Source organism: Delftia sp. GW456-R20, from assembly GCF_001622915.1.
GTDB classification, from domain to species: Bacteria; Pseudomonadota; Gammaproteobacteria; order Burkholderiales; family Burkholderiaceae_C; genus Comamonas; species Comamonas acidovorans.
The window spans coordinates 56363-110930 of record NZ_LWCN01000003.1; the positions used below are offsets into that span (position 1 = coordinate 56363).

General features: G+C 66.6%; 57 protein-coding genes (1 of these 57 only partly in view). 36 read left to right on the forward strand and 21 right to left on the reverse strand.

What is annotated here, in order from left to right; genetic code table 11:
* On the forward strand, positions 1 to 767 hold the 3' portion of the coding sequence (locus tag A4F85_RS01505) for a dihydrolipoyl dehydrogenase (RefSeq protein WP_063325433.1). It extends 658 nt beyond the left edge of the window; 767 of the gene's 1425 nt are visible here — the last part of the coding sequence; its start codon lies off the left edge, out of view; it ends in the stop codon at positions 765 to 767.
* A 28-nt stretch (positions 768 to 795) separates the two neighbouring features.
* On the opposite strand, the gene A4F85_RS01510 is transcribed toward A4F85_RS01505, so the two are convergent.
* Entirely contained in the window at positions 796 to 2616 is a 1821-nt protein-coding gene (locus A4F85_RS01510; RefSeq protein ID WP_063325434.1) for an ABC transporter ATP-binding protein/permease, read from the reverse strand.
* A 285-nt stretch (positions 2617 to 2901) separates the two neighbouring features.
* On the opposite strand from A4F85_RS01510, the gene A4F85_RS01515 reads away from it, so the two are divergent.
* Genes A4F85_RS01515 through A4F85_RS01525 form a run of 3 tightly spaced genes read left to right on the forward strand, consistent with a single transcriptional unit; the run spans position 2902 to position 5145 of the window.
* Complete coding sequence (locus tag A4F85_RS01515) at positions 2902 to 3513, forward strand: chromate transporter (protein WP_013802193.1); 612 nt, start codon at positions 2902 to 2904, stop codon at positions 3511 to 3513.
* The gene (locus tag A4F85_RS01520) at positions 3510 to 4118 is read left to right on the forward strand and encodes a chromate transporter (protein WP_063325435.1); all 609 of its coding nucleotides are present in this window, start codon (positions 3510 to 3512) and stop codon (positions 4116 to 4118) included. The genes A4F85_RS01515 and A4F85_RS01520 overlap by 4 nt, the downstream gene beginning before the upstream one ends.
* A gap of 46 nt (positions 4119 to 4164) precedes the next feature.
* Positions 4165 to 5145 (forward strand): aldo/keto reductase, encoded by a 981-nt coding sequence (locus A4F85_RS01525; RefSeq protein ID WP_063325436.1) that lies wholly within the window; start codon positions 4165 to 4167, stop codon positions 5143 to 5145.
* A gap of 44 nt (positions 5146 to 5189) precedes the next feature.
* On the opposite strand, the gene A4F85_RS01530 is transcribed toward A4F85_RS01525, so the two are convergent.
* Together A4F85_RS01530 and A4F85_RS01535 are read right to left on the reverse strand one after the other, a co-directional pair.
* Positions 5190 to 5972 (reverse strand): SIR2 family NAD-dependent protein deacylase, encoded by a 783-nt coding sequence (locus tag A4F85_RS01530; protein ID WP_063325437.1) that lies wholly within the window; start codon positions 5970 to 5972, stop codon positions 5190 to 5192.
* Positions 5973 to 6027: 55 nt separating this feature from the next.
* A complete protein-coding gene (locus A4F85_RS01535; protein ID WP_063325438.1) occupies positions 6028 to 6666 on the reverse strand; it encodes a TetR/AcrR family transcriptional regulator in 639 nt (212 codons plus the stop codon).
* A 223-nt stretch (positions 6667 to 6889) separates the two neighbouring features.
* Between A4F85_RS01535 and A4F85_RS01540 the strand changes: the two genes are divergently transcribed.
* From A4F85_RS01540 to A4F85_RS01560, 5 genes are all read left to right on the forward strand, one after another.
* A complete protein-coding gene (locus tag A4F85_RS01540; protein WP_063325439.1) occupies positions 6890 to 7393 on the forward strand; it encodes a VOC family protein in 504 nt (167 codons plus the stop codon).
* 62 nt (positions 7394 to 7455) lie between these two features.
* Positions 7456 to 7878, forward strand: a complete 423-nt coding sequence (locus A4F85_RS01545; RefSeq protein WP_013802187.1) for a VOC family protein — start codon at positions 7456 to 7458, stop codon at positions 7876 to 7878.
* A gap of 47 nt (positions 7879 to 7925) precedes the next feature.
* A complete protein-coding gene (locus tag A4F85_RS01550) occupies positions 7926 to 8309 on the forward strand; it encodes a VOC family protein (RefSeq protein ID WP_013802186.1) in 384 nt (127 codons plus the stop codon).
* An 8-nt stretch (positions 8310 to 8317) separates the two neighbouring features.
* Complete coding sequence (locus A4F85_RS01555; RefSeq protein WP_063325440.1) at positions 8318 to 8794, forward strand: SRPBCC family protein; 477 nt, start codon at positions 8318 to 8320, stop codon at positions 8792 to 8794.
* Between the two features lie 25 nt (positions 8795 to 8819).
* Positions 8820 to 9221, forward strand: a complete 402-nt coding sequence (locus A4F85_RS01560; RefSeq protein WP_034394298.1) for a DUF1428 domain-containing protein — start codon at positions 8820 to 8822, stop codon at positions 9219 to 9221.
* On the opposite strand, the gene rlmB is transcribed toward A4F85_RS01560, so the two are convergent.
* Positions 9218 to 10009, reverse strand: coding sequence for a 23S rRNA (guanosine(2251)-2'-O)-methyltransferase RlmB (rlmB, locus tag A4F85_RS01565; protein WP_012205857.1), 792 nt, complete (start codon positions 10007 to 10009; stop codon positions 9218 to 9220). The two genes, A4F85_RS01560 and rlmB, sit on opposite strands and share 4 nt — an antisense overlap.
* Before the next feature lie 217 nt (positions 10010 to 10226).
* Here rlmB and sstT point away from each other — a divergent pair, with 217 nt between their 5' ends.
* Positions 10227 to 11450, forward strand: coding sequence for a serine/threonine transporter SstT (gene sstT, locus A4F85_RS01570; RefSeq protein WP_013802183.1), 1224 nt, complete (start codon positions 10227 to 10229; stop codon positions 11448 to 11450).
* Positions 11451 to 11475: 25 nt separating this feature from the next.
* On the opposite strand, the gene A4F85_RS01575 is transcribed toward sstT, so the two are convergent.
* Positions 11476 to 12186 carry an ABC transporter ATP-binding protein gene (locus A4F85_RS01575; protein ID WP_013802182.1) on the reverse strand — a complete coding sequence of 237 codons (711 nt, stop codon included), beginning with the start codon at positions 12184 to 12186 and terminating at the stop codon, positions 11476 to 11478.
* 16 nt (positions 12187 to 12202) lie between these two features.
* On the opposite strand from A4F85_RS01575, the gene A4F85_RS01580 reads away from it, so the two are divergent.
* A complete protein-coding gene (locus A4F85_RS01580) occupies positions 12203 to 12868 on the forward strand; it encodes an arylesterase (RefSeq protein ID WP_034398647.1) in 666 nt (221 codons plus the stop codon).
* A gap of 19 nt (positions 12869 to 12887) precedes the next feature.
* Here the strand turns inward: A4F85_RS01580 and A4F85_RS01585 are convergent, their stop codons facing one another.
* From A4F85_RS01585 to A4F85_RS01605, 5 genes are all read right to left on the reverse strand, one after another.
* On the reverse strand, positions 12888 to 13073 hold the full coding sequence (locus tag A4F85_RS01585; RefSeq protein WP_016451670.1) for a hypothetical protein: 186 nt from the start codon (positions 13071 to 13073) through the stop codon (positions 12888 to 12890).
* A 64-nt stretch (positions 13074 to 13137) separates the two neighbouring features.
* Complete coding sequence (locus tag A4F85_RS01590; RefSeq protein ID WP_063325441.1) at positions 13138 to 13947, reverse strand: DUF2189 domain-containing protein; 810 nt, start codon at positions 13945 to 13947, stop codon at positions 13138 to 13140.
* 112 nt (positions 13948 to 14059) lie between these two features.
* The gene (locus A4F85_RS01595; protein WP_063325442.1) at positions 14060 to 15811 is read right to left on the reverse strand and encodes an alkaline phosphatase D family protein; all 1752 of its coding nucleotides are present in this window, start codon (positions 15809 to 15811) and stop codon (positions 14060 to 14062) included.
* A gap of 98 nt (positions 15812 to 15909) precedes the next feature.
* Positions 15910 to 17139 (reverse strand): PLP-dependent transferase, encoded by a 1230-nt coding sequence (locus A4F85_RS01600; protein ID WP_063325924.1) that lies wholly within the window; start codon positions 17137 to 17139, stop codon positions 15910 to 15912.
* A 100-nt stretch (positions 17140 to 17239) separates the two neighbouring features.
* Positions 17240 to 17710, reverse strand: coding sequence for a BON domain-containing protein (locus A4F85_RS01605; protein WP_013802176.1), 471 nt, complete (start codon positions 17708 to 17710; stop codon positions 17240 to 17242).
* A 150-nt stretch (positions 17711 to 17860) separates the two neighbouring features.
* Here A4F85_RS01605 and A4F85_RS01610 point away from each other — a divergent pair, with 150 nt between their 5' ends.
* The 4 genes from A4F85_RS01610 (at position 17861) to A4F85_RS01625 (ending at position 22115) form a co-directional block, all read left to right on the forward strand.
* Entirely contained in the window at positions 17861 to 19606 is a 1746-nt protein-coding gene (locus A4F85_RS01610) for a SulP family inorganic anion transporter (RefSeq protein ID WP_013802175.1), read from the forward strand.
* Entirely contained in the window at positions 19557 to 20420 is an 864-nt protein-coding gene (locus A4F85_RS01615) for a GGDEF domain-containing protein (protein WP_013802174.1), read from the forward strand. The genes A4F85_RS01610 and A4F85_RS01615 overlap by 50 nt, the downstream gene beginning before the upstream one ends.
* Positions 20407 to 21276, forward strand: coding sequence for a MinD/ParA family protein (locus A4F85_RS01620; protein WP_013802173.1), 870 nt, complete (start codon positions 20407 to 20409; stop codon positions 21274 to 21276). The genes A4F85_RS01615 and A4F85_RS01620 overlap by 14 nt, the downstream gene beginning before the upstream one ends.
* A gap of 65 nt (positions 21277 to 21341) precedes the next feature.
* Complete coding sequence (locus tag A4F85_RS01625; RefSeq protein WP_034394337.1) at positions 21342 to 22115, forward strand: sulfurtransferase; 774 nt, start codon at positions 21342 to 21344, stop codon at positions 22113 to 22115.
* Between the two features lie 100 nt (positions 22116 to 22215).
* On the opposite strand, the gene A4F85_RS01630 is transcribed toward A4F85_RS01625, so the two are convergent.
* On the reverse strand, positions 22216 to 22995 hold the full coding sequence (locus A4F85_RS01630; protein ID WP_034365152.1) for an IclR family transcriptional regulator: 780 nt from the start codon (positions 22993 to 22995) through the stop codon (positions 22216 to 22218).
* Between the two features lie 235 nt (positions 22996 to 23230).
* Between A4F85_RS01630 and A4F85_RS01635 the strand changes: the two genes are divergently transcribed.
* From A4F85_RS01635 to A4F85_RS01650, 4 genes are all read left to right on the forward strand, one after another.
* On the forward strand, positions 23231 to 24004 hold the full coding sequence (locus A4F85_RS01635) for an ABC transporter substrate-binding protein (RefSeq protein WP_063325443.1): 774 nt from the start codon (positions 23231 to 23233) through the stop codon (positions 24002 to 24004).
* Between the two features lie 91 nt (positions 24005 to 24095).
* On the forward strand, positions 24096 to 24761 hold the full coding sequence (gene ehuD, locus A4F85_RS01640; RefSeq protein ID WP_016451664.1) for an ectoine/hydroxyectoine ABC transporter permease subunit EhuD: 666 nt from the start codon (positions 24096 to 24098) through the stop codon (positions 24759 to 24761).
* Complete coding sequence (locus A4F85_RS01645) at positions 24758 to 25513, forward strand: amino acid ABC transporter ATP-binding protein (RefSeq protein ID WP_063325444.1); 756 nt, start codon at positions 24758 to 24760, stop codon at positions 25511 to 25513. Before ehuD ends, A4F85_RS01645 begins: the two co-directional genes overlap by 4 nt.
* Positions 25510 to 26850 (forward strand): NAD(P)/FAD-dependent oxidoreductase, encoded by a 1341-nt coding sequence (locus A4F85_RS01650; protein WP_063325445.1) that lies wholly within the window; start codon positions 25510 to 25512, stop codon positions 26848 to 26850. Before A4F85_RS01645 ends, A4F85_RS01650 begins: the two co-directional genes overlap by 4 nt.
* Before the next feature lie 20 nt (positions 26851 to 26870).
* On the opposite strand, the gene A4F85_RS01655 is transcribed toward A4F85_RS01650, so the two are convergent.
* From A4F85_RS01655 to A4F85_RS01665, 3 genes are all read right to left on the reverse strand, one after another.
* Complete coding sequence (locus A4F85_RS01655; protein ID WP_063325446.1) at positions 26871 to 27440, reverse strand: flavodoxin family protein; 570 nt, start codon at positions 27438 to 27440, stop codon at positions 26871 to 26873.
* 160 nt (positions 27441 to 27600) lie between these two features.
* Positions 27601 to 28008, reverse strand: coding sequence for a DoxX family protein (locus A4F85_RS01660; RefSeq protein ID WP_013802170.1), 408 nt, complete (start codon positions 28006 to 28008; stop codon positions 27601 to 27603).
* Positions 28009 to 28052: 44 nt separating this feature from the next.
* Positions 28053 to 28754 carry a pirin family protein gene (locus A4F85_RS01665; RefSeq protein ID WP_012205871.1) on the reverse strand — a complete coding sequence of 234 codons (702 nt, stop codon included), beginning with the start codon at positions 28752 to 28754 and terminating at the stop codon, positions 28053 to 28055.
* Positions 28755 to 28887: 133 nt separating this feature from the next.
* Between A4F85_RS01665 and A4F85_RS01670 the strand changes: the two genes are divergently transcribed.
* The 5 genes from A4F85_RS01670 to A4F85_RS01690 all read left to right on the forward strand — a co-directional run bounded on the left by A4F85_RS01670 (position 28888) and on the right by A4F85_RS01690 (position 33959).
* On the forward strand, positions 28888 to 29826 hold the full coding sequence (locus A4F85_RS01670; protein ID WP_013802168.1) for a LysR family transcriptional regulator: 939 nt from the start codon (positions 28888 to 28890) through the stop codon (positions 29824 to 29826).
* Positions 29827 to 29960: 134 nt separating this feature from the next.
* Positions 29961 to 31088, forward strand: a complete 1128-nt coding sequence (locus tag A4F85_RS01675; RefSeq protein WP_063325447.1) for an NAD(P)/FAD-dependent oxidoreductase — start codon at positions 29961 to 29963, stop codon at positions 31086 to 31088.
* A 55-nt stretch (positions 31089 to 31143) separates the two neighbouring features.
* Positions 31144 to 32082, forward strand: coding sequence for a tRNA glutamyl-Q(34) synthetase GluQRS (gluQRS, locus tag A4F85_RS01680; protein ID WP_063325448.1), 939 nt, complete (start codon positions 31144 to 31146; stop codon positions 32080 to 32082).
* A 64-nt stretch (positions 32083 to 32146) separates the two neighbouring features.
* Positions 32147 to 32902 carry a tRNA (guanosine(46)-N7)-methyltransferase TrmB gene (trmB, locus tag A4F85_RS01685; RefSeq protein ID WP_373765413.1) on the forward strand — a complete coding sequence of 252 codons (756 nt, stop codon included), beginning with the start codon at positions 32147 to 32149 and terminating at the stop codon, positions 32900 to 32902.
* 34 nt (positions 32903 to 32936) lie between these two features.
* Positions 32937 to 33959 (forward strand): GGDEF domain-containing protein, encoded by a 1023-nt coding sequence (locus tag A4F85_RS01690; RefSeq protein WP_013802165.1) that lies wholly within the window; start codon positions 32937 to 32939, stop codon positions 33957 to 33959.
* Between the two features lie 22 nt (positions 33960 to 33981).
* Here the strand turns inward: A4F85_RS01690 and A4F85_RS01695 are convergent, their stop codons facing one another.
* The 3 genes from A4F85_RS01695 to alaS all read right to left on the reverse strand — a co-directional run bounded on the left by A4F85_RS01695 (position 33982) and on the right by alaS (position 39046).
* Positions 33982 to 35232, reverse strand: a complete 1251-nt coding sequence (locus A4F85_RS01695; protein ID WP_063325449.1) for a GGDEF domain-containing protein — start codon at positions 35230 to 35232, stop codon at positions 33982 to 33984.
* 9 nt (positions 35233 to 35241) lie between these two features.
* The gene (locus A4F85_RS01700) at positions 35242 to 36333 is read right to left on the reverse strand and encodes an ABC transporter substrate-binding protein (protein ID WP_013802163.1); all 1092 of its coding nucleotides are present in this window, start codon (positions 36331 to 36333) and stop codon (positions 35242 to 35244) included.
* A gap of 88 nt (positions 36334 to 36421) precedes the next feature.
* Entirely contained in the window at positions 36422 to 39046 is a 2625-nt protein-coding gene (alaS, locus tag A4F85_RS01705) for an alanine--tRNA ligase (protein WP_063325450.1), read from the reverse strand.
* A 393-nt stretch (positions 39047 to 39439) separates the two neighbouring features.
* Here alaS and A4F85_RS01710 point away from each other — a divergent pair, with 393 nt between their 5' ends.
* Positions 39440 to 39781, forward strand: coding sequence for a hypothetical protein (locus A4F85_RS01710; protein WP_063325451.1), 342 nt, complete (start codon positions 39440 to 39442; stop codon positions 39779 to 39781).
* Positions 39782 to 39837: 56 nt separating this feature from the next.
* Here the strand turns inward: A4F85_RS01710 and A4F85_RS01715 are convergent, their stop codons facing one another.
* Positions 39838 to 41175 (reverse strand): MFS transporter, encoded by a 1338-nt coding sequence (locus A4F85_RS01715; protein ID WP_013802160.1) that lies wholly within the window; start codon positions 41173 to 41175, stop codon positions 39838 to 39840.
* A 298-nt stretch (positions 41176 to 41473) separates the two neighbouring features.
* Between A4F85_RS01715 and cyoA the strand changes: the two genes are divergently transcribed.
* The 7 genes from cyoA to A4F85_RS01750 all read left to right on the forward strand — a co-directional run bounded on the left by cyoA (position 41474) and on the right by A4F85_RS01750 (position 48441).
* Positions 41474 to 42520, forward strand: a complete 1047-nt coding sequence (cyoA, locus tag A4F85_RS01720; protein ID WP_012205882.1) for a ubiquinol oxidase subunit II — start codon at positions 41474 to 41476, stop codon at positions 42518 to 42520.
* Positions 42521 to 42586: 66 nt separating this feature from the next.
* Positions 42587 to 44593, forward strand: coding sequence for a cytochrome o ubiquinol oxidase subunit I (gene cyoB / locus A4F85_RS01725; RefSeq protein ID WP_013802159.1), 2007 nt, complete (start codon positions 42587 to 42589; stop codon positions 44591 to 44593).
* A complete protein-coding gene (gene cyoC / locus A4F85_RS01730; protein WP_012205884.1) occupies positions 44586 to 45218 on the forward strand; it encodes a cytochrome o ubiquinol oxidase subunit III in 633 nt (210 codons plus the stop codon). Before cyoB ends, cyoC begins: the two co-directional genes overlap by 8 nt.
* Complete coding sequence (gene cyoD, locus A4F85_RS01735; protein ID WP_012205885.1) at positions 45219 to 45659, forward strand: cytochrome o ubiquinol oxidase subunit IV; 441 nt, start codon at positions 45219 to 45221, stop codon at positions 45657 to 45659.
* A 71-nt stretch (positions 45660 to 45730) separates the two neighbouring features.
* A complete protein-coding gene (locus A4F85_RS01740; protein WP_063325452.1) occupies positions 45731 to 46444 on the forward strand; it encodes an SURF1 family protein in 714 nt (237 codons plus the stop codon).
* A gap of 129 nt (positions 46445 to 46573) precedes the next feature.
* Positions 46574 to 47875 carry an ATP-binding protein gene (locus A4F85_RS01745; protein ID WP_013802157.1) on the forward strand — a complete coding sequence of 434 codons (1302 nt, stop codon included), beginning with the start codon at positions 46574 to 46576 and terminating at the stop codon, positions 47873 to 47875.
* Between the two features lie 29 nt (positions 47876 to 47904).
* Positions 47905 to 48441, forward strand: coding sequence for a response regulator transcription factor (locus A4F85_RS01750; RefSeq protein ID WP_013802156.1), 537 nt, complete (start codon positions 47905 to 47907; stop codon positions 48439 to 48441).
* 72 nt (positions 48442 to 48513) lie between these two features.
* On the opposite strand, the gene cyoE is transcribed toward A4F85_RS01750, so the two are convergent.
* Together cyoE and A4F85_RS01760 are read right to left on the reverse strand one after the other, a co-directional pair.
* Positions 48514 to 49419 (reverse strand): heme o synthase, encoded by a 906-nt coding sequence (gene cyoE / locus A4F85_RS01755; RefSeq protein ID WP_012205889.1) that lies wholly within the window; start codon positions 49417 to 49419, stop codon positions 48514 to 48516.
* Positions 49416 to 50615, reverse strand: a complete 1200-nt coding sequence (locus A4F85_RS01760) for a COX15/CtaA family protein (RefSeq protein WP_063325925.1) — start codon at positions 50613 to 50615, stop codon at positions 49416 to 49418. The genes cyoE and A4F85_RS01760 overlap by 4 nt, the downstream gene beginning before the upstream one ends.
* Before the next feature lie 820 nt (positions 50616 to 51435).
* Here A4F85_RS01760 and A4F85_RS01770 point away from each other — a divergent pair.
* From A4F85_RS01770 to A4F85_RS01785, 4 genes are all read left to right on the forward strand, one after another.
* Entirely contained in the window at positions 51436 to 51846 is a 411-nt protein-coding gene (locus tag A4F85_RS01770) for a hypothetical protein (protein WP_013802153.1), read from the forward strand.
* A gap of 161 nt (positions 51847 to 52007) precedes the next feature.
* Positions 52008 to 52190, forward strand: coding sequence for a hypothetical protein (locus A4F85_RS01775; RefSeq protein ID WP_225970971.1), 183 nt, complete (start codon positions 52008 to 52010; stop codon positions 52188 to 52190).
* On the forward strand, positions 52187 to 52453 hold the full coding sequence (locus A4F85_RS01780) for a hypothetical protein (RefSeq protein ID WP_063325453.1): 267 nt from the start codon (positions 52187 to 52189) through the stop codon (positions 52451 to 52453). Before A4F85_RS01775 ends, A4F85_RS01780 begins: the two co-directional genes overlap by 4 nt.
* 151 nt (positions 52454 to 52604) lie before the next feature.
* Positions 52605 to 52886, forward strand: a complete 282-nt coding sequence (locus tag A4F85_RS01785) for a hypothetical protein (protein WP_012205894.1) — start codon at positions 52605 to 52607, stop codon at positions 52884 to 52886.
* Positions 52887 to 52935: 49 nt separating this feature from the next.
* On the opposite strand, the gene A4F85_RS01790 is transcribed toward A4F85_RS01785, so the two are convergent.
* Positions 52936 to 53724, reverse strand: a complete 789-nt coding sequence (locus A4F85_RS01790; protein ID WP_063325454.1) for a class I SAM-dependent methyltransferase — start codon at positions 53722 to 53724, stop codon at positions 52936 to 52938.
* Between the last annotated feature and the right edge of the window lie 844 nt (positions 53725 to 54568).

Sequence of the window (54568 nt, forward strand, 5' to 3'; positions counted from 1 at the left end):
TGCGGCATCTGCTTGAGAAAGAGATGGTGGTGATCACCGACCATGAAGTGCAGTTGAGCAAGGGCCCGGACAGCAGCATCGTCGTGCGTGCAGGCGACACCCGCATTGTCGTGGACCACGTGGTGGCCGCCATGGGTCGGCGCCCGCAGCTCGAAGGCCTGGGGCTGGAGACGCTGGGGCTTGAGCTGGACGAGCATGGGCAGCCGCCCGTGAGCCGCGAGACACTGCAGGTCGGCGAGCTGCCGCTGTTCCTCGCGGGCGATGCCAATGGCGACCGCCCCTTGTTGCATGAGGCCGTGGACGAAGGCCATATCGCGGGCACCAATGCCATGGCAGAGAACGTGGCCTGCTTCGAGCGGCGCACGCCGCTGTCCATCGTCTTCAGCTCGCCCCAGGCAGCCGTCGTGGGCCAGCCCATGAAGGCGCTGCTGGGTCAGGACTTTGTGGTGGGCCGTGTGGACTTTGCGCACCAGGGACGCGCCCGTGCTGCGCAGCGCAACGCGGGCCTGCTTCACGTCTATGCGGACCCGGCCAGCGGCCTGCTGCTGGGCGCGGAAATGTGCGCACCGGGCGGCGAGCATCTGGCCCATCTGCTGGCCCTGGCCGTGCAGCAGCAACTAACCGTGCACGAGCTGCTGCGTGCGCCCTTCTACCACCCCGTGCTGGAAGAGGGCCTGCGCACCGCCCTGCGCGACGCGGTAAGCCAGTTGCGCGAGCCGCCGCCCTCCGACCTGGGCAACTGCGATCCCTTGCCCATGGACGATTGATCGCGCGCGGCCCAGGGCCGCACGCGGATCAAGCCCGGGGCGCGCTCTGCGGTGCGCTTCCTTCCGACAGCGTCCAGCCGCCATTGCCATCGACCGCCAGCGCGTGGGTATGGAAACCCGCCAGCGTGCTGCGGTGGCCCACGCTCACCAGCATGGTCGAGCGCATCTGCTCGCGCAGCAGGTTGTACAGCGCATGCTCCAGGCCCTCGTCCATGGCCGAGGTGGATTCATCGAGAAAGACGATGGCGGGCCGGTTGAACAGCACACGGGCAAAGGCCAGGCGCTGCTGCTCGCCAATCGACAGGATGCGGGACCAATCCTGGTTGACATCCAGCTTGTCGGCCAGATGGGCCAGGCTGACCTGGCGCAGCGCCTGCTGCAGCCGCTCGTCGTCCTGCGGCGAGGCATCGGCGGGATAGGCAATGGCCGTGCGCAGATCACCCAGCGGCAGATACGGACGCTGAGACAGGAACAGCGCCTGGTGGCCGCCCGGGCGGCCCACCGTGCCTTCGGCGTGCGGCCACAGGCCGGCAATGGACCGCAGCAAGGTGGTCTTGCCGCTGCCCGAAGGCCCCTTGATCAGCAGCGCCTGGCCGGGAATGAGCTTCAGTTGCAGGCCGCTGAGCAGGTGGTGGCCATCAGGGCGGCTGACCTGCAGGTCCTCGATGTCCAGGGCGCCGGGTTGCTCTTTGTGGACGACCTGGGGCAGTTCGCGGGTCTGGGCATTGGCATCCAGAAAGCCGCACAGGCGGTCCAGCGCAGCGCGGTACTGGGCGAAGGTGTCGTAGGAGGTTCGGAAGAAGGACAGCGCATCCTGCACCTGCCCAAAGGCCTGCGAGGTCTGCATCACATCACCGAGCTTGATGGCACCGCTGAAAAAGCGCGGCGCCTGCAGCAGAAAGGGAAAGACCACGGCCACCTGGTTGACGGTGAGGTTGAAGCCGTCGAACTTCAGGCTGCGGTAGACCAGGGCCCAGACATTGGCGATCAATGCCGAGAATCGCGTCAAAAGCGTGTTGCGCTCGATGGCCGCGCCCTGGTAGAAGGCGATGTTCTCCGCATATTCACGCACGCGTACCAGGGCATAGCGGAAGTTGGCGGTCAGCCTCTCGTTCAGGAAGTTCAGCCGGATCAGCGGCTGGCCCAGGCGAAAGGCGATCAGCGTGGCGATGATCACGTAGACGTAGACCGCAAAGACCATGGCCCGCGGAACCTCCACGCCCGCCACGGCAATCGGGGCCGACAGCCCCCAGAGAATGCCCGTGAACGCCACCAGCGAGACCACGGCGCTGACGGCGCCCAGCGCCAGGGTCAGCGAGTTCGAGACAAAAGTGTTCACATCCAGTTCGATACGCTGGTCGGGGTTGTCCACCGGCTCGTCCAGGAAGTGGCTGCGGTAGTAGGCGTCGCCGCGCATCCAGTCGGTGGTCACGCGCTCGTTGAGCCAGACCCGCCAGCGGATGCGGAACGCCTGGTTCACATAGAAATTGAACAGCTCGCGCAGGATGTGGATGGTGGCCAGCACAGCAAAGATGCCCAGGAATCGCCAAAAGCCCTTCTGGTCCAGTTCCTGCAGCGCGCTGTAGAACCCGTTGTACCAGTAGGAAAACAGCACGTTCATGCGCACCGAGACCAGGGCCAGCACCAGCAGCAGCATGAACACCAGCAGCGGCCACCAGCTGTTTCTGGGGTGCAGGAACGGGCCGGCCAGCTGCCAGAACTGCCGACCCCAGCGGGTGAATCGAACCAGCAGCAGCGCCACGGCCGCGAAAGCCACGACGGTGATCACTGAGGCCGCCGCCAGCCAGACCAGGCTTTCCTGCAGCGCCTTGCTCCAATCCATGTCCATGCCGGAGATCCTCGGGTTGTGTGGGTGGAGAGAATCTACTCCTGTTCAGGCAGGCCGGCGGGCAGGCCCGGGTGCATGCCGGCAGCAAGCCATCTGCGCTTGCAATGCCCCCATCGCCGTTGCCGATGGGGCCGCTGCCGACGAGGCCGCTGCGCAGGATTAATATTCCGTGCGTGCCACCCCGAGGCAGGCACGGAGACAGGATCGGCCCGCACGGTTCCACCCCATGACAACAGCGATGCCGTCCCCGGGCCCTGCCCGGGCGGCCCAGACACAAGCCAGAACATGCCCGCATCGCCGCCCCAGGCTTCCCCGCCACACGACACCGCCGATGCGCCTGCCCAGCGCCCCGCCCCCGCCAACCTGCGCGACCTGTTCTGGTCCTTCACCTGGCTGGCCCTGCAGGGCTTTGGCGGCGTGCTGGCCGTGGTGCAGCGCGAGCTGGTCGAGAAAAAGCGCTGGCTGACCAACGACGAGTTCGTGGAGGACTGGGCCGTGGCCCAGATCATGCCCGGGCCCAATGTGGTCAACCTGTCCATCACCATTGGCGAGCGCTACTTCGGCTGGCGTGGCGCCGTGGTCGCCGTGTGCGGGATGCTGTGCTTTCCCATGCTGCTGGTGCTGACGCTGACCGTGATCTATTCGCAGCTGGCCGACCACCCCGCCATGGCCGGGGCGCTGCGCGGCATGGGCGCCGTCGCGGCCGGCCTGGTGGCGGGCATGGGGCTGAAGCTGACCAGCACGCTGAGCCGACACCCGCTGGGGCGCTGGTGCAGCGCGGCCCTGGCGCTGGCCTCGTTCATTGCCATGGCCGTGCTGCGCGTGCCGCTGGCCTGGGTGCTGCTGGTGGTCGGCGGTGCCGGCTGCGTGCTGACCTGGAGAAAGCTCGCCCCATGAACGCCGCCCAACAGATCGCCCTGAACCTGCAGCCCGCCGACTGGCTGCAGTTGCTGCTGTATTTCCTGACGCTGTCGCTGATGGCCGTGGGCGGCGCCATTGCCACGGCGCCCGACATGCACCGCTTTCTGGTCGATGGCCACGGCTGGCTCAGCGAGGCGCAGTTCAGCAGCTCCATCGCCATCGCCCAGGCGGCGCCCGGGCCCAATGTGCTGTTCATCGCCCTGCTGGGCTGGAACCTGGGCCTGAACGCGGGCGGGGGCACCGGGCCGCTGGCATGGACCTTTGGTGCGCTGGGCGTGACCATCTGCATGGTCGGCATCCTGCTGCCAAGCTCCGTGCTGGCCTGGCAGGCCTCGCGCTGGGGCCAGCGCAACAAGAACCGGCGCGGCGTACGTGCCTTCAAGCAGGGCATGGGGCCGCTGGTCATCGGGCTGCTGCTGGCCACGGGCTGGCTGCTGGGCAGCGCCAGCGGCCGCCCGGCCCAGGACTGGCGCCTGTGGCTGCTGACCCTGGTCTGCGCCCTGCTGGTGTGGCGCACGCGCATCCACCTGCTGTGGCTGCTGGGCGCGGGCGCGCTGCTGGGTGCGCTGGGCTGGATCTGAGAGGTCCTGAGGACTACCCTGGTTTTTTCGTCAAAAGGAGCCGTACATGGCGCAAGCCCCTTCCCTTCGTTCCCTGGGCCGCAGCGGCCTGCAGGTCTCGCCGCTGTGCTTTGGCGGCAATGTCTTCGGCTGGACCGTGGACGAGGCCACGTCGTTCTCGCTGCTCGACGCCTGGCTGGATGCCGGCATGAACTTCATCGACACGGCCGACGTGTACTCGCGCTGGGCGCCGGGCCATGCGGGCGGCGAGTCGGAGACCGTGATCGGCAAATGGCTCAGGCGCAGCGGACGGCGCGCCGACATCGTGCTGGCCACCAAGGTCGGCAAGGACATGGGCGAGGGCCGGGTGGGCCTGCGCCCCGAGTACATCCGCCAAGCCGTGGATGCCTCGCTGCAGCGCCTGCAGACGGACTACATCGACCTGTACCAGTCGCATGACGACGACGCCAGCGTGCCGCTGGCCGATACCCTGGGCGCCTTTGCCGACCTGATCGCCGCAGGCAAGGTGCGGTCCATCGGCGCCTCCAACCACAGCGCGCCGCGCCTGGCCGAGGCCCTGCGCACCAGCGCCGAGCTGGGCCTGCCGCGCTACGAGAGCCTGCAGCCGCTGTACAACCTGTACGACCGCGCCGTGCTGGAGCGCGATCTGGCGCCGCTGTGCGCGGCCGAGCAGGTGGGCATCATCAACTTCTATGCGCTGGCAGCGGGTTTTCTGACGGGCAAGTACCGCAGCAGCGAAGACGCAGCCAAGAGTGCGCGCGGCGGCAAGACCGTGGCCACCTACCTGAATCCGCGCGGCCTGCGCATTGTGCAAGCCCTGGACGCCGTGGCTGCGCGCCTGAACAGCCAGCCCGCGTGCGTGGCCCTGGCCTGGCAGATGCAGCGCCCGTTTGTGACCTCGCCCATCGCAAGCGCGACCTCGCTGGCCCAGTTGCAGCAACTGGTGCAGGCCACGCGCCTGCAGCTGTCGGCTCAGGACGTGGCCGAGCTCAACCAGGCCAGTCAGGAAGAAGGCGCAAGGGACTGACCTGCGCAGGCCAGGGCAGCCTGCCCGCCCTGGCCCGGGGCCTCTCAGCCCGCCAGCAGCGCGGGCAGGATCTGGGCCGATGGGCCGCGCAGGCACTGGTGCGCTGCGTCATCCAGCTCGGAAGGCGCCGGGTTGATGACGGCCACGTGCGCGCCTGCCCGGCGCGCGATTCGGGCCAGCCCCGCTGCCGGATACACGGCGCCCGAGGTGCCAACCACCAGCAGCACCTCGCAGCGCTGCACGGCAGCCTCGGCGGCCTGCCATACGCCCATGGGCAGGGACTCGCCGAACCAGACCACGCCCGGGCGCACCAGGTTGCCGCAAACAGGGCACTGCGGAGGCTCGCCAGGGTTCAGCCCGGCCAGGTCGCAGCAGGCGCGGGGCAGCTCGAGCCAGCGGTCGCGCATCAACTCGCCATGCAGGCACAGCACGCCGGGGCTGCCCGCGCGCTGGTGCAGGCCATCCACGTTCTGCGTGACCAGGGTCATGCGGCCCGGGTACTGCAAGGCCCACTGCGCCAGCGCATGGTGGCCTGCATTGGGCTGCACTGCCGCCACGGCCTCGCGCCGGTGCGCATACCACTGCCACACGCGCTGCGGATGGGCGCGAAAGCCCGCCTCGCTGGCCATGTCCTGCGGGTTGAACTGCGCCCAGTAGCTGTTCTTGTCATCGCGGAACGTGGGCACGCCGGACTCGGCACTGACGCCTGCGCCCGTGAGCACGGCGATGTGCGCTGCATGCGCGATGCGCTCGCGCAGCTCGTGCAGCTCGTGCTGGCCGGGCAGTTCAGCGGCAGGCAGCGAAGTGGGGGAAGGTTCGTCGGGCATCGGAGGGCGAAGGAAAAAAGCAGGCCATTGTGCGGCAGCGCCGCCCCAGGGCGCATCAAATTCCTTTTTCCACCATCTCCAGCAGGCGCAGTGCCAGCGCACGCCGCTGCTCGGGTGTGGCACGGCGCAGCGGGCCGTCGATCACCAGCAAGGCCATGCCGTGCACGGCCGACCAGGCCAGGAACTCGGCCTGGGGACGGCGCTCGGGCGGCAGCACGCCGGCCTCGGCCATGCTGTCCAGCGCGTAGCCCAGCAGCTCGAACGGGTTCAGACCCATGGCCGCCGCACGCGTGGTGTCGGGCGGCAGGTCCACGTCGTACTCGACGGAGGCAAAGGCCGTGCGAAACCAGCCGGTCTCCATCTGGGCAAAGCCCAGGTAGCCCCGGCCCACGGCAGCCAGCAAGGCGCGTGAGCGCTGCAGCGCATCGGGCAGGGCACGGGCCTGGACCATTTCGGCCTCGATGGCCGCGGCCAGTGCGCCCAGGGCCGCAGCGCGCACGGCGTCAAACAAGGCCTGGCGATTGGCAAAGTGGCGATAGGCGGCATTCGGCGCTACGCCCGCCCGCCGCGTGGCCTCGCGCAGCACGATGGCCTGGGGACCACCTTCACGCGCCAGTGCCAGGCCAGCCTCGACCAGGGCCTGGCGCAGGTCGCCATGGTGGTATGACTCACGCCTGACACGTCGCTGCGTCACTGTTTTGATTCCTTTTTTTTCTGCATGACCACGTCACGCATAAGGGACGACAGCCCTGCCCCGCCGATTTACAGCTTGACACCGAAGCTGACAGCGCCTGATGTGGACAGCGTCCATTTTAGTCCCTAGCATATGTGAACGGCGTACACACGCCGGGCAGAAATCGATAAAAAGCCGGCATCGAACGGCAAAAACGGTTTTCACCGTCACCAAGGAGACAAGCATGGCTTTGCACACCGGCCGCATCCAGCCCTGCCTCTGGTTTGACAACCAGGGCGAGCAGGCGGCGCGCTTCTATACGGAAGTCTTTCCCGATTCCCGCATCACGGCCATTGCCCGCTATGGCGAAGCCGGCCACGACATCCACGGCAGGCCGGCGGGCAGCGTGATGACGGTGCAATTCGAGCTGGACGGCCAGCCCTTTCTGGCGCTCAACGGCGGCCCGATGTTCCGCTTCAACGAGGCCGTCTCGCTGATGGTCAGTTGCGATACGCAGGACGAGATAGATCACTACTGGGGCGCCCTGTCCGAGGGCGGCGACCCGGCGGCGCGTCAATGCGGCTGGCTCAAGGACCGCCATGGCCTGTCTTGGCAAATCGTTCCGGCCCAGATGGCGGGCTGGATGGGGGGCCCCGACATGGCCGCCGCCCAGCGCGTGATACAGGCCCTGCTGGGCATGCAAAAGCTGGACATCGCCGCCCTTGAGCGGGCGCATGACGGCCGCTGAGGCCTCCTGCGCCCATCCTCCCACTCCTCTCCCCTCGCCACCAACCACTTCAGGAGCATTCCATGCAATTCATCCCCTATCTGAACTTCAACGGCAACTGCGCCGAGGCCTTTGCCTTCTACGCCAAGCTGTTCGGCGGCACCATCGTGCACCAGAGCACCTTTGGCGAGACACCGGGCATGGAGCAGATGCCCGATTCCGCCAAGGGGCTCATCATGCATGCCCACCTGCAGATCAAGGACCAGGCGCTGATGGCCTCGGACGCGACCGACAACTGCGGTGGCGGCGGCTACCAGCAGGCCCAGGGCATGTGGATCTCGATCGGCGTGGACGACGCCACCGAAGGCGGCCGCATCTTCAACGCGCTGGCCGAAGGCGGCAAGGTGACCATGCCCTTCCAGGCCACGTTCTGGTCGCCAGGCTTTGGCATGGTGACGGACCGCTTCAACACACCCTGGATGGTCAACGTCAAGGGCGAGGCCTGAACAAGGCCGGCCGACACATTGCCTCTGTCACCCAAGAAGGAGTCTTCATGAACGCCAATCCCGTCGTCTGGTTCGAGATCCATGTGCAGGACATGGCGCGTGCGCGCCGGTTCTATGAAACCGTCTTCCAGGGCAAGCTGGAGCATCTGCCGGCGCCAGATGGCTCCGACAGCCAGGAGATGCTGTCCTTTCCGATGGACATGACAGGCCCCGGCGCGGGCGGAATGCTGGTGCGGATGGACGGCGCACCTTCCGGCGGCGGCGGCACCCTGGTCTATTTCGGCTGCGAGGACTGTGCCATCGAACAGGGCCGCGTCGAGGCCGCAGGCGGGCGCATCGAGCAGGCCAAATTCTCCATAGGCCCCCACGGGCACTGCGCCGTCGTGGTGGACACAGAGGGCAACCGAATCGGCCTGCATTCCATGCAATGAGAAGCGCCATGACAGCAAAAGACCTTCCCGAACACGCCAACGACCTGGTGCTCACGCGGCTGCTGGACATTCCCGCCGACAGGCTCTACCGCTGCTGGACCGAGCCCGCGCTGATCCAGCAATGGTTTGCGCCCAGCTCCTGGAGCGTGTCCCGCGTGGACAACGATGTGCGGCCCGGCGGCCACAGCCTCATCGTCATGCGCAGCCCTGAAGGCCAGGAGATGCCCGGCAGCGGTGTCTATCTGGAAGTCATTCCCAACCGCCGCCTGGTCTTCACCGACGCATTCACCCAAGGCTGGGTGCCTGCCGACAAGCCCTTCATGACGGGCATCGTCAGCTTTGACCCCGAAGGCAGCCAGACCCGCTATACCGCCCGGGTGCGCCATTGGAGTGCTGCCGACCGCGCCCAGCACGAAGCCATGGGTTTTCACACCGGCTGGGGCCAGTGCACTGACCAGCTGGCCGAGCTCGCAGCCCGGCTCTGAAGCCGGATTTCACCAGGAGAGAGCCATGCACTACATCGACGGATTCGTGCTGCCCGTTCCCCGGGCCAACCTGCAGGCCTACCGCGAGGTGGCGCAGGCCGCAGGCAAGGTATGGATGGAGTACGGCGCACTGCAGTACTGGGAATGCGCGGGCGACGACGTGCCCATGGGCAAGCTGACCTCGTTTCCCCAGGCCGTGCAGCTCAAGGAAGGCGAGATCGTGTTCTTCTCATGGATCATCTATGCGTCGCGCGCGGAGCGCGACCGCATCAATGCCGCCGTCATGAAGGACCCGCGCATTGCCTCCATGGACCCAGCCACCATGCCCTTCGACGCCAAGCGCATGTTCTGGGGCGGCTTCGAGAGCGTGGTGGAACTGGGCACGGGCGAGGGTGCAAGTGCGGGCGCCAGCGGCGCGCCGGCCTAGATCTGGTCAGCCGGGGCGGCAGACACGGCAGGCGTGGTGCCCTGGCCGCGCTGGCGCAGCGCTTCGTACAGGCACACGCCGCTGGCCACGGACACGTTGAGGCTGGAGACGGCGCCCATCATGGGGATGCCGATCAGCTCGTCGCAGGTTTTGCGCGTGAGCTGGCGCATGCCGTCGCCTTCGGCGCCCAGCACCAGGGCCGTGGGGCCCGTGAGGTCCACCTCGTACAGGGTCTTGGGCGCATCGTCGCTGGTGCCGATGATCCAGATGTCGCGCTCCTTGAGCTCATTGAGCGTGCGCGCCAGGTTGGTGACCATGAAATAGGGCACGGTCTCGGCCGCGCCGCTGGCCACCTTGGCCACGGTGGCGTTCACGCCTACCGCATGGTCCTTGGGCGCAATCACCGCATGGGCGCCGGCGCCATCGGCCACGCGCAGGCAGGCCCCCAGGTTGTGCGGATCGGTCACGCCGTCCAGCACCAGCAGCAGCGGCTTGCTGATGCCGTCAGCCTCCAGCTGCTCCAGCAATTCGTCCAGCGAATGCACCTGGGCCACGGCCTCCACGCGCGCGGCCACGCCCTGGTGGCCATGGCTGCCGGCCAGCTTGGCAAGGCGTTCACCGTCGGCCTCAATCAGCCGGACGCCGGCCGACTTGGCGCGGTCGAGGAACTGGCGCATGCGCGCATCGCGGCGCGTGGCCTCGTAGTAGACCTCGATGATGGATTGGGGCGCGGTCTTCATGCGCACGCCGACGGCGTGGAAGCCGAAGAGAACTTTGGGGGACGACATGGGGCGCAATTATCCCGCCAATTGAGCGGTGCCCCGGGCCCCGCCTTGCGAAGCCCGTCTGCGCGCAACGGCTCCTGTGGTTTTTACGTAGCCGCTACACTGCGCGGCTTGGCCGCCTTCCAGCAGCCCTGCACATTGCGGCATGCACCGTAGCCACGGGCATGCCGCTTTGCATTTTTCCATCGCTTGAGTTTTTTCCTTTTCTTTGCCAACCATCATGCTCAAAGCCCTCTTCGCTCGGCTTGCCCGCACCAGCCTGGTAGGCCAGATCGCCATCAGCCTGGTCGCTGGCGGCCTGCTGGCCTGGCTCTGGCCCGAGGCCGCCCAGTCCGTGTCCCTGCTGGGCACGCTGTTCATCTCCGCCCTCAAGGCCGTGGCGCCCGTGCTGGTGCTGCTGCTGGTGGTCTCGGCCACCAGCAACCACCGGCCTGGCCAGGCCACGCAGATCCGTCCCATCCTGTGGCTGTATGTGCTGGGCACCTTTGCGGCGGCCGTGGTCGCCGTGGCGGCCAGCATGGCCTTCCCTTCCACCATCCAGTTCAAGGATGCCGCCCCGGCCCAGGGCGCGCCCGGGCGCATTGGCGAAGTGCTGATGGCCCTGGTGCAAAGCGCCTTCGACAACCCCGTGCGTGCGCTGATGAATGCCAACTACATCGGCATCCTCGCCTGGGCACTGGCCATGGGCATGGCCCTGCGTCATGCCTCGGAGTCCACGCGCACCGTGATGCAGGACCTGGGCCAGGCCATCACCCGCGTGATCCAGGGCGTGATCCGTCTGGCGCCGCTTGGCATCTTCGGCCTGGTGGCGGGCACCTTTGCCCAGTCGGGCCTGGAAAAGCTGCTGGACTACGCGCACCTGCTGGCCGTGCTGCTAGGCTGCATGCTCTTCGTGGCCCTGGTGGTGAACCCGCTCATCGTCTGGACACAGACGCGCCGCAACCCCTATCCGCTGGTGCTGACCTGCCTGCGCGAGAGCGCGGTGACGGCCTTCTTCACGCGCAGCTCGGCCGCCAACATTCCGGTGAACCTGGCGCTGGCCAAGCGCCTGGGCCTGGATGAGGACACCTACAGCGTCTCCATCCCGCTGGGCGCCACCATCAACATGGCCGGCGCCGCCGTCACCATCAGCGTGCTCTCGCTGGCTGCGGCCCATACGCTGGGCATCGAGGTCGATCTGCTGACCGCCATCTTGCTGTGCGTGGTGTCCGCGGTCTGCGCCTGCGGCGCCTCGGGCGTGGCCGGCGGCTCGCTGCTGCTGATTCCGCTGGCCTGCAGCCTGTTCGGCATCTCCAACGATCTGGCCATGCAGGTGGTGGGCGTGGGCTTTGTGATCGGCGTGATCCAGGACTCGGCCGAAACCGCGCTGAATTCCTCGACCGACGTGATCTTCACGGCAGCTGCCTGCGAGGCAGCCGGGCGCCGTGAGGCCGTGGCGGCCTGAGCGCCACCCCTTGCCGGCGTTCCAATCAGGCCGCCAGCGCCTGCCCCTCTTCGATGCTGGCGACGCGGCCGGCCTCGATGGTCACGCGGCGCTCGCAGCGCGCGGCGATGGCTCGGTCATGGGTGACCATGACCAGCGTCGTGCCGCGTTCGCGGTTGAGCGCGAACATCAGCTCCATGATGGTTTCGCCGGTCGCAAAGTCCAGGCTGCCCGTGGGCTCGTCGGCCAGCAGCACGGCGGGCTCGACCACGAAGGCGCGGGCCAGCGCCACGCGCTGCTGCTCGCCGCCCGACAGCAGCTTGGGATAGTGGCCCAGGCGCTGCCCCAGGCCAACGCGCTCCAGCATCTCGGTGGCGCGGCGGCGGGCCTCGCGGCTGCCCGCCAACTCCAGCGGCAGCATCACGTTCTCCAGCGCCGTCAGATTGCCCAGCAGCTGGAAGCTCTGGAACACAAAGCCCAGCTTTTGCGCGCGCACGGCGGCGCGTGCATCCTCATCCAGCGCGAACATGTCCTGGCCCTGCAGCCGCACCGTGCCGCGCGTAGGCGTATCCAGGCCGGCAAGAATGGACAGCAGCGTGCTTTTGCCCGAGCCCGAGGCACCGACGATGGCCACGGTTTCCCTTGCGGCAAAACGCAGATCGATATCCCGCAGAATATCCAGTGTTCCGGTCGAATCGCTGACCGACTTGAAGACATGCTCGACTTCGATCAGGGGCTGGGCAGTGCTTTGTGACATGGAGGATGGGAAGACGATGCAAGACAAGCTGCGCGCAATGCGCCGACGCCGCCACTTTATATCGGCCGGCTTGGCCTTCGGCCTGCTGGGTACTTGGACGGCCACGTCCACGTGGGCAGCCGAGACGGGCCCGCTGCTGGTGCTGGGCGACTCGCTGAGTGCCGAATACGGACTGGCCCGTGGCACGGGCTGGGTGGCACTGCTGCAAAAGCGCCTGCAGGAGAGCCCAAAGAATGTGCCGCTGGTCAACGCCAGCGTGAGCGGGGAGACCACCTCGGGCGGCCGCTCTCGCCTGCCTGCCTTGCTCAAGCAGCACAAGCCATCGGTGGTGGTGATCGAATTGGGTGGCAACGATGCGCTGCGGGGTCTGCCGCTGCAAAGCACACAGGGCAATCTGGACGCCATGGTGCGCGCGGCCCGGGATGCCGGAGCCAAGGTACTGCTGGTGGGCATGCAGGTGCCGCCCAACTATGGCAGCGGCTATACGCGCCAGTTCGAGCAGTTGTTTGCCAAGGTGGCGCAGGAGCAGAAGGTGCCGCTGGTGCCCTTCCTGCTGGCCGGCATCGGTGATGCGGCCGATTCGGCCCAGTGGTTCCAGGCCGACCGCATCCACCCCACGGCCAAGGCCCAGCCGCGCATGCTGGACAACGTCTGGCCCCAGCTCAGCAAGCTGCTGCCCTGAGCTCAGGGCAGGCAGGGTGTCAGCTGCCGCGGCCTTCCTCGCCGGGACGGGCTGCTGCAGGAGATGCCTGCGCATTACCTTCTGAGCCGCCGCCCTCATGGTCGTCGGGTCTTTTTTCGGCCTTGGCCTTCTCCTTCTCTAGCTTCTTCTGCTTCTTGGCCAGTTCGCGCTGGCGTTTTTCATAGGCGTAATTGGGTGTCGCCACAGGTGGACTCCTCTGTTGTTGCAAGCCCCACTGTAGCCGCAAGACGGGGCATGCCAGGAAAACCTCAGGATATGGTGGACGCAGGCACGGCGGAATCGCACACGCTGCAACGGTATGCATGCCAACTGGCACAGCCCAGCAAAGGCCCCACCAGCAGCAGGCCCGCGCCATGCCACCACAGGGCAACCGCCACCAGCACGGTGATGATCGCGGCCCACTGCAGCATGACGGCCAGGTTCAGACCGACCACGCGCATGCTGGTGATGCAGGCCGTGAGCGCATCGCTGCCCCGGTCCAGCATGGCCGGGAGCGCCACCACCATGCTGGCGAACACCAGGGCCGCGAATGCGCCGCCGACCAGCAGGTAGATGGCCAGGAATTCCCAGTTCTCGGGCCGGGCCACGGCCTGCAGCATGCCGGCCGTGGTCGGCATGCCGGTATCGAAGAACACGGCAAAGACCACCATGGAGGCGCGCGCCCAGAGCATCTCCAGAACCAGCAGCACCATGACCAGCATGCCCATGCTGCCCATCTGCGTGTCCCAGCAGGTCAGCGAGCTGCTCAGTTGGGGCGGCAAGCCCCGCTCCAGCCTGCGGCTGGTGTCGTACAGGCCCATGGCCAGGAAGGGGCCGATGAGCAGGCAGCCGCTGGCCATGGCCATGCTGTATTCCGGGCTGGCGCGGAACACCCAGCCGATCAGCAGGGCCATGGCCCAGAAGCACAGGCCGTAGAACAGCGCCACGCCGGGCGCACGCCGCAGATCGCGCCAGCCCAGGGCCAGCCAGCGCCAGGGATCGGCCATGCGCAGCAGTTGCACCTGCAGCATGCCGGCCGGGTTGTCGGAAGCTTTCTCGGGAGCGGGGGATGCCTGCATGCCTGGACCTCCTGGATCAGCGAGTCCAAAGTTATCGCAGCCATGGCACTGCTGCCATGGCGGAAACTACCGAGGCCCGCCCAGACCCCCAGGTCTGTACCCGAGTCTGCACTCAGGCCTGGACCAGCTTGCCCGGCTGGCCGGGCAGCACCTTCCAGGCCGCATCGCGCACAGCCTGGTATTGGCGGCTGAACACGGTGTCCACGTAGATCCACTCGGCCTGGCAGGCCTGCGGCGTGGCCGTGACGATCATGTAGCCACGGCGCGAGGTATCGCAGTACTTGAGCGTGGAGATGAATTGCAGCAGCGCGCCACGCAGCTGGGCCGGGTCCTGGCCCGACAGGTATTCCTCGAAACCCGGCGAGCTGACGGACGAGGTGGCGAACTCCACGCCCACGCCCTGCCCGCTGCGGTCGCGCAGTTCGCTGGCCCAGGCATTGTGGGTGTCACCGGCCAGCACGACCAGGTTCTTGCCCAGGCTGCGCGCCGTGGCCAGCACGGTCTCGCGTGCCACGGCATAGCCGTCCCAGGCATCGAGGTTGTAGGGAATGCTGGGCTGGGCCAGGATGGCCTTTTCCGCCGCCGTCAGGCTGGCCGGGTTCGCCTGCGCCTTGGCCAGCAGCGCCGCGTAGGCCGGCAGCGAGACACCGCTGCCGGGGCTCAGGATGTCCATCAGCAAGGGCGCCGGCAGCTCCATGCGCCCCATCAGCACCTGCTGGCCCAGCACCTGCCAGGTGGCCTGCGAAGCTGCCAGCTGCTGGCCCAGCCACTGGGTCTGGGTGACGCCCATGAGCTGGCGCGCAGGATTGGCCATGTCGGAGGTGAAGCGTGCCGCGTCCAGGCCCTGGGCGGTGAAGTAGTCGGCGTAGTCCAGTTGTTTGTCGCGGCCGATGACGCGCGTGTCCAGCATGTGCAGCGCCAGCAGGTCGCCGAAGGCGAAGCTGCGGTAGATGATCTCGGGCTGCGCGTTGCGCGTGGGCATCCACTCGTGATAGGCCTTGAGCGCGGCCACCTTGCGCAGTTCGAAATCGCCCTCGGTGGCCGGCTGGTGGTTTTCGGCGCCGTGCATCCAGGTGTCGTTGGAGACTTCGTGATCGTCCCAGACGGCAATCATGGGAGCCGCCGCATGCAGGGCCTGCAGGTCGGCATCGCTCTTGTACTGGGCATGGCGCTGGCGGTAGTCGGCCAGGCTGACGATTTCGTTGGCCGGCAGGCTCTGGCGTTGCATGGCTTCGGCCTTGCCATTGGCATAGCCTCCGCGTGCGTACTCATAGATGTAGTCGCCCAGGTGCACGGTGGCATCCAGGTCGCCCTGGCGCGCGGCATGCGCGTAGACGTTGAAGTAGCCCGCCGGGTAGTTGGCGCAGGAGAACACGGCCAGCTTGACCTGCTGCACGGCGCCCACGGGCAGGGTGCGCGTGCGGCCCGTGGCGCTGGTCATGCCCTGGCAGCGAAAGCGGTAGTGGTAGCGCGTGGCGGGCTTGAGGCCCGTGGCGTCGGCCTTGAAGGTGAAGTCCTGGGTGGCGCGCGCCATGGCCTTGCCCGACACCACGATGGTCTTGAAGTCGGCGTCCGATGCCACTTCCCACTCCACCTCGATATCGCTGGAATGGCCCTGGGGTGGCGTCACGCGGGTCCAGAGGATGACGCGGTCGCTCAACGGGTCGCCGCTGGCCACGCCGTGGCGGAACTCGACGGGAATGCTGCTGTCGCCATCGGAGCCGCCGCAGCCGGCCAGTGGCAGCGCCAGGGCCGATGCGCCCATGCCGCGCACGAAATGGCGGCGGCTGGCCACGATGCCGGACCCATTGGACGCGGTCTTCGCGTGCTGCAGGATATTGGTGATGCTCTCTTTGTGCTTCATGCTGAACCAGGGCCTGGAGGCCCCCGTGGGATGGTATGAAGCCAACGAGCATCGGTGCTGCCGGTGACAGGCGCATGTCACCGGCGCCTGGCGCTCAACTATGCGAACGCAGCGGCCAGGGCCTGCTCCAGGTCGGCACGCAGGTCCTGCACGGCCTCCAGGCCGATGGCAAAGCGCACCACGGTGCCGCTGCGCAGCTGGGGCGTGGGGCAGCTGCGCATGGACGGCAGCTCATAGGGCACGACCAGGCTGATGGGGCCGCCCCAGCTGTAGCCGATCTTGAACAGGCGCAGGCTGTCGCAGAAGCGGTCCACGGCCGGCTGGCCGTGGCGCGGGTCGATGACCACGCTGAACAGGCCGGCCGCCACGCCCTCGCCGCCGCCGGCGGCTCCGCACAGGGCCTTCCAGTTCTCGTGGCCCGGAGCGCCTTCCAGCGCGGGATGCAGCACCTGGACCACGGCCGGCTGCTGCTGCAGCCAGCGCGCCAGCTCGCGCGCGGCGCGGTCCTGTGCGTGGTAGCGCAGCGCAATGCTGGGCAGCGATCGCAGCACGGCCTCGGTGTCGTTGCCGCCCACGCCCAGGCCCAGCCGCATATGGGCCAGCTTGATGCGCATGTGCAGCGCCTGGTCGCGCGTGATGATGCTGCCCATGAGCACATCGCCACCGCCGCTGGGGTACTTGGTGAGCGCATGGACGGTGCCGTCCACGCCCAGGCTGTGCGAGCCGTCGCCCAGCAGGTCGAAGGGATTGAAGGCCAGGCCCGCACCCCAGGTGTTGTCCAGCACGGTGGTGATGCCGCGCGCGCGGCACAGGCGCACCATGGCGATGAGGTCAGGGAACTCCATGGTCACCGAGCCCGGCGCCTCCAGCCAGACCAAACGCGTCTTGGGCGTGATTTTGGCTTCGAGGTCGGCAACATCCATGGCGTCGTAGCACTGGTGGCGCACGCCGAAATGGGCCAGCTCGCCCTCGCTCAGGGTCTTGTTGGGACCGTAGGCGTTGTCGGGCAGCAGCATCTCGTCGCCGGTGCGCAGCAGGGCCAGAGAGGTGGTGGCAATGGCCGCCAGGCCGCTGGGCACCAGCAGGCATTGCAGGCCGCCTTCCAGCGCGCTCAGGCGCTCTTCCAGCAAGAACGTGGTGGGCGTGCCGTGCAGGCCGTAGGTGTAGCTGCTCTTGTCCAGCCACTGGCGGCGGCGCATGGCCGCCACGTTCTCGAAGATCACCGTCGAGGCCTTGTGCACCGGCGGCTGCGGCGCGACAAAGCCTTCGGGCGGCTGGTAGGGATGGTGGATGAGATGGGTGCTGATCTGCAGGTCGGGTGTGCTCATGCAGCGCATCTTATGCGCTGGGCCACGGCGTTCAGGCATAAAAAAACCAGGCGGACAGAGCGCCTGGTTTTCATTGAGGGAGCAAAGCCGGTGGCTGCGATCAGCTGGCCTTGATCTCCAGCATGTTGCTGACGTTGTTCACGCCCTTGACGGCCTTGGCAATGTCGCCGGCGCGCATCTTGAGCGCATCGCTGGGCACCGAGCCGGTCAGCGTGACGGCGCCGGCCTTGGTGTCCACGTCGATCTTGAGGGCGGAGATATCGGGTTCCTTGATCAGGTCGGCCTTGATCTGGGCGGTGATGCCTGCATCGTCGAGCGCGGCGCCTGCCTGGCTCATGGCGTTGTTGGTGGCCGTTTCGGCCTTCATCGCGCCTTCCTCGATCTTGGTGCCGGCGCTGCTCATGGCGTTGTCGATCTTCTGGCCTGCGCTTTGCGCGGCCTGCTGGGACTGCTGGACGGCGGAGTCGAGCTTTTGGCCGGCAGTGTCTTCGGTCTTGCCGCATGCGGCGAGGCCGAAGGCAAGGGCGGACACGGCGAGGATGTGGCAGCAGCGTTGGGTGATGAAAGTCATGCGGTTACTCCTTGAATAGTTGTGAGGCGGTCAACACAGGCCTCGACTTTATTTATGGCCCTGGGACAAACCCATACGACGCCGACGCAAGCGCCTGTAGGACAAGCTCGAACATCCCGGCACCATCCAGTTAGCATGACAATAGCGGCCATGCATTCCCTGGCGCGCTGGTTTCCCTTCCTGGCATGGCCCAAACCCTCGGCAGCCGTGCTGCGCGGGGAGTTCTGGGCAGGTCTCACCGTTGGTCTGATGCTTCTGCCCCAGGGCGTGGCCTATGCAGCGCTTGCCGGCATGCCGCTGATCACCGGCATTTACGCCTCCATCGTCCCTGCCCTGGTGGCCGTGATGTTCAGCGGCTCGCCGCGCCTGGGTGTGGGGCCCACGGCCTTGAGTGCCCTGCTGATCGGCGCCTCCCTCACGGGCCTGGCCGAACCCGGCTCCGCGCACTGGGTGGCCCTGGCCGCCTGGATGGCCATTCTTTCGGGCCTGGTGCAGTGGTCGCTGGGCCTGATGCGCGCCGGCTGGCTGCTCAACCTGGTTACCTCGCCCGTGCTCACGGGTTTCACGCAGGCGGCAGCGCTGCTGATCCTGGCCTCGCAGTTGCCCACCCTGCTGGGACTGCGTTCGACCTGGAGCGCGGTCTGGAACACGCCTTCGCTGCAGCTTTTCGACTGGCAGTCCATCCTCTACGGCATTGCCAGCATTGCGCTGCTGGTGCTGGCCAAGCGCTGGCGCGCCGCCTTTCCCTCGGCCATCTTCATCATTGCGCTGACCGGCGTGATCAGCTGGGCCACGGACTTTGCCGATGACGGGGGCGCCGTGGTCGGCCACCTGCCGGCAGGCCTGCCCAGCTTCCAGTTGCCGGGATTGCTGAGCTGGGACGAGTTCGGCGCCCTGGTGATGCCGGTGCTGGTGATCTCGCTGGTGAGCTTTCTGGAGACGGCCTCCAGCGCCCAGGTGGAGCACCAGCAGGCCGGCACGCGCTGGAACGAGAACCAGGACCTGGTCGCCCAGGGGCTGTCCAAGATCAGTGCGGGCCTGTTCGGCAGCTTTGCCACCAGCGCCTCGTTCTCGCGCTCGGCCGTGAACCTGCTGGCCGGCGCCAAGACGGGCTGGTCCAACGTGTTCTCCATCCTGCTGGTGGTCATCGTGGTGCTGTGGTTCATCCCGGCGCTGTACCACGTGCCCAAGGCGGCGCTGGCGGCCATCGTGATCACGGCCGTGGTCAACCTGGTCAAGCCGCGCGTGCTGCTGCAGTTGTTCAAGGTGTCGCGCGTGGAGGGCAGCATTGCGCTGGCCACGCTGCTGCTGACCATCGTCACGGCGCCGCGCATGTACTGGGGCGTGTTCGCGGGCATTGTGCTGAGCCTGGGCTACTTCCTCTACCAGCGCCTGCATCCGCGCATCATCGAAGTGGGCCAGCATCCCGACGGCAGCCTGCGCGACCGCAACCTCTGGCAACTGCCGCCGCTGGCGCCGGGCCTGCTGGCCCTGCGCATGGATGCCGAGCTGGACTTCGGCTCTGCCTCGGCCCTGGAGCGTCGTATCGGTGACGAATGGGCGCTGCGCCCGGAGACACACCATCTGTGCCTGCTGGCCCAGCCCATCAACCGCATCGACGTGACGGGCGTGGAAACCTTCGTGCGCCTGCAACTGCTGGCGGCCAAGCGCAGCGGCGTGCTGCATGTGGTGGGCCTGAAGCTGCCGGCCGAGCAGGTGCTGCTGCGGGCAGGCGCCCTGCACCGCGGACCGCACCTGCGGCTGTACCGCACCGATGCGGAATTCCTCGCCGCCCTTGCCCTGCCGCCGTTCGTGCCTGCACCAGGATCAACATCTGTTACCTCCGATGGTGCAAAAGTCGATGCCGGCGCGGCGACAATCGAGCCTACACACTGATACACTTCACTGGCTTTTCATTCAGCCCTCCGTGACTGCCCCCGCATCCCACCAATCCGTATACCTGCGCGACCTGCGCCTGGCCACAGCCCACGCGCTGGTTACCCACGCTGGTGGGGCGGTCCATCTGCCCACGGATTCGCCGACGCGATATCTGCAGGCGCTGATCGATGAACTGTGCTCGCTGTCGCTGCGCGACCCGCTCACGGGGCTGGCCAACCGCCGCCATTTCCGCACCATTGCCGAGCGCGAGATCGACCGCGTGGCGCGGTCTGGCGAAGCGGCCCTGATGCTGATGCTGGACATCGACCATTTCAAGCAGATCAACGACCAGCACGGCCATATCGTGGGCGACCGGGTTCTGCAGTCGGTGGCCCGTACCCTGACCAATTGCGTGCGCCCCATGGACACGCTGGCCCGCTACGGAGGAGAGGAATTCGCCATCGTGCTGCCCGCCTGCCCTGCGACCTTCGGCGTCTCCGTGGCCGAACGCATACGCAGCGCCATCGAGCGCATGCCGGTCGTCATCTCACCCACGCTGACACTGCAGATCACCATCAGCATCGGCGGCGCCTATGCGCTGCAGTGGATACGCAGCACCACAACCTTGTGGACCGAGCGTGCCGACAAACAGTTGTACCTGGCCAAATCCGCCGGCCGCAACCGCGTGCACATTGAAGAACAACCTGACAGTACGGTAAGCGCGGAGGAAAAAAGCCTGCTTTTCGGACCTTTGTATGCCCCGTCCCCGTTTGACAATGGGCTGAATCCAGATATTGCAACCGATGTGGACCCCGAAGATGGACTCCGCTGATAGCCAGGTGGTAAGCGACAACGCCATTCCCCACCCCTCCCTGCCCGCTGCCGTTCCGATGAGCGATGCCGTGCGCGCCAAGCCGCGCGGACACATCATCGCCGTGACCAGCGGCAAGGGCGGCGTGGGCAAGACCTTCGTTTCGGCCAATCTGGCCGCAGCGCTGACACGCCATGGCCTCAAGGTCCTGGTGCTTGACGCCGACCTGGGTCTGGCCAACCTGGATGTGGTGCTCAACCTCTACCCCAAGGTCACGCTGCACGATGTATTCACCGGCCGTTCCTCGCTGGAGGAAGCCATCCTGCCCGCACCCGGAGGCTACTCGGTGCTGCTGGCCGGCTCCGGGATGATCGAGTACTCGCGGCTCACGCCCGAGATCCGCCAGCAGTTCACGCACACCATCGAGACACTGGCCCCGCGCTACGACATCGTGCTGCTGGACACCGGCGCAGGCATCTCGGACGTGGTGCTGTTCTCCGTGTCCATGGCCACCGAGGTGCTGGTCATCGCCACGCCCGAGCCCACCTCGCTGACCGATGCCTATGCGGCCATCAAGGTGCTGGCCATCCAGCAAAAACGCCAGCAGATCCGCCTGGCCATCAACCAGGCGGCACGCCCCGGAGATGGCCGCGCCATCACGGGCCAGCTGCAGCAGGTGCTCAACCGCTTTGTCAACACGGCCTCCGGCGAGCCATTGCGGCTCACGCACCTGGGCGATATTCCGTCCGACCCGGCCGTGCGCGAGGCGGTGATGCGCCGCCAGTTGCTGCTGCAGTCCATGCCCGGCGCACCGGCTTCGCTGGCAGTGGCCCAGCTGGCCAATAAAATCAAGGCCCTGCTGGTGTCGGGCGGCTGATCGGGTCGCCTCTCGCCGGCACCCCGATCCAACCCGCGGCCTGTGCCGCACCCGCCTGCCTGCCCGTGTCCGACATCCTCAATATTTCCTGCTACAAGTTCACGCCGCTGCCCGATGCAGCGGCGCTGCGCGACACCCTGGCCGAACGCGCCCAGGCCCTGGCGCTCAAGGGCACCATCCTCCTGGCCGAGGAAGGCATCAACTTCTTCCTGGCCGGCCCCGCCCAGGCGGTGCACAGCTTCGTTGACCAGTTGCGCGCCGATGAGCGCTTTGCCGACCTGGCCCCCAAGGAAAGCTGGTCCGACACCGTGCCGTTTCGCAAGATGCTGGTCAAGGTCAAGCGCGAGATCATCCGCATGGACCACCCCACCATCCGCCCGGCAGAGGGCCGCGCGCCATCGGTCAGCCCCGCCACGCTGCGCCGCTGGCTGGAACAGGGCCACGATGACGAGGGCCGCGAGGTGGTGACGCTGGACACGCGCAACGACTTCGAGGTCGATGCCGGCGCCTTCAAGGACACCATCGACTGGCGCATCACCAAGTTCACCGAGTTCCCGCCCGCGCTGCGCGCCCACAAGGCCGATCTGGCCGACAAGACCGTGGTCAGCTACTGCACGGGCGGCATACGCTGCGAGAAGGCCGCCATCCTGATGCGGGACGAGGGCCTGGAGCATGTCTACCAGCTGGAAGGCGGCATCCTCAAGTACTTCGAGGAAACCGACGGCGCCTTCTATGACGGCGGCTGCTTCGTCTTTGACGAGCGCCGGGCCGTGGACGCGGACCTGTCGGCCGCACCCCAGCTGGAGCATCCGCAGGCCCAGGAGACTCCGTCTCCATAGACTGCTCCCCCAGCCCTGACTTGAAGCCCCGGGGCATGCACGCCACGCTTGCGGCGTGCGACACCAATGCGGCCGTACCGGCTGCAGCATCGGCCGCTGTTCAACCCAGGGCACGCACCGAGTTGCTGAGCGAGCGGGCGCAGGCCAGCAGCCCTGGGCCCAGGCGGGCTTGCGCCTCCTCCACCGTCCATCGGCTGGTCGGCGCGACGATGTGCACGGCAGCCACGGGGCGGCCATGGCTGCCGATGACGGGCGCGCCCAGCGTCATGTCGCCCAGAAAGAGTTCCTCCCGGTTGACGGCATAGCCGCGCCGACGCGCCTGGGCCAGTTCATCGAGGATGGCGGCCTCGTCCGTGATGGTGAAACGTGTGTGCGCGGTCCGCTCGCTCTGGCGCAGCAGGGCCAGGGCTTCTTCATCGGGCAGTGCGCTCAGCCAGGCTCGCCCCGAGGCAGTGCAGTACATGGGGATGCGACTGCCAATGGGCATGTGCACCGGTACAAACTGGGCGCTGATGAAGCGTGCCACGTAGACCATCTCCAGCCCGTCGGGCTCGGTCAGGCAGGTGGTCTCGGTCGTGATCTTGGTCAGCTCCGAAAGATACGGATTGGCCAGGTCGATCACCGGATTGGCCGCCAGGTAGTTGTAGCCCACGCGCATGACGCGCGGCGCGAGCTGGTAGCGCCGGGTTTGCGGATGCTTGCGGACATAGCCCAGTTGCTCCAGCGTGAACACCATGCGTTGCGCCGAGCTTTTGTTGATGCCCGCAGCGGCAGCCACATCGGCCAGCGTCATGCTCCGGTGCTGCGCGCTGAAGGCGCAGAGTACGGCCAGGCCCTTCTCCAGCGACTGGTTGAACAGTGGGTTGGTGTCGTCATCCATCGGTGACGAAGCGGGTTGAGGCGTTGCTTGCATGGCGCAAGTATAGGCATCCACTTCCAAAGAATCGCATATCGATTTCTTTGAATTGCTTAGTGGTTTTCTCTTATTTCCTAAAGATTCATCCACATTGATCATTGGCGCGGTTCCGAGAATTCTCCGCTGCAGGCGAGGGGCTGCCCCCAAGGTGACCTGTCCCTGCTGTTTCCTTCCGTCGTTCACGCCAAGGAGTCAGGCAATGCCAGGTTTTGTCCACCGCGTCCTCCACCTCGCCCTGGGCATGTGTGCAGCCGGCGCCGTCGCGCTGGCTGCAGCGCAAGGCGGCAGCGCCCCGGCCAGCTACAACGTGGGCGCCACGCCCACCGGCATTCCGTTCACCTTTCTGGACGTCAAGAGCAACAGCATCCAGGGCATGATGGTCGACACCATGCAGGCCGTGGCCAAGGCGGGAGGCTTCCAGGCCCATGTGCAGCAGACCAGCTTTGCGGCGCTGATCCCCTCGCTCACATCCAGCAAGATCGACATCATCTCGGCCGCCATGCTCAAGACCGCCGCACGCCAGCAGGTGGTGGATTTCAGCGATGCGGTCTACTCCTACGGCGAGGGCCTGATCGTCAAGGCTGACGATGCCAAGGCCTATGTGTCATTGGACGACCTCAAGGGCGAGGTCGTCGGTGCCCAGGTGGGCACGGTGTTCTACGACCTGCTGCAGAAAAAGGGCATCTTCAGGGAAGTGCGCAGCTACGACTCGGTAGCCGACATGACGCGCGATCTGGCGCTTGGCCGCATCAAGGCAGGGCTGGGTGACCAGCCCATCATTGCCTACCAGATACGCCAGCACAGCTTCCAGGGCGTGAAGCTGGCCGAAAGCTACAAGCCCTCCAACGTGGGGGATGTGTGCCTGGTGGTGCGCAAGGGTGACACCGAAACCCTGGCCCGCCTGAACAAGGCCATCGCCACCATCAAGGCAGACGGCACCCTGGCCCAGATCGTCAAGAAGTGGGGCATCTGAGTACATCGGACGCCCGCCGGGTCGCCTCGCGCCTCGCCTCCCCCCTTTGCCGCGCAATGCACGGCAATGACACCTTCGAGGAAAGTACGCCATGCAAGCATTTGTGCAGCACGCGCGAGAGTTCCTGCCCATCCTGCTGCAAGGAGCGGTGGTCACGGTGCAGGTCACCGCGCTGTCGTTCCTGTTGTCCAGCGCGATCGGACTGGTGCTGGCGCTGGGCAAGCTCTCACCCGTGCGCGCCGTCTCGTGGGCCGCATCGACCGTGGTCAATGTGATACGGGGCCTGCCCATCATCGTGCAGCTGTTCTACATCTACTTCGTGCTGCCCGAGGTCGGCATCCAGCTCACCGCCTTCCAGGCCGGGGTGATCGGCCTGGGCATTGCCTATTCGGCCTATCAGGCAGAGAACTTCCGCGCCGGCATCGAGGCGGTGGACCCCGGCCAGCGTGAAGCCGCATTGGCCATGGGCATGCGACCCGCCCTGCTCATGCGCCGCGTGGTGCTGCCGCAGGCATTCCGCATTGCGCTGCCGCCCTACGGCAACACCCTGGTGATGATGCTCAAGGACTCGTCCCTGGTCTCCACCATCACCGTGGCCGAGATGACGCGCCAGGGCCAGTTGATCGCAGCGTCCACCTTCCAGAACATGACGGTCTACACCCTGGTCGCCCTGCTCTACCTGGCCATGAGCCTGCCGCTGGTATGGGGGCTCAGGCGTCTGGAGAAGCGCTTTGGAGCGGGGAGGAAGTCGCCATGATCGAGATCGACCACCTGGAAAAGGCCTACGGCGAGCATCGTGTGCTGCGGGGCGTCAACCTGCGCGTGGCACGTGGAGAAGTGGTGTGCCTGATCGGCCCTTCGGGATCAGGCAAGTCCACTGTGCTTCGCTGCATCAACGGCCTGGAGTCGTACCAGGGCGGGGAGGTGCGCGCATTCGGGGAGTGCGTGGACACCCGCGCGCCCTCCATCCACGCGCTGCGCAGCCGCATGGGCATGGTGTTCCAGCGCTTCAACCTCTTCCCGCACCGCACCGTGGTGCAGAACGTGATGGAAGGCCCCATCCATGTGAAGGGCCAGGCTCCCGGCCAGGCCCATGCCGAGGCATTGGAGCTGCTGCGCAAGGTAGGCCTGGCAGACAAGGCACAGGCCTGGCCCGCACAGCTGTCGGGCGGACAGCAGCAGCGGGTGGCCATTGCCCGCGCCCTGGCCATGAAGCCCGAGGCCATGCTGTTCGACGAACCCACTTCGGCCCTGGACCCCGAACTGGTGGGCGACGTGCTGGGCGTGATGCGCCAGCTGGCCGAAGAAGGCATGACGATGATCGTGGTCACGCACGAGATGGCCTTTGCTCGCGAGGTGGCCGACCGCGTGTGCTTTCTGCATGGCGGCACCATCGTGGAGGAAGGCCCTTCGGCCCAGGTGCTGGGCGCACCGCGCCATGCACGCACGCAGGACTTCCTGCGGCGCGTGCTGCACCAGCACTGTGCGCCGTCAGAAGGTGCGGCATGACGAAGGCAGCTACCGCCTCCATCGCATCGTCTTCGTCGGTACGCCCCGTGCTGTCGCACCCGTCAGCGCCATCGCTGTGGGCAGCCACTGCGCCCGCCGCACCGCCCACGCCACCGCTGGCGGCACCGCTGACCACCACCGACGTGCTGGTGATCGGCGCGGGATATACCGGCCTGTCGGCAGCACTGCATTTGGCCGAAAGCGGCGCCAGCGTGTGCGTGCTTGACGCCCATGCTCCCGGCTGGGGTGCGTCGGGCCGCAACGGCGGCCAGGTGAACCCCACCCTCAAGTACGACCCCGACGAACTGCAGCGCATCCACGGCGCCGCTCGTGGCGAGCGGCTGATCGACGCCGTCTCCCGCTCGGCCGACCTTGTGTACGGGTTGATCGAACGGCACGGCATCGACTGCGCGCCCGTGCGTGCCGGCTGGCTGCAGGTCGGATACACCCAGCAGGCGGTGGACGGCATGCACGCACGCGCCCGGCAGTGGGAACGGCGCGGCGTGCGCGTGGAACTGCTGGACCGCGCTGCCACGGCAGCACGCACAGGCACGCCCGCCTTTGCCGGCGGCTGGCTGGATGGACGCGCCGGCGCCATACAGCCCCTGGCCTACGTGCGCGGACTGGTGCGCGCCGCACAGGCCCTGGGCGTGCAGGTTCACAGCGAATCGCCCGTGCTGGCACTGGAGCGCCAGGGCACGGACCACTGGGTCGCCACCACGGCCCAGGGTCACCGCATACAGGCCAGGCAGGTGCTGCTGGGCACCAACGGCTATACCGATGGCCTGTGGCCTGGTCTGGCGCGCACGGTGCTGGCAGCCAACAGCTTCATCGTGGCCACGCAGCCCCTGGGCAAGGCGGGCGCGCACATCCTGCCCGGGGGCGAGACAGGCTCGACCTCGCAGCGCCTGCTGCTGTACTTTCGCAAGGACGCACAAGGCCGTCTGCTCATGGGCGGGCGCGGACATTTTGCGGACCCGCAGGGCGCAAGCGACTATGCCCATCTGGAACGCGCCGTGGCGCTGATGTTTCCCGGCCTGGGCCCCCTCCAATACGAGTACCGCTGGGCCGGGCGCATCGCCGTCACACGCGACTTCATGCCCCATCTGCACCAGCCTGCCCCCGGCATCACCATGGCCTTGGGCTACAACGGCCGCGGCATTGCCATGGCCACCCTGCTGGGGCGGGAGGCAGCAGCGCTGATGGCCGGCGGAAATGCGCTGGCCTGCCCTTTTCCGGTAACGCCGGTTCAGCCGATACCGCTGCATGGGTTGCAACGGTTGTACATAGCGGCGGGAGTGGCCTGGTACAGCCTGCTGGACCGGCTGGGGGCGTGAGGCTCAGTGGAGCCGGCCGATCAAACCGCGCCGGCCTGGCGCATCAGCCGCAGCGCCTGCTGCGCCACGCGCTCGCCGAACACGCGCGCCGTCTCCAGGTCGCCCGGCAGCATCTCGGCGGCCGAGGCATCCGAGGCCGATTGCGCCATGGCACCGCTGAAGGCGCCTATCCAGTTGAGGTCATTGCGCTGCGCGGCGCGCGCGTTGGACGGCAGCATGCCGCTGCCCACCCACAGGCCGCCATGCTGCATGGCCAGCTGGAACAGATAGTCCAGCGTGGTCTGCTTGTTGCCGTTGACACTGGCACTGTTGGTGAAGCCGGCGAACAGCTTGTCCTTCCAGGCCTGCACGAACCACGGCTTGGAAGAGGCATCGGCAAAGCGCTTGAACTGCCAGCTCGGCCCGCCCATGTAGGTGGGCGATCCAAAGATGATGGCGTCTGCCGCCGCCAGCAACTCCCAGCCACCCGCAGGCAGCTGGCCGTCGCTGTCGATCGACAGCATGCGCGCGCCTGCGCCGTCGGCCACGGCCTGGGCCATGCGCTGGGTGTGTCCGTAACCCGAGTGGTAGACCACCACGATATCTGCCATACAAGAAATCCAATCCTCGGACGCCCTGCGCAGCCACAGGCCAGCCAGCGCCGCATTCATCAATCCATCCACGCCAAAGGGCCCCGCAGCGCTGCTGCGGGGCCCACTCAAGGCAGTAGCCTAACAAAAATCAGGGCATGGCCAACGCTGCCCGACCCACTCAATGGCGGCGCGCATCCACGCTCCAGCCGCCGGCACCGTGGGCGGCAAAGCCCAGCAGGCCGCCAGTCACGGCGATGTTCTTCCAGAACAGCAGCTGCTGCATCATGGCCGCGTCGGCCGGCACGCTCCAGTAGGCGTGAAAGAAGAAGCTGGCCACCAGCGTGAAGAAGGCCAGCACCAGGGCCGCCCAGCGCGTGCACCAGCCCAGCAGCAAGGCCAGGCCGCCGACGATCTCCACCACCAGGGCAATGGCCACGCCGATCTGCGGCATGGGCATGCCTACCGATGCGGCATAGCCCACGGTCCCGGCGAAGCCTCCGATTTTCTGAAAGCCCGCTGGCACGAACATCAGCGCGATCAGGATGCGGCCGGCCAGCGCCAGCGGGTTGCTCAGACGGTTCAACATGATGGGTACTCCTCGTGAATCTTCAGAGCGTGCTGTGCACGCTCTCAGGCTTGCAGATCGAAGACCAGGACCTCGGACTGTTCCCCGTCGTGCAGGCGCAGTCGCGGTTCATTCTCCACAAGGGCCGCATCGCCCGTTGTCAGCCGTTGCCCATTGACGCTCAGCGCGCCGCGTACCAGGTGCACATAGGTCTTGCGGCCGGCGGGCAGTTCCAGCTCGGCCTGCTCATCGCCGTCGAACAGCCCGGCATACAGCCGGGCATCGGCATGGACGGTGACCGAGCCCTCGGCGCCATCGGGCGAGGCCACCAGGCGCAGCCGGCCGCGCTTTTCCTCGTCGGCAAAGGCTTTTTGCGCATAGCCGGGCGCAATGCCCGTTTCGCTGGGCAGCAGCCATATCTGCAGGAAATGCGTGGTCTGGCCCGGCGCATGGTTGTGCTCGCTGTGGACCACGCCCGAGCCGGCGCTCATGCGCTGCACCTCGCCGGGCGAGATGGTCTGCTCGTTGCCCATGCTGTCCTTGTGCGAGAGCCGGCCTTCGAGCACGTAGCTGATGATCTCCATGTCCTTGTGGCCATGGGAACCGAAGCCCGTGCCCGGGGCGATGTGGTCTTCGTTGATCACGCGCAGGTTGCCAAAGCCCATGTGGCGCGGATCATGGTAGCCCGCAAACGAGAAGCTGTGGTGCGAGCGCAGCCAGCCATGGTCGGCATGGCCGCGTTCCCGGGATTTGCGCAGGGCGATCATGTTTTTGTCCCTTTCCAACGTGTCAGATCTTCGAAACTCTTGCGTCGATGGCTCCACTGTAGAAGCCGCTGCCGCAGGCAAGGCGCAGCAGGATTGATGGCATCATTCAAAGCTTTTGAAGCCATAACGCCCCATGCCCAGCCCCCGCGACGTGCTCACCCCCGACAGCCTGGCCATGCTCCAGGCCATTGCCGAGGCCGGCAGCTTTGCCGCCGCTGCACGCCAGCTGGGCCTGGTGCCCAGTGCCCTGACCTACCGTGTGCGCCAGATCGAAGATGCGCTGGACGTGCTGCTGTTCGACCGCCGCTCGCGCCACGCCCAGCCCACCGAGGCCGGCCGGGAGCTGCTGCGCGAGGGGGTGCGCCTGCTGCATGAGATCGACACCGTGGCGCATCGCGTGCGCCGCGTGGCCACGGGCTGGGAGCCGCACCTGACCATCGTGGTCGATGGTGCCGTGGCGCGCACGCCGATGCTGGAGCTGGTCGAGGCCTTCTACGCCATGCAGCCACCCACGCGGCTGAAGCTGCGCGACGGCATCCTCACCGGCACGCTGGAGACGCTGACCTCGGGCCGGGCCGACCTGGCCATCGGCGTGGCGGTCAACTCCAGCAACGTGGCGGGCCTGCAGGCCTGCGAGCTGGGCGAGCTGGACTTTGTCTTTGCCGTGGCGCCCCACCATCCGCTGGCCACGGCGCCCGAGCCCATCACCGACGCCACCTTGCTACAGCACCGCATCATCGCCGTGGCCGATTCAGGCCTGCGCGACAGCGCCAGCATGGGCCTGCTCAGCGGCCAGGACATCTTCACCGTGGACTCCATGCAGGCCAAGATCGAGGCCCAGGTGCGCGGCATAGGCTGCGGCTTCCTGCCCCATTTCATGGCCGATGTGTATGTGCAGGCCGGCCTGCTGGTGACGCGCCAGGTTGCCCGGCCCTCGCGCAATGTGCGCGTGCACTACGCATGGTCCGGCGCGCCGCAGCAAGTTCCGCCACGTGCGCTGCAGTGGTGGCTGCAGCAGTTGGAGAGCCCCGCCACGCGCCGCGCTCTCATGGAAAATCATCACCGACATTGAGCTGGCGCACGCCGCCGGGCGGTCTTCGCGGGTGTAGAGTGGTTACAGGTCCCGGCCTGCCACGCCACTGCGGTGGAGCAGGCCGGAAAGGACATGCTTCCCGGAATCTGCCACTGCCCGCAAAGGTCTGCTCCATGAACGCTTCCCGCGCTGCCTCCAAGTCCACGGTCAAGAAAAAGGCCACCAAGCCCCCCGAAGCCTCCAAGGCGCGCCCCAAGGCCGGCGCACGCCGCATTGCCGTGATTGGCGCCGGCATGGCGGGCCTGGCCTGCGCACGCACGCTGATGCAGGCCGGCCACGATGTCCATGTCTACGAGCGGCTGCCCCAGGTGGGCGGGCGCATGCGCTCTGTCAACGCCGCGCATGGCGCCTTCGACATCGGCGCGCAGTATTTCACCGTGCGCGACAAGCGCTTCGAGCTGGCCCTGCAGACCGTGCCCGGCCTGTGCCGCCCCTGGAGCGTGAGCACGCTGCGCGTGCTGGATGCGCAGGGCCGCCAGTCGAGCGCTGCCCCCGCACCCACCGAAGCCCATTGGGTAGCCACGCCCGACATGCAGGCCCTGCCGCTGGCCTGGGCCGCGCCGCTGTGGGATGCCGACCGCCTGCACCTGGGCCAGCGCGTGACCAAGCTCGAACGCCAGCCCGGATCGCACGGCTGGAGCCTGCATGTGGAGACGACCGAGCCGACCACGCAGATCCGCGCGGGATTCGATGAGGTGATACTCGCCCTGCCCGCGCCCCAGGCGCGCCAGCTGCTGCAGACCACGCCCCTGGCCCTGTCGCTGGTGCAGGGCATGGCGGCCGTGGAAATGGCGCCCTGCTGGGCGCTGACGCTGTCCTATCCCATGGCCACCGAGGCCGGACTGTCCACCCTGGGGCCGCAGTGGAATGCGGCCCGCACCACGCATGAGCGCGCGGTCTGGGTGGCACGAGAATCCTCCAAGCCGGGCCGCTCCCAAAGCGAACGCTGGACCGTGCTGGCCAGTCCCCAATGGTCGCAGGAGCACCGCGCCGACGACGCCCCGCGCGTGCTGGCCAAGATGCAGAAGGCCTTTGGCGAGATCACGCGCATCCGCATCCCTCCCCGCCATGCCAGCGTCTACCTCTGGCCCCATGCGCAGACCCTGTCGCCGCTGGGCCGCAGCCATTTGCGCAACAAGGATGCGGGCCTGGGCCTGTGCGGCGACTGGTGCATTGGCCGCCGCGTGGAGGATGCCTTTGTCTCGGGACTGGAAATGGCCCTGGCGTTGGTTGCGGACTGAACCAGGCCACCAGGTCCTGGCAGGGGGCGGCGCAAGGCCTTAACATCCGGCCCCGATGATTCCCGCCGCCCCTGAATCCGCCGAGACCGGCTCCGCACCCGCCCCATCCCCGTATGTCGGCCGTTTTGCGCCCTCACCCACGGGCCTGCTGCATGCAGGCTCCCTGGTGGCGGCGCTGGCCAGCTGGCTGGATGCACGCGCCCATGGCGGCCGCTGGCTGGTGCGCATCGAGGACATAGACCCTCCGCGCTGCCAGCCCGGCGCCGACACCGCCATCCTGAACCAGCTTGCCACCTGCGGCCTGCTGCCGGATGAAGAGCCCGTCTGGCAGTCCCGCCGCCACACCTTCTACGAAAGCGCACTGGAGCGACTCAAGGCCGGCGGCCTGGCCTATCCCTGCGGCTGCACGCGCAAGGACATCGAGGCAGCCTGGGAAAACCTGGGCTGGGTCCATGAGCGCCATGTGGAGCGGCCCTACCCCGGCACCTGCCGCGACGGCCTGCACGGCAAGAGCGCCCGGGCTTGGCGCTTTGCGCTGGACCGCTTCACCCGCCACGACCCCGTGCTGCACTGGCAGGACCGCCGCTTGGGCGCCCAGCAGCAGGATGTGATCCACGGCGTGGGCGACTTTGTCCTGCGCCGGGCCGCCGGCCTGTGGGCCTACCAGCTCGCCGTGGTCGTCGATGACGGCCTGCAGGGCATCACCCATGTGGTGCGCGGCGCCGACCTCGCCGACAATACGCCCCGCCAGATGCTGCTGCAGCGCGCCCTGGGCATAGGTCACCCGCAGTACCTGCACACGCCGCTGGTGCTCATGCCCGACGGCGAAAAGCTTTCCAAGCAGCACGGCGCCCCTGCACTGGACCTGAGCGCCCCCGTGACCGCGCTGCGCACCGCAGCCGCCCACCTGGGACTGCCCCAGCCATCACCCCAGGCCGCATTGGGCGAAGCGCTGCAGTTCTGGGTCAGGGGCTGGCGCCATACATACAATTGAGCCCGTGAACCCAATTTCTTCCCCCCAAGCCGAGCAGTCCATGGACGGCGATACCCCGAACACCATGTCCGCTGCCCCCGGTGCGCCGCACGATTCCTCTTCGCCCTCCACACCTGCGGCCGCCCGTACCGGCCAGCCGCCCGAGGGCGTGGCCCATCCCAAGACCATCAAGAGCTATGTGCGCCGCGCCGGCCGCACCACGACAGGCCAGGCCAAGGCCTTCGAGGAGCTGGGTCCGCGCTTCGTGCTGAACTACCAGGCCGCGCCGCTGGACGCCTCGGCCACCTATGGCCGCCAGGCCCCCCTGATCCTGGAGATCGGCTTCGGCATGGGCGAGGCCACGGCCCACATCGCGCGCGTGCGCCCCGATGACAACTTCCTGTGCTGCGAGGTGCACGAGCCCGGCGTGGGCGCCCTGCTCAAGCGCATTGGCGAGCAGGACATCTCCAACATCCGCATCCTGCAGCACGACGCCGTCGAAGTCATCGACAACATGCTGCCCGAGGCCAGCCTGGACGGCATCCACATCTTCTTCCCCGATCCCTGGCACAAGAAAAAGCACAACAAGCGCCGACTGATCCAGGAGCCTCTGGTGGCCAAGCTGGCACGGCGGCTGCGTCCCGGTGGCTACATCCACTGCGCCACCGACTGGGAGCCCTATGCGGTGCAGATGCTGGAAGTGCTGGGCGCGGAACCCCTGCTGGCCAACACGGCCGAAGGCTATGCCGCCAAGCCCGACTACCGGCCGCTGACCAAGTTCGAGAACCGTGGCATCCGCCTGGGCCACGGCGTGTGGGATCTGGTGTTTGAGCGCCGCTGAGCCGGTCGCGCCCTCTTCCAATACAAGGCCTCGCATGCAGCCATTGCTACAGAATCTGGTCGAGATGACGGCCCACAGGGACCATCTGCGATTGGAAATCTCGGTGCTGTCCACCCTGTTCAAGCTCAATGGCGTGGTACAGGTGCGGGCGCTGGAGCTGTTCGCCATGCCCGACGGCAGGCACTGCGTGCGTGCGCGCACCTGGAGCCAGGGCGATCAGGTCATGTCCACCGATGCCGAGGCCCTGTATGACCCGCAAAGCGTGGAGCTGGCCTCCATGCCCGCGCTGCAGCAGGCGCTGCAGCAGCGCGCCCTCATCGCCTCGGCCGTGCAGCCCGATGGCCAGCACGTGCTGTGGCTGCCGCTGTGGCGCCAGGAGACGGCCTACCACTGCCTGGAGATCACGCAGTCCACGGCCTTCTCGCCCAGCCGGCTCGATGTGATCCAGGGCATCTTCGGCGTCTATCACAACTACCAGAGCCTGCTGGACTACAGCGAACGCGATGCGCTGACCGGCCTGCTCAACCGCAAGACCTTCGACGAACAGTTCCTGCGCCTGTCGCTGCAGGAGGCGCCGATGGCCATGCCGGGCGTGGCCACGGAAGACGTTCCCGGCCAGTGGCTGGCTGCCATCGACATCGACCATTTCAAGCGCATCAACGACCGCTTTGGCCACCTGTATGGCGACGAGGTGCTGATCCTGGTCGCCAACATCCTGCGCAGCTGCTTCGACGCCAAGGACCGTGTGTTCCGCTTCGGCGGCGAGGAATTCGTGGTGCTGCTGCGCTCGGTCAGCCTGGTCAATGCCCGCAAGGCGCTGGAGCGCCTGCGCCACGACGTGGAGAGCTACGAGTTCCCCCAGGTCGGCCGCATCACCGTGAGCACGGGCTTTGCCGCCATGGGCACGGGCGCACCCGTGGAGGTGCTGGGCCATGCCGACCAGGCCCTCTACCACGCCAAGGAGCATGGCCGCAACCAGACCTGGTACTACGGTGATCTGATCACCCAGGGGCTGCTGGCCCCCCAGGTGAACAGCAACGATATCGAACTGTTCTGAGCCGGCCCTGGCGCCGTGCCGTTCAGGCGAGGCCGGCCACGCGCACGCAGTCGCGCCCGGCGTGCTTGGCCTCGTAGAGCATGGCATCGGCGCGCTGCAGCAGTTCCTGCGCGCTCTCGGCGCCCTGCAGTTGCGCCACGCCAAAGCTGGCCGTCGCCGCCAGCTCCAGGCCATGGACCTGTATGGGCGTGGAGCGTATGGCCTCGCGTAGCTGCCCGGCCAGCGCCCAGGCCTGGGCCGCAGCCACACCCGGCATCACGATCAGGAACTCCTCCCCGCCATAGCGCGCCATCCAGTGCGCCGAAGGCTCCCGCTCCAGTGCGTGCCGGCAACGCAGCGCCACCTCGCGCAGCACGGCATCGCCTGCGGCATGGCCGTGCCTGTCATTGACCTGCTTGAAGCGGTCCACGTCCACGAACATCACGCTCAGGGCCGCACCCAGGCGCTGGCCCTGGGCGACCTCGGAGGCCAGGCGCTCGTCCATGGCGCGGCGGTTGAGGCATCCGGTCAGCGCATCGGTCAGCGACATGCGCTTGACCTCTTCCACCAGCTCCTCCAGCTGGGCCGTGCGCTGGGCCACCAGCAGGTCCAGATGCTCGATGTGGCCGCGCAGGTCATGCTGCAACTGGCCAAAGCCCTGCACTACCATGTCGATCTCGTCGCGCTGCCCGCGCCGCGCCCGCTCCAGCACCAAGGGCCTCGACAACTCATTGGGCTTGAGGTTGGCCGCAAAGCCCGCAATCTGCTGCAGCGGCTGGCGCAGCTCCCTGCGCATCACCCAGGCCACCATCAGGCAGACCAGGGCCGTGAACAGCGCATAGCCCAGCAGCACGCGCAGCGTGGAGTCGCGCAGCACCTCCAGGTAGTGGCCCCGGTTCTCCCAGACCTGCAGTTCGCCCAGCGGCAGGCTGGACTGGCTGTGACGCGGTGCCGGAATGAGCATGGACACGGCAGGCGCGCGGCCATCCCTGGGCTCGCCCGCCTCGTACATCTCGCCCGTGGAGGTGACGCGCAGCTGCACATGTCCCACCAGGGGCAGCTTGCCCAGCCACTGCACCTGCTCGCGCACCAGGGCCGGCTCGATGTCCCACAGCGCGGCGGACAGCGAGATCATGCTGTTGGCCACCAGCGTCTCCATGGAGCGGCGAAACTCCTGCTGCCCCTTGCGGTACTCCCACCAGGCGTGGGCGCCGCCAAACACCAGCATGCAGGCCACGGCCAGCAGCATGATGCGCAGGATCAGCAGGGAGGCGATCGAACGGAAGCGGGGCATGGAAGGCGCTCAGCGCAGCAGGTGCTTGAGCTCGAATCCGTAGCGCCGCAGCCGGGGATTGAGGTGCTTGCTGTAGCTGCGAAAGTCCAGAGGGGCCAGCGGCGCGCTGATCCTGTGCTCGTAGCGGTCGATCTGGGACTTGTCCAGCAGCGTGAACATGGGCCGCACCTGCTCCAGCCCTTCGGAGGCGAAATCGGTGCCGTGCGCATGGTCGTAGAGCATGACCAGGGCCCAGGCGCCGGTCAGGAAATGGCCGCCCGCCAGTGCCGACAGCTCGCCCGTGCGCAGCGCCGTCATGGCGGCGGCCGATGAATTGATGGCGCTGAAGAAGGCGTCACGCCCCGGCGAGCCGCCCCGCGCGCGCCAGGCCTGCATGGCGCCAAAGGCCATCTCGTCGTTGCCCGCCCAGACCAGGCGCACCTCGGGATAGCGCTGGAACAGCACGGCCGCCTGCTGCTCGGCGCGTTCGCGGCGCCATTCGCCAAAGACTTCCTGCTGCAGCACAACGTCGCTGGCCTCGGCCGCCGCGCGGCGCATGCCGGCATTGCGCTCCACCGAGGAGGGCGTGGAGCGGTCCCCGGCAATGGCCACCATGTGCAGCCGGCCATCGGCCGCACGCGCCTGGCCCGATGCCCGCGCAGCGGCGAACAGTGACTTGGCGGTCAGGTAGCCGGCCTCCTCGGCGCCCGGCTCCAGGCTGCCCAGCCAGTGGCGATAGCGCTCCCGCGCCACACCGGTCTGGCCGCGCAACGTCTCGGGCACGCCGCTGAAGGCCATGAAGCTGTCGATGCCTGCGGCCTCCAGCGTGCGCAGGATTTCAGGCGCCACGCTGTAGTCGTTGGTAAACATCACGTAGCGGGGCCGCTGCGCCTTGGGCAAGGCGGCAATCTGGCGCGCAATCTCGATGGGGCGCAGGTGGTCGCGCTGGGCATAGCGGACCTGCAGCTGCATGCCCAGGCTGCTGGCCGCGTCCTGCATGGCCTCGCTGACCGTGGTCCAGTAGCGCTCGTCGGACCGGCCGGGGTTGATGAAGACCACGCTTTGCGCGGCGGCAGCGGCCGACTGCGCCAGCACGCCCATCACCCAGGCCATGTAGGTCATACGCAGCGCCCACGGCAAGACGCCCCGGTGGAGTCCACCGGGGCGTCCCGAAGAAGGGGCAGCAGGAATCATCTGCCGCGCAGCTGGGTCAGACGCGCTCTGCCACCCAGGCCTGCACACCGGCCAGCGCCGCGGGCAGGCCCGAAGCGTCCGTGCCGCCGGCCATGGCCATGTCGGGCTTGCCGCCGCCCTTGCCGCCGACCTGGCTGGCCACGAAGTTCACCAGATCGCCAGCCTTGATGCGCGAGGTCTCGGCCTTGGTCACGCCTGCGGCCAGCTGCACCTTGTCGCCATCGACGGCGGCCAGCACGATGGCTGCGGCGCCCAGCTTGTCCTTGAGCTTGTCCATGGTGTCGCGCAGGGTCTTGGCGTCGGCGCCTTCCAGCCTGGCGGCCAGCACCTTGATGCCCTTGACGTCCACGGCCTGGCCGGCCAGCTCGTCGCCCTGGCTGGAAGCGAGCTTGCCCTTGAGCGCAGCCACTTCCTTCTCCAGCGCGCGGATCTGCTCCAGCGCACCGCCGATGCGGGTGTTCAGCTCGGCCGTCGGCGCCTTCAGCGCGGCGGCGGCCTGGTCCACCGTGGATTCCAGCGATTGCAGGTAGGCCAGCGCGTTCTCGCCGGTCACCGCCTCGATGCGGCGCACGCCAGCGGCCACGCCGCCTTCGCCCACCACCTTGAACAGGCCGATGTCGCCCGTGCGCTGCACGTGGGTGCCGCCGCACAGCTCGCGGCTGCTGCCGATGTCCAGCACGCGCACGGAGTCGCCGTACTTCTCGCCGAACAGCATCATGGCGCCTGTGGCCTTGGCCGATTCGATGTCCATCACGCGCGCATCGGTGGGCGTGTTGGCCAGGATCTCGGCGTTCACGCGGCGTTCGATCTCGCGGATCTCTTCAGCGGTCACGGGCTGGTTGTGGGCAAAGTCGAAGCGCGTGCGCTCGGCGTTGACCAGCGAGCCCTTTTGCTGCACATGATCGCCCAGCACTTCGCGCAGGGCCTTGTGCATGATGTGCGTGACCGAGTGGTTGCGCATGGTGGCGGCACGCAGCTGCGTGTCCACCTCGGCCTGCACGGCATCGCCCACCTTGAGGCTGCCGGACTCCAGCACGCCATGGTGGCCGAACACATCGGCCTTGATCTTGAGCGTGTCCTCGACCGCGAAGCGTGCGCCCGTGGTGCTGATCACACCCTGGTCGCCCACCTGGCCGCCGGACTCGGCGTAGAAAGGCGTGGTGTCGAGCACGACCACGCCGCTCTGGCCGGCCTTCAGTTCCTGCACGGCGCTGCCTTCGGCATACAGTGCCACCACCTTGGCGGCCTCGGCCAGCTTCTGGTAGCCCGTGAAGGCGTTGGCATCGCCCGTGTACTCCAGGGCGCGGTCCATCTTGAACTTGCCTGCTGCGCGGGCCTTGTTCTTCTGCTCTTCCATAGCGGCCTGGAAGCCCGCCTCGTCCACGCTCAGGCCGCGCTCGCGGCAGACGTCGTTGGTCAGGTCCAGGGGGAAGCCGTAGGTGTCGTGCAGCTTGAAGGCCACGTCGCCCGGCAGCACCTTGGCGCCACCGGCCAGCGCAGCGTCCAGGATTTCCATGCCGTTGGCCAGGGTCTCGAAGAAGCGCTCTTCCTCGACCCGCAGCACTTCGGTGATGCGCGCTTCCTGCTCGCGGATCTTGGGATAGGCATCGCCCATCACGGCCACCAGGTCCTTGACCAGCTTGTGGAAGAACGGGGTCTTCTGGCCCAGCTTGTAGCCGTGGCGGATGGCGCGGCGCACGATGCGGCGCTGCACGTAGCCGCGGCCTTCGTTGGAGGGGATCACGCCATCGGCCACCAGGAAGGCAGTGGCGCGGATGTGGTCGGCGATCACCTTGAGCGAGGGGGTCTCGATGTCGGTGATGTGCGTCTCGCGCGCAGCGGCCTTGATCAGCGCCTGGAACAGGTCGATCTCGTAGTTGCTGTGCACATGCTGCAGGATGGCGGCCAGGCGCTCCAGGCCCATGCCGGTGTCCACGCAGGGCGCGGGCAGTGGCTTGACGTTGCCCTGCTCGTCCATGTCGAACTGCATGAACACGTTGTTCCAGATTTCGATGAAGCGGTCGCCGTCTTCGTCAGGGCTGCCCGGAGGGCCGCCGGCCACGTGCGCGCCGTGGTCGTAGAAGATTTCCGAGCAGGGGCCGCAGGGGCCGGTGTCGGCCATCATCCAGAAGTTGTCGCTCTTGTAGCGGCCGCCCTTGTTGTCGCCAATGCGGATCACGCGCTCGGGCGGCAGGCCGATTTCCTTGGTCCAGATGTCATAGGCCTCGTCGTCCTCGGCGTAGACCGTGGCCAGCAGGCGTTCCTTGGGCAGCTTGTAGACCTCGGTCAGCAACTCCCAGGCCCACTTGAGCGACTCGCGCTTGAAGTAATCGCCGAAGGACCAGTTGCCCAGCATCTCGAAGAAGGTGTGGTGGCGGGCCGTGTAGCCCACGTTTTCCAGATCGTTGTGCTTGCCGCCTGCGCGCAGGCAGGTCTGCACCGAGGTGGCGCGCTTGTAGGGGCGCTTGTCGGTGCCCAGGAACACGTCCTTGAACTGGACCATGCCCGAGTTGGTGAACATCAGCGTCGGATCGTTGCCGGGCACCAGGGGGCTCGACTCCACGATGGTGTGGCCCTTGGATGCGAAAAAGTCCAGAAAGCTCTTGCGAATGTCGGCAACGGTGAAAGTGGGTGTGCTCATGGTGTCTAGGAGTTCGGAGCGCGCACGCGGGGCGCTGTCCCTGGCGGGAGGGTGTCCCGTCGGGACCAACGCGCATTATAGGTTTGCCCCATGGTTGCGGCAGCGAGCCCTGCCTGGCCTCCATCACGCACGTGGCCAAAGAAGGCCTCTACTCCCATCTGCCCGCCCTTGAGCACGATCTCCAGCCCGTCACTGGCCGGTCCGCGGCGCCTGCAGCTGTGGGTGGCGCACCATCCGGGGCGCAGGGCCGACATTCTTGCGCTGGAGAAATGGCTGGTGCAGGAGATGAGGGAGATGGCTAGCACAGGCGATCTCGCCGTTCCCTGATCCCGCTCAGACTGCGCGCGATGGGCGCCCTGGATAATCGCCAGCCGGAACCACAGCAAGCACACCATGGCGCAACCACAGACACCCGAGCCCCATTCCAGCGAACCGGCCACCGCTGCCAGCGCCAACGGATCCGATCCGGCCAAACCGCCCAAGCCGCCAAAAAGCCGCATCGTGCCCTGGCTCATCGGCCTGCCCGTGGCCTTCTTCGCTGTGCTCATGCTGGCTGGCCAGTTGCTGTCCACGCCCGAAGGCGAGGCGCGCTGGGTGGAGCGCGAAACCATCAAGATCTGCCGCAAGGAAACCGCGCGGCCAGAGGCCGAGCGCAAGACGCAGCAGTTTGAATCGGTGCAGGACTGCGACAGGCTCGAATTCGACTTCAAGCAGCGCTACGGTGAAAACCCCTGAGGCGAAGTCACAACGAAAAAGGCCGGCAGAGCCGGCCTTTGATTTGCTGCGCCCGTTCAGTCGCGCGTCTCGATGGCGCGGTTGATGCCCAGTGCCGCCAGCGTGCACAGCGCGCCCGACAGCAGATAGATCCCCAGCGCCACCAGTCCGAAGCGCGAGGACACGCCCAGGGCCACCAGCGGAGCGAATGCCGCGCCCACCAGCCAGGCCATGTCCGAGGACAACGCGGCACCCGTGTAGCGATAGCGTGAGGGGAAGTTGGACGTCACCGTGCCTGCCGCCTGGCCATAGGACAGGCCCAGCAGGATGAAGCCGACGATGATGAACACGTTGTTCCCCATCGTTCCGCTGCCCAGCAGCCAGGGCGCCAGGAAGCTGAAGATGCCGATCAGGCAGGCCATGGTGCCCAGCGTGTTGCGCCGGCCCACACGGTCGGCCAGCCAGCCCGAGACCATGATGGCGGCAGCCGCACAGAAGGCGCCCACGATCTGCACCCCGAGCACATGGGTCACCGACTGGTCCGAATACAGCGAGATCCAGGAAAGCGGGAAGATGGTCACCAGGTGGAACAGCGCAAAGCTGGCCAGGGCGGCAAACGCGCCAATCACCACGTTGCGTCCCTCGTCGCGCATCAGCGGCAGCACGCCCATGGGCTCCAGCTCACGCTGCTGCAGCAGTTCGGTGTAGGACTGGCCCACGACCAGGCGCAGCCGGGCAAACAGTGCCACGACGTTGATGGCAAAGGCCACGCAGAAGGGATAGCGCCAGCCCCAGCTGAGGAACTCGTCGGCTCCCACATGGGCGTAGATGAAGGCAAACAGCCCTGCCGCGAGCACGAAGCCCAGCGGCGCGCCCAACTGGCCCATCATCGAATACCAGCCGCGCCGGTTCTTGGGCGCCGACATGGCCAGCAGCGACGGCAGGCCGTCCCACGAGCCGCCCAGCGCAATGCCCTGGCCTATGCGCAGCAGCGCCAGCACGATGATGGCGTTCACCCCCGCCTGCTGGTAGCTGGGCAGGAAGGCCATGCCCACGGTGCACACGCCCAGCAGAAACAGCGCCAGCGTCAGCTTGGTCGCCCGCCCCCAGCGCCGCTGCACGGCCATGGACAGCGCCGTGCCCAGCGGCCGGGCCACGAAGGCCAGCGAGAAGATGGCGAACGACATCAGCGTGCCGTCGAGCTTGGAAAGGTAGGGAAACAGCAGTGCCGGGAAGACCAGCACGCAGGCGATGCCGAACACGAAGAAGTCGAAGTACTCCGAGGATCGCCCGATGATCACGCCGACGGCGATTTCGTTGGGCGTGACATCTTCGTGGGTGTCGGCGCGGGACAGAGATTCTTTGCTCTCATAGCTTCCGCCCGGGAAGCTTGCAGTTGTGTCGAGGCCGCTCATAGATGGATGCTCCTTGTCTCGTCTCACTGACAGCTCTGTTCTACGCCCTCGCTTGATCTGGCGCAAGGCGGTTTCCACCTCGACCGGCCTCGGTGTTTGTCCTGCTGCGCGCGACGCGAAAATGCGGCCTCCGGACCGCCAGGCACCTGCCGTGCACCCGCCCAGGTAGCAGAAAGTTCCCGGCCTCCCCTTGACGTTGGACAAAATGTCCAATGGACAAATTTATACTTCGTAATACATTTGCCCGGATCTTGTAATCCGCGTTTCTATGTAAACGCGCTCTTGTTGCGCCCCTAGCATGCTAAAAATCAAGGAACTCCGTGGGCCTGCGTGGCTCACCGCGGCCGCTTTGACAGCCAGTCTCACTGGCTGCAGCAAAGCCGTCGTGCTCAACCCCGCCGGCGACATCGCCGCGCAGCAAGGCAACCTGGTGGTCACGGCCACCTTGCTGATGCTGATCATCATCATCCCGGTGATCATCCTCACGCTGCTTTTCGCCTGGAAATACCGCCAGTCGAACACCGAGGCCCACTACGACCCCGAATGGCACCACTCCACCACGCTGGAGCTGGTGATCTGGTCCGTGCCGCTGATGATCATCATCGCGCTGGGCGCCATCACCTGGATCAGCACCCACAAGCTGGACCCCTACCGTCCGCTGGACCGCGTCTCGGCCACCAAGCCGCTGAGCACCGATGTCAAGCCGCTGGAGGTGCAGGTCGTGGCCATGGACTGGAAGTGGCTGTTCTTCATCCCTGAAAAAGGCATCGCCACCGTCAACGAGCTGGCCGCTCCCGTGGATCGTCCCATCCACTTCAAGCTGACCGCCACCTCGACGATGAACTCCTTCTACGTGCCTGACCTGGCCGGCATGATCTATGCCATGCCCGGCATGCAGACCGAGCTGAACGCCGTGATCAACAAGCCCGGCGTGTTCCACGGCCTGGCATCGCACTACAGCGGCGCCGGCTTCTCGGGCATGACGTTCAAGTTCCATGGCCTGAGCAACGAAGAGTTCGATCAGTGGGTTGCCAAGGCCAAGTCCGAAGGCAAGGCCCTGACGCGCGATACCTACCTGAACCTGGTCAAGCCCAGCGAGCGCAACCCGGTCGAGCGCTTCGCCACGGTGGACGAAGGCCTGTACGACAAGGTGCTCAACCGCTGTGTCGAAGAAGGCAAGATGTGCATGCATCACATGATGGCCATCGACGCTGCCGGCGGCGAAGCCTATCTCAAGGCCGTGGGCATGAACCTGCCCCAGGATGTGTGCACGGTGCAAAACGCCGACCGCGTCGTGGCCTTCCTGGACCAGCGCGACGGCTCCGCAGCCGCTGCGCAGCAATAAGCAGTTAGCGGACGCGGACGACGGCCAGACCGCCGCCCGCTCCCATCACGACCTAAGAGACTCGATATGTCTGAACATACCTCCCCGGCACAGGCCCACTGGCTGCTGGGACGCATCACTTGGGACTCCATCCCGATGGCGCATGAGCCCATCGTGCTGGCGACCTTCATCGCCGTGGTGCTCGGCGGCCTTGCCGTGCTGGGCCTGCTCACCAAGTTCCGCCTGTGGGGCCCGCTGTGGCGCGACTGGCTGTGCAGCATCGACCACAAGAAGATCGGCATCATGTACATGATCCTCGGTCTGGTCATGCTGCTGCGCGGCTTTGCCGACGCGCTGATGATGCGCCTGCAGCAGGCCATGGCCTTCGGCGACAACCTGGGCTACCTGCCTCCGCACCACTACGACCAGATCTTCACGGCCCACGGCGTGATCATGATCTTCTTCGTGGCCATGCCCTTCGTGACCGGCCTGATGAACTATCTGGTGCCGCTGCAGATCGGCGCCCGCGACGTGTCCTTCCCGTTCCTGAACAACTTCAGCTTCTGGATGACCACGGGCGGCGCCGTGCTGGTGATGATCTCGCTGTTCCTGGGCGAGTTCTCCACCTCCGGCTGGCTGGCACTGTCCAACCTGGGGGCGCAGAACCCCGGGGTCGGGCTTGACTACTACATCTGGGGATTGCAGGTGGCCGGCGTCGGCACCACGCTGTCAGGCATCAACCTGATCGTGACCATCATCAAGATGCGCGCACCCGGCATGAACCTGATGAAGATGCCCGTCTTCACCTGGACCGCCCTGTGCACCAACGCGCTGATCGTGGCCTCGTTCCCCATCCTGACCGCAGCCCTGGTGCTGATGTCGCTGGACCGCTACGTCGGCACGAACTTCTTCACGAACGAGCTGGGCGGCAACCCCATGCTGTACGTGAACCTGATCTGGATCTGGGGCCACCCCGAGGTCTACATCCTGATCCTGCCCTGCTTCGGCATCTTCTCGGAGATCGTCTCCACCTTCAGCCGCAAGCGCCTGTTCGGCTACACCTCCATGGTGTACGCGACGGTGTGTATCACCATCCTGTCCTACCTGGTCTGGCTGCACCACTTCTTCACCATGGGCTCCGGCGCCAGCGTGAACACCTTCTTCGGCATCACGACGATGATCATCTCGATCCCGACGGGCGCCAAGATCTTCAACTGGCTGTTCACCATGTACCGCGGCCGCATCCGCTTCACGGTGCCGATGCTGTGGACCGTGGGCTTCATGTGCACGTTCGCCATCGGCGGCATGACCGGCGTGCTGCTGGCCGTTCCCCCGGCCGACTTCGTGCTGCACAACAGCCTGTTCCTGATCGCCCACTTCCACAACGTGATCATCGGCGGCGTGGTGTTCGGCGTGTTCGCCGGCATCAACTTCTGGTTCCCCAAGGCCTTCGGCTACAAGCTCGACGAGTTCTGGGGCAAGTGCTCGTTCTGGTTCTGGCTGGTCGGCTTCTGGGTCGCCTTCACTCCGCTGTACGTGCTGGGCCTGATGGGCGTGACACGCCGTGCCAACCACTTCGAGGACCCCTCGCTGCAGATCTGGTTCGTGATCGCCGCCCTGGGCGCCGGTCTGGTGGCACTGGGCATCGGCAGCTTCCTGATCCAGCTGGTGGTCAGCTACTTCAAGCGCGACCAGCTGCGTGATGTGACCGGCGACCCATGGGAAGGCCGCACGCTGGAGTGGGCCACCTCCTCGCCCCCTCCCCAGTACAACTTCGCCTTCACGCCCGTGGTGCATGAGATCGATGCCTGGTGGGACATGAAGAAGCACGGCTACCAGCGTCCGCTGACCGGCTTCAAGCCCGTCCACATGCCGTCCAACACCGGCGCCGGCGTCGTGATCGCCGCGCTGTCCACGGTCTTCGGCTTCGCGATGATCTGGCACATGTGGCCCCTGGCCATTGCGTCGTTCGCCGCCACCGTGCTGGCGTCGATCATCCACACGTTCAACTACAAGCGCGACTACTACATCCCCGCCGCGGAAGTCGCGGCCACGGAAGAACTGCGCACACAACAGCTGGCACGTCATGTCTGATACCCGTTACACCGCAGGCGGCGCTGCCGCCCTGGCCCCGCGCGAGTACCACCTCGCCGAGGAGCCCCATCCCGAAAACGGCACCGCTCTGGGCTTCTGGCTCTACCTGATGAGCGACTGCCTGATCTTTGCAGCGCTGTTCGCCACCTATGGCGTGCTGGGCCGCAACTACGCTGCAGGCCCCACGGGCGCCCAGCTGTTCGACCTGCCCCTGGTGGCGATGAACACGGCCTTCCTGCTGCTGTCGTCCATCACCTTCGGCTTCGCCATGCTGCAAAAGCAGCAGGGCAAGCTGGGCGGCACCCAGCTGTGGCTGGCCATCACCGGCCTGTTCGGCCTGTGCTTCCTGGGCCTGGAACTCTATGAGTTCTCCCACCTGCTGCACGAGGGCGCAGGCCCGCAGCGCAGCGCCTTCCTGTCCTCGTTCTTCACGCTGGTGGGCACCCACGGCCTGCACGTGAGCTTCGGCCTGATCTGGCTGGTCACGCTGATGATCCAGATCAACAAGCACGGCCTGACGCACGAGAACAACCGCCGCCTGATGTGCCTGTCGATGTTCTGGCACTTCTTGGACGTGGTCTGGATCGGCGTCTTCACTTTTGTTTACCTGATGGGGGTGCTGTAAATGGCTGCACACGACATCCACGCCGGCCATGGCCACGGTCACCACGACCATCACGGCCATGACGATCACCACCACGACGCAGGCCCGCACAGCACGTTCTCGGGCTATATGTGGGGCTTCGTGCTCTCGATCATCCTGACGGCCATTCCGTTCTGGCTGGTGATGAGCAATGTCATCTCGGACCGTGCAACGGCCGTGATGGTGCTCGGCGGCTTCGCCGTGGTGCAGATCCTGGTCCACATGGTCTTCTTCCTGCACATGAACGGCAAGATCGAAGGCGGCTGGACCCTGCTGTCCACCATCTTCACCGTGGTCTTCGTGGCCATCGGCATTGCGGGCACCCTGTGGGTCATGTTCCACATGAACACCAACATGATGCCCCAGCACACCATGCCGGCCGACCCTGCCGCGCAGACGGCTCCGGCCTCGGTCACGCCTTGACCGCATCCGGAAACTCCGGGCCCTCCAGCCACGCCGGCGCATCGCGCCGGCGTGGCCCACTCGCTCAGGCGATGCTCATCTCGGTGGGCATCGCCTTGTTTTTGGGCTTCATCTTCCTGGGCAGCTGGCAGGTCCAGCGCCGTGCCTGGAAGCTGGACTTGATAGAGCGTGTGGACCAGCGCGTGCACGCCGCGCCCGCGGCTCTGCCCCCGCCCGCCGAATGGCCGCAGATCACGACCGCCGACCACGAGTACCGCGCCGTGCAGGCCAGCGGCCACTGGCTGGCCGGCAAGACCGTGCTGACCCAGGCCGTGACCGAATTGGGCGCCGGCTTCTGGGTGCTGACGCCGCTGCAGATGGACAACGGCAACCAGGTGCTGGTAAACCGGGGATTCATTCCCACAGCGCAGCGCGCGCGCTGGCAGGATCAGCCCGCACAGGCGCCCCAGGACCCGGTGACGGTGGCCGGCCTGCTGCGCGTCAGCGAGCCGCGCGGCGGCTTCCTGCGCGAGAACGATCCCGCGCAGCAGCGCTGGTTCTCGCGCGATGTGGCGGCCATTGCACAGGCCCAGGGTCTGGACCATGCAGCCCCCTACTTCATCGACGCAGGCCTGCCGGGCCAGCCCGTGGCAGACGGCACCTGGCCGCGCCCGGGCATGACCGTGATCCGCTTCCCCAACAGCCACCTGGTCTATGCGCTGACCTGGTACGGGCTGGCGCTGATGGTGGTCGGCGCGGCCTGGCTGGTCAGGCGCAATGACCGGCAGGCAAGCAGCAAGCCGTAAGGCCGCAAGGCCGTAAAGCCGTCGCTGCAGGCAACAGGGCCACCGATGACATCGGTGGCCTTTTTTACGCCAGTCCTCTACAAGACCCTGCCGCGCCACGGCTGCCTGCGGTAGCGCACAATCGCCCGCGTGAATTCGCCTTCAGAGTCCCTGTTCCGCGTCGAGCGCACCACCGAACGCCAGAACATGCAGCTGCTGATACAGCTGCGCTGGTTTGCCGTGGTCGGGCAGGTGATCACCATCTCCCTGGTGCACTACGGCTTCGGCATCACCCTGCCGCTGCCGGCCATGGCCCTGGTGCTGATGGCCAGCGTCTTCACCAATCTTGGCTACATCTACTGGTACCGCAGCCACCGCCGCCAGATCTCGGCGCGCAACCTGTTCCTGGCCCTGCTGGCCGACGTGCTGGCCCTGGCCATACAGCTGTATTTGAGCGGCGGCGCCAGCAATCCCTTCATCTATCTGTTCCTGCTGCAGGGCATTCTGGGCGCCGTGCTGCTCAGGCCCGTGCACGCCTGGATCATCGTCGCCAGCACCTCGCTGTGCACCCTGGTGCTGGCCATCGTGCACTGGCCCCTGCCCATTGGCGCGGCGGGACCGGACGGGCTGCCCGGCCTGTATGTGAGCGGCATTCTGATCAGCTTCGGGCTGACCACGGTGCTGCTGGTCGTCTTCCTGCGCCGCATCGTCTCCAACCTGCGCCGGCGTGACGCACGGCTGGCCAACATGCGCCAGCGTGCCAGCGAAGAGGAGCACATCGTGCGCATGGGCCTGCTGGCCACGGGCGCGGCGCACGAGCTGGGCACGCCGCTGTCCACCATGTCCGTCATCCTGGGCGACTGGCAGCGCATGCCCGCCATCACGCAAGACCCCGACCTGCTGGCCGACCTGCAGGAAATGCAGCAGCAGCTGCTGCGCTGCAAGTCCATCGTCTCCAGCGTGCTCATGTCGGCCGGCGAGACCCGCGCCGATGCGCCACAGGCCACCACGCTGCGCGCCTTCATGGACGGCGTGGTCGCGCACTGGCAGTCACGCCACGCCGTGGAGCATTTCGACTATGTCCAGGCCGACGAGGACTTCCCCATTCTTTCCGATACCGCGTTGCAGCAAATGGTTTGCAATGTGCTCGACAATGCGGCCGAAGCCTCCCCCCGCCATGTGGCGCTGCACCTGGCCGTGCGCACCGGCATGCTGTGCATCACCGTGCGCGACAAGGGACCGGGCTTTGCTCCCGCCGTGCTGGAACAGCTGGGCCAGCGCCATATCTCCACCAAGACGGAGCGCCCGGGCCGGGGGCTGGGCCTGTTCCTGGTGCTCAACGTGGCGCGCTCGCTGGGCGGACGCGTTCAGGTGAGGAACACCCCGCCGCGGGGCAGTGAGGTGGAGATCCGCCTGCCCCTGTCATCGATTGCCATTGAACCCGGCGCCTGAAGCGGCGCCCACAGGAACCCGAATCGCCCATGGACAGCTCCCGCCTCCTGCTGCTGGTTGAAGACGATGCGACCTTTGCGCGCACGCTGACGCGCTCGTTCGAGCGGCGCGGCTACCGCGTGCTGCAGGCCGCCAGCGCCGAGGAAGTGCGCGAGCTGCTGCAGACGCACTCGCCGCAATACGCCGTCATGGACCTCAAGCTGGCGGGCAACGCGTCGGGCCTGAGCTGCGTGCAGATGCTGCACCAGCACAGCCCCGAGGCGCTGATCGTCGTGCTCACAGGCTATGCCAGCATTGCCACGGCCGTGGAGGCGGTCAAGCTAGGCGCATGCCACTATCTGGCCAAGCCCTCCAACACCGACGATATCGAGGCCGCCTTCGGCCGCCTCGAAGGCCGCACCGACGTGGAACTGTCACGCAACCCCACCTCCATCAAGACGCTGGAGTGGGAACACATCCACGAAACCCTGGCCGAGAGCGATTTCAACATCTCCGAAGCCGCTCGCCGCCTGGGCATGCACCGGCGCACGCTGGCGCGCAAGCTGGAAAAGCGGCAGATCAAGTAAGGCGGCAGGCACCAAGACAAACCGGGCCTCAAGGGCCCGGTTTGTCATTGCGCGCCCATGGCCCTCAGGCCATCAGCCCAGCCAGAGGTAGTGATCGATCAGCAGCGCCAGGAACAGCACGCTCAGGTGGATCAGCGAGAAGCGGAAGGTCTTGCGCGACAGCTGGTCCGAGTAATTGCGCCACAGTGCAAAGGCATAGGCACAGAAGCCCACGCTCAGCACCACGGCCACCACCAGGTACAGCCAGGAGCTCATGCCGTACATGAAGGGCAGCATGCAGGCCGCAAACAGGATCACCGTGTACAGCAGGATCTGCAGCCGCGTGTACTCGCTGCCATGCGTCACGGGCAGCATGGGCAAGCCGGACTGGCGGTAGTCTTCCACGCGATACAGCGCCAGCGCCCAGAAATGGGGCGGCGTCCACAGGAAGATGATGAGGAACAGGATCAGCGCCTCGGGACCGACCTGGCCCGTCATCGCGGCCCAGCCCAGCACGGGCGGCATGGCACCGGAGGCGCCGCCGATCACGATGTTCTGCGGCGTGGCAGGCTTGAGGATCACCGTATAGATCACGGCATAGCCCACGAAGGTGGCCAGCGTCAGCCACATGGTCAGCGGGTTGGTGCACAGCAGCAGCACCAGCGCGCCCAGCGTGCACAGGATGGCCGAGAAGGCCAGCGCCTGCTGGCTGCTCAGCTCGCCGCGCGCCGTGGGCCGCCAGGAGGTGCGCTTCATGCGCGCATCGATATGGCGCTCCACCAGGCAGTTGAAGGCGGCCGCCGCGCCCGCCACCAGCCAGATGCCCAGGCAGGCCAGCGCCATGTGCAGCCACTGGTCGGCGTTGGGCCAGCCGGGCACGGCCAGCACCATGCCGATCAGTGCGCAGAACACGATCAGCTGCACCACACGCGGCTTGGTCAGGGCATAGAACTGTGTCCAGCGCGAGGGCTCGACACTCAGGGAAGCTTGTTTACTCATGCAATCTCTCCACGGGCAACCGGCAGACCGTCCCGCAGTGCGCCCGGGCGGCTGGCCGCCAGGCACCAAACAATCACGGTCACCAGCGCAGCTGCGCCGCCCGTATGCAGCACCGCGGCCACCAGCGGCCAATCGAGCACCACGTTCGACAGGCCTGTCAGCACCTGCAGCACCAAAAACGCACCCAGCACGCGGCGCTGCGACGCCAGTGCGGGCACTTCACCCAAACGCCACCACAGCCCGGCCAGCGCAGCCACCACCACATAGGCCGCCAGGCGGTGCAGATAGTGGATGGCCGTGAGGCCCGCAAAGCTGATGTTGCTGCCGTCCTGCAGCATGCCCAACGGACGCCAGATCTGCAGCGCCTGCGAAAAATCCATGGCCGGCCACCAGCTGCCCTGGCAGGTCGGGAAACTGCTGCAGGCCAGCACCGCATAGTTGGTGCTGACCCAGCCGCCCAGCGCCACCTGCAGCACTAGCAGCGCAAGGCCCAGCCACAGCCCCGCGCGCAGCGCGGGTGAAATCACGGTCGCCCCTTGCTGGCGCGCAGCACGGCTCAGCCCCACGGCGGGCACGCACAGCAAGGCCAGCAGCCCCGTGCCGCCCAGCAGGTGCAGGGTCACGATGGCCGGGAAAAGCTTCATGGTCACGGTCCAGGCGCCAAAGGCGCCCTGCAGGCAGACCCAGAACAGCGCCAGCGTGGGCCACCACGGACTCAGGGCACCGCCTGTGCCCTCCGCCCCTGTACGCTCGACCCCTGCGCCACCCGCCCTGCCCAGGCGCCGCGCGCGCCGCCAGGCCATGATGGTCATGGCGATGATGAGCACGCCGACGGTGGTGGCCAGATAGCGGTGGACCATCTCTATCCATGCCTTGCCATGCGTCACCGGCCCGGTGGGCATGGCGGCCTGGGCCTCGGCAATCTGCGCGCGGGCGCCCATGGGGCTGGCGCTGCCATAGCAGCCCGGCCAGTCGGGGCAGCCCAGGCCGGAATCGGTCAGGCGGGTGAAGGCGCCGAACAGCACCAGATCGAAGGTCAGGAACAGCGTGAGCACCGACAGCGCCTGCAGCCGCTTGAGCGAGCCGCCGCTGCGGTTGCGCAGCCACACCCAGGCCAGGGGGCCCAGCGCCAGCAACAGGCCCAGCAGCATCAGCTCCAGAACGGGGGCCAGATCGTACAGCGCCTGTTCGCTCACGCCCGCCCTCCGCAGCGCGGCGTGCACCACACGGCACGGCCCCCGGGCAAGCCGAAAGGCAATGCCGCAGGCGCATCCGGTTGGCGACAGCAGATCTTCATAAATGAGAGCAATTTGACGAGAAGGCTCAGCCCCATGCGCGAGATTGGATCGCAGGCCGGGCCTACAGAGAATCAGGACATGCACCCAGATACCGGCTGCGGGACCGCGCCCCATGCACAAGGCCCGCCAAGCGGGCCCGGTCGCTGCAACTTTCAGAGCAGCATGTCTTTGATATGAAACAATTCTACTTGGCTGCGAACCGCTCAATCGCCCACGCATGCAGTGCCCCTAGATCGCAGCCAGCTTCTTTTGGCCGGTGCGATGCGGCTTGGGCCTGGCGCACACGAATTTCCACAGTACCCTGCCCAAGGCGTCGGCGGCCCAGCTTTACACGACTGCTCAGATTCGCTCAGATTCAGACACCTCGCGTTCCTTAGATTGGTGGTTTCACTTGGGAACCGGCAACTGCCGGGTGAGGCCATGATTGCAGGAGGCTCGTGGACTGTGCTTGATGGGCACGGAAACGAAATCGGGCGTGTCGAAGGCGATGAATTCGTCCGGTGCGGGACCAGGCCCATCTACCGCATCGATGGACCGGCGCTGTACTCCATGGACGGTTCGGCCAGACTGATGGGCTTTATCGAAGGGACCGAGGTCAGAACGCGGCAAGGCCGGATCTTCCTCAAATTTCTCGCACATTGAGCGGCTCTGCTCAGATTTGCTCATCTTCGGCCAGTCGAAGCCAGGGAGACTCCACGTCCAAGAAAACCTCCAGGCAATGGACCTCTTTTTCGTGCGCGTGCTCTCCAACAACGATTTCAATGCCTTCTGGGACGGCATCGCCCAGGACAAGCCCCTGAAGACGCCCGACAAGGGACGCACCGCGTCCTTCACTGTCATCCGCCGCAGCGACAGCGGCCTGGAAGTCAGAACGCACAAGGGCAACACGGTGCGCATAAGGCGGGAAGCCTTCGGCGCCGTGCTGCGCCATCTGGCCCAGGAGCATCACGGCGCCGAGCGGCCCTGCATCGTGGCCTCCAGCCAGCACCGGCCCGGCTTTCTGGGCTTTGCGGCCAAACAGGCCAACGACAACGCAGCCGTGGTGATCACCTACATCCTGCCCATACTGCAGGACGCAGGACTTGTGGAAATCGACGGCAACCGGCCCAACAGGACCTGGCTGCTTTGAACAACTGCACAGCCTTCGGCCTTCTGCGCCGGTCAATGACAATCTATGTCAATTCATTCATAGCCAATCACTAAGGCGCACAGATAATTGCCGGCATTCGTGTGAATTGTGAGAAGGGTCCGGGCCACGCTCCGCGCCCTTCGATGCTGGAGGATTGGCAGATGAGCGCCCCGGAAATGGAGGCCATACAGGAGCGGCTGAAGAAGCTGCGGGCCGACGAGGTGCTGGTCGCCGAGCAGCTGGACCGGCTGCAGGCCCAAAAGGCTGCGCTGGAGCACAGACAGGCCATGATCCAGGGAGCCATCCAGGTGCTGGAGGAAATGCGGCAGGAGCTGGAGCCATGAACCGTGGCAAGCCCGTCTCACCACCCGCATCGCCCCCCGCCTCACCCTGCGCATCGCCCACCCCCACCTTGCCCACAGCCGAAGACTGGCTGGCAAGAATTGCGGCCCTGGATGCCACGCAACCCCCTCCCACCCCGCCCCGTTTGCACAACCCCCGCAAGGCAAAGCGCCGCAGGGCGGTCACCGTCGTGGCAATGGCCGTGCTGCTGGGGCTGCTGGCCATCGCCCTGGCCGTGGCGGTGCAGTTGATGTGGGTCAAGTAGCTGTCACACGGCAGCAGCGGAAAGAGCCTTCAAGCGTGAAGCCAACCGAGCCGGGGCTGCTGTATACCCTCACATCCTGGCGAAGTCCCCATATTGTTTGCATGCTCACTTACGCCTAGCATGTGTCCACACTCAACGCAGTGGAGGTGCCATGGCCGATCCCGAAGAACCACTGGAAGTACGCTCAGAACGCTGGCAGTCGCTGAAGGGGCTGGACATCGCCTCCGTGGATCTGGGCCCCATCTGCGTGGTGCTCATGCTGACGCTGATCTGCATGGCCGTGATGATGCTGCTGGCCAAATCCGGCGCCGAGCAAGCACGGCAGGCCCAGCCATCGTCCCAGGCCAAGGGCCCAGCACCCCGACCGAAGCCGGCGCAGCCCGTGACCGAACCCGCCCAGCAACAGACCTGGACGCCGGCCTTGCGCACCTGAGGGCGACCTGAGGACGAGCTGAGGGCGGCAAGGCCAGGCCGCAGCACCTTCAGAGTTTCACCGAACGTGTCGCAATGAAGGTCGGCACGAACTTCTCGATCACAAAACGGGCATGGGGCTGCCAGTCTTCATGAAAGCCCGTCAGCACCAACCCCGCATCCAGCTGGCCGCCGATCTGATCGGCCAGCGTATGGCCGAACACCAGCGCCTCATTGCGCTCCCGCTTGGCATCAAGCGCTGCGGGCGGCAAATCCACCACATCGGAATACGGAAGGCGCCGCGCAGGCCGCATGAGCCCTTGCTCGCGCAACGCGGGATCGCGGTCCTCCACGAAGACCACCGGATTCCAGAAGCTGGACAGAAGGCGCCCACCCTTCGCGAGCACCCGCGCGCATTCACGCCATACGGGCCGCACATCAGGCACGTAGAGGTTGGAGATGGGGTGAAAGATCACGTCGAAGCCGGCATCTGCAAAAACGCCCAGATCGCGCATATCGCCCTGCACGCAGGTCAGCGCAAGGCCTTCGCGCTGCGCTACATGGCGGTCCTGTGCAAGCTGCCCGGCAGAGGCATCGAACACGGTGACCTGCGCGCCCGCCGCCGCAAGAATGGGCCCCTGCTGGCCGCCGCCGCCGGCAAGGCAGAGGATGCGCAGGCCGCACACATCATCCAGCCAGCCCGCTGGCAAGGGGCCGGGCGTGAGCCGCGCCTGCCAGCTTCCGGCACGGGCCCGGGCTATTTCAGCGCTGTCGACCGGGCGCGACCAGTCGCAGTCTTTCGCTGCCTGCAGGTTCCAGGCGGCGGTGTTGTGGGCAAGGATGTCGATGGGTTCTGTCATGGGCACTCTTTCATAAAGAGGCCGCACGGCGACGCGAGGTTGCGTTCAGAAAACGCGGAGCAGTCAACGGGCATGAAGGTGGTGACGCGGGCGTCCGCCGTGGGCCGGGAATGGGCTTCGGGGGGATCGGTCGGACTAGGGTCCGAAGGCGTCACAGGTTCATGTCAGGCTCGCAGCGGTCGCAGGGATGGAAGAGGCAAATTCTAAGACTGCGCAAATTGCACTGTCAAACCACTGCGGCGCGTTCCCCACACGGTCATGCGGAAGTCACAACCGTGAGACGGCTTGGCTGTAAGTTGAACACGCACCCTCGATGGCGCTGGCTTCTGCTGCGCCATGGCGCGCCCGCTGACGACCGGCCTTTCCCAACCCGGCGCCCAATGGATACCGAGGAGCAACACTTTGAAGGAGAGCTATGCGTAGTCCCAAGAAAGGCCGAGAGCCGATCCGGCTTATGGACCTGGCCCCCGCCGTCTTCTGCATCCAGTGCGAACAGGAAAAACCCGCCACAGGAGCCCGCCAATTCCACGCGTGGCATGTGTGCAGCGACTGCTCGCAGAAGTTGGCCCGACTCCCCCCGGCGCAAGCACCCACGGCGCACCACGCGCACTGAGGCAAGCGATTCCCCAAAACGAAAGCCCGCCAGATGGCGGGCTTTCTCATGCCCTTGCGGACATGAACGGGGGGCGGGAGCGGTACGTCGATGCGCGCCTACCAGGGCACAAACATGATCACCAGTGCCACAACCACGATAGCGGCAACGATGTACATGGTTCGCTTGGTGGCGAACCGGTTGCGGGACGACGAGGTGGGCACTTGGCCCGGGGTGTTGGGAGTAGGTTTG

What these genes read in the sequence shown, in the direction of transcription:
- A4F85_RS01545 (WP_013802187.1), top strand. Translation starts at nt 7,456, where the DNA reads ATGCAATTCATCCCCTATCTGAACTTCAACGGCAACTGCGCCGAGGCC.
- A4F85_RS01560 (WP_034394298.1), top strand. Translation starts at nt 8,820, where the DNA reads ATGCACTACATCGACGGATTCGTGCTGCCCGTTCCCCGGGCCAACCTG.
- A4F85_RS01690 (WP_013802165.1), top strand. Translation starts at nt 32,937, where the DNA reads ATGCAGCCATTGCTACAGAATCTGGTCGAGATGACGGCCCACAGGGAC.
- A4F85_RS01775 (WP_225970971.1), top strand. Translation starts at nt 52,008, where the DNA reads ATGAGCGCCCCGGAAATGGAGGCCATACAGGAGCGGCTGAAGAAGCTG.
- A4F85_RS01575 (WP_013802182.1), bottom strand. Translation starts at nt 12,186, where the DNA reads ATGTCACAAAGCACTGCCCAGCCCCTGATCGAAGTCGAGCATGTCTTC.
- A4F85_RS01600 (WP_063325924.1), bottom strand. Translation starts at nt 17,139, where the DNA reads ATGAGCACACCCGACCTGCAGATCAGCACCCATCTCATCCACCATCCC.
- A4F85_RS01780 (WP_063325453.1), top strand. Translation starts at nt 52,187, where the DNA reads ATGAACCGTGGCAAGCCCGTCTCACCACCCGCATCGCCCCCCGCCTCA.
- rlmB (WP_012205857.1), bottom strand. Translation starts at nt 10,009, where the DNA reads ATGTCGTCCCCCAAAGTTCTCTTCGGCTTCCACGCCGTCGGCGTGCGC.
- A4F85_RS01770 (WP_013802153.1), top strand. Translation starts at nt 51,436, where the DNA reads ATGGACCTCTTTTTCGTGCGCGTGCTCTCCAACAACGATTTCAATGCC.
- A4F85_RS01710 (WP_063325451.1), top strand. Translation starts at nt 39,440, where the DNA reads ATGGCGCAACCACAGACACCCGAGCCCCATTCCAGCGAACCGGCCACC.
- ehuD (WP_016451664.1), top strand. Translation starts at nt 24,096, where the DNA reads ATGCAAGCATTTGTGCAGCACGCGCGAGAGTTCCTGCCCATCCTGCTG.
- A4F85_RS01650 (WP_063325445.1), top strand. Translation starts at nt 25,510, where the DNA reads ATGACGAAGGCAGCTACCGCCTCCATCGCATCGTCTTCGTCGGTACGC.
- A4F85_RS01590 (WP_063325441.1), bottom strand. Translation starts at nt 13,947, where the DNA reads ATGCAGGCATCCCCCGCTCCCGAGAAAGCTTCCGACAACCCGGCCGGC.
- A4F85_RS01540 (WP_063325439.1), top strand. Translation starts at nt 6,890, where the DNA reads ATGGCTTTGCACACCGGCCGCATCCAGCCCTGCCTCTGGTTTGACAAC.
- cyoC (WP_012205884.1), top strand. Translation starts at nt 44,586, where the DNA reads ATGTCTGATACCCGTTACACCGCAGGCGGCGCTGCCGCCCTGGCCCCG.
- A4F85_RS01580 (WP_034398647.1), top strand. Translation starts at nt 12,203, where the DNA reads ATGCAAGACAAGCTGCGCGCAATGCGCCGACGCCGCCACTTTATATCG.
- gluQRS (WP_063325448.1), top strand. Translation starts at nt 31,144, where the DNA reads ATGATTCCCGCCGCCCCTGAATCCGCCGAGACCGGCTCCGCACCCGCC.
- cyoB (WP_013802159.1), top strand. Translation starts at nt 42,587, where the DNA reads ATGTCTGAACATACCTCCCCGGCACAGGCCCACTGGCTGCTGGGACGC.
- A4F85_RS01655 (WP_063325446.1), bottom strand. Translation starts at nt 27,440, where the DNA reads ATGGCAGATATCGTGGTGGTCTACCACTCGGGTTACGGACACACCCAG.
- A4F85_RS01510 (WP_063325434.1), bottom strand. Translation starts at nt 2,616, where the DNA reads ATGGACATGGATTGGAGCAAGGCGCTGCAGGAAAGCCTGGTCTGGCTG.
- cyoA (WP_012205882.1), top strand. Translation starts at nt 41,474, where the DNA reads ATGCTAAAAATCAAGGAACTCCGTGGGCCTGCGTGGCTCACCGCGGCC.
- A4F85_RS01695 (WP_063325449.1), bottom strand. Translation starts at nt 35,232, where the DNA reads ATGCCCCGCTTCCGTTCGATCGCCTCCCTGCTGATCCTGCGCATCATG.
- A4F85_RS01595 (WP_063325442.1), bottom strand. Translation starts at nt 15,811, where the DNA reads ATGAAGCACAAAGAGAGCATCACCAATATCCTGCAGCACGCGAAGACC.
- A4F85_RS01645 (WP_063325444.1), top strand. Translation starts at nt 24,758, where the DNA reads ATGATCGAGATCGACCACCTGGAAAAGGCCTACGGCGAGCATCGTGTG.
- A4F85_RS01750 (WP_013802156.1), top strand. Translation starts at nt 47,905, where the DNA reads ATGGACAGCTCCCGCCTCCTGCTGCTGGTTGAAGACGATGCGACCTTT.
- A4F85_RS01630 (WP_034365152.1), bottom strand. Translation starts at nt 22,995, where the DNA reads ATGGATGACGACACCAACCCACTGTTCAACCAGTCGCTGGAGAAGGGC.
- A4F85_RS01715 (WP_013802160.1), bottom strand. Translation starts at nt 41,175, where the DNA reads ATGAGCGGCCTCGACACAACTGCAAGCTTCCCGGGCGGAAGCTATGAG.
- A4F85_RS01665 (WP_012205871.1), bottom strand. Translation starts at nt 28,754, where the DNA reads ATGATCGCCCTGCGCAAATCCCGGGAACGCGGCCATGCCGACCATGGC.
- A4F85_RS01550 (WP_013802186.1), top strand. Translation starts at nt 7,926, where the DNA reads ATGAACGCCAATCCCGTCGTCTGGTTCGAGATCCATGTGCAGGACATG.
- A4F85_RS01610 (WP_013802175.1), top strand. Translation starts at nt 17,861, where the DNA reads ATGCATTCCCTGGCGCGCTGGTTTCCCTTCCTGGCATGGCCCAAACCC.
- A4F85_RS01675 (WP_063325447.1), top strand. Translation starts at nt 29,961, where the DNA reads ATGAACGCTTCCCGCGCTGCCTCCAAGTCCACGGTCAAGAAAAAGGCC.
- A4F85_RS01635 (WP_063325443.1), top strand. Translation starts at nt 23,231, where the DNA reads ATGCCAGGTTTTGTCCACCGCGTCCTCCACCTCGCCCTGGGCATGTGT.
- A4F85_RS01525 (WP_063325436.1), top strand. Translation starts at nt 4,165, where the DNA reads ATGGCGCAAGCCCCTTCCCTTCGTTCCCTGGGCCGCAGCGGCCTGCAG.
- A4F85_RS01555 (WP_063325440.1), top strand. Translation starts at nt 8,318, where the DNA reads ATGACAGCAAAAGACCTTCCCGAACACGCCAACGACCTGGTGCTCACG.
- A4F85_RS01660 (WP_013802170.1), bottom strand. Translation starts at nt 28,008, where the DNA reads ATGTTGAACCGTCTGAGCAACCCGCTGGCGCTGGCCGGCCGCATCCTG.
- A4F85_RS01520 (WP_063325435.1), top strand. Translation starts at nt 3,510, where the DNA reads ATGAACGCCGCCCAACAGATCGCCCTGAACCTGCAGCCCGCCGACTGG.
- A4F85_RS01605 (WP_013802176.1), bottom strand. Translation starts at nt 17,710, where the DNA reads ATGACTTTCATCACCCAACGCTGCTGCCACATCCTCGCCGTGTCCGCC.
- A4F85_RS01615 (WP_013802174.1), top strand. Translation starts at nt 19,557, where the DNA reads ATGGTGCAAAAGTCGATGCCGGCGCGGCGACAATCGAGCCTACACACT.
- cyoE (WP_012205889.1), bottom strand. Translation starts at nt 49,419, where the DNA reads ATGAGTAAACAAGCTTCCCTGAGTGTCGAGCCCTCGCGCTGGACACAG.
- A4F85_RS01670 (WP_013802168.1), top strand. Translation starts at nt 28,888, where the DNA reads ATGCCCAGCCCCCGCGACGTGCTCACCCCCGACAGCCTGGCCATGCTC.
- A4F85_RS01530 (WP_063325437.1), bottom strand. Translation starts at nt 5,972, where the DNA reads ATGCCCGACGAACCTTCCCCCACTTCGCTGCCTGCCGCTGAACTGCCC.
- sstT (WP_013802183.1), top strand. Translation starts at nt 10,227, where the DNA reads ATGCTCAAAGCCCTCTTCGCTCGGCTTGCCCGCACCAGCCTGGTAGGC.
- cyoD (WP_012205885.1), top strand. Translation starts at nt 45,219, where the DNA reads ATGGCTGCACACGACATCCACGCCGGCCATGGCCACGGTCACCACGAC.
- alaS (WP_063325450.1), bottom strand. Translation starts at nt 39,046, where the DNA reads ATGAGCACACCCACTTTCACCGTTGCCGACATTCGCAAGAGCTTTCTG.
- A4F85_RS01515 (WP_013802193.1), top strand. Translation starts at nt 2,902, where the DNA reads ATGCCCGCATCGCCGCCCCAGGCTTCCCCGCCACACGACACCGCCGAT.
- A4F85_RS01700 (WP_013802163.1), bottom strand. Translation starts at nt 36,333, where the DNA reads ATGACCTACATGGCCTGGGTGATGGGCGTGCTGGCGCAGTCGGCCGCT.
- A4F85_RS01740 (WP_063325452.1), top strand. Translation starts at nt 45,731, where the DNA reads ATGCTCATCTCGGTGGGCATCGCCTTGTTTTTGGGCTTCATCTTCCTG.
- A4F85_RS01785 (WP_012205894.1), top strand. Translation starts at nt 52,605, where the DNA reads ATGGCCGATCCCGAAGAACCACTGGAAGTACGCTCAGAACGCTGGCAG.
- A4F85_RS01790 (WP_063325454.1), bottom strand. Translation starts at nt 53,724, where the DNA reads ATGACAGAACCCATCGACATCCTTGCCCACAACACCGCCGCCTGGAAC.
- trmB (WP_373765413.1), top strand. Translation starts at nt 32,147, where the DNA reads ATGTCCGCTGCCCCCGGTGCGCCGCACGATTCCTCTTCGCCCTCCACA.
- A4F85_RS01620 (WP_013802173.1), top strand. Translation starts at nt 20,407, where the DNA reads ATGGACTCCGCTGATAGCCAGGTGGTAAGCGACAACGCCATTCCCCAC.